The sequence below is a fragment of the Sedimentibacter acidaminivorans genome (assembly GCF_017873955.1).
Lineage (GTDB): Bacteria > Bacillota > Clostridia > Tissierellales > Sedimentibacteraceae > Sedimentibacter > Sedimentibacter acidaminivorans.
Genome location: NZ_JAGGKS010000005.1, coordinates 173,015 through 230,685 on the forward strand (window position 1 = coordinate 173,015; position 57,671 = coordinate 230,685).

At 28.7% G+C, this 57,671-nt stretch carries 51 protein-coding genes, 1 tRNA gene and 1 riboswitch (2 of these 53 running past the window's edge); of the genes, 43 read left to right on the forward strand and 9 right to left on the reverse strand.

What is annotated here, in order from left to right; translation table 11 throughout:
• The 3 genes from J2Z76_RS09650 to glmM all read left to right on the forward strand — a co-directional run.
• A protein-coding gene (locus tag J2Z76_RS09650; protein ID WP_209511836.1) for a hypothetical protein crosses the window boundary here: on the forward strand, positions 1 to 67 show its 3' portion. The gene continues 506 nt to the left of window position 1, outside the view; only the last 67 of its 573 coding nucleotides appear in the window; its start codon lies off the left edge, out of view; the stop codon is at positions 65 to 67.
• Between the two features lie 84 nt (positions 68 to 151).
• A riboswitch (SAM riboswitch) is annotated at positions 152 to 257 on the forward strand.
• Between the two features lie 63 nt (positions 258 to 320).
• Positions 321 to 1,244, forward strand: a complete 924-nt coding sequence (gene metA, locus J2Z76_RS09655) for a homoserine O-acetyltransferase MetA (protein WP_209511837.1) — start codon at positions 321 to 323, stop codon at positions 1,242 to 1,244.
• Positions 1,245 to 1,351: 107 nt separating this feature from the next.
• Positions 1,352 to 2,698, forward strand: a complete 1,347-nt coding sequence (gene glmM, locus J2Z76_RS09660) for a phosphoglucosamine mutase (protein ID WP_209511838.1) — start codon at positions 1,352 to 1,354, stop codon at positions 2,696 to 2,698.
• Positions 2,699 to 2,732: 34 nt separating this feature from the next.
• Here glmM and J2Z76_RS09665 read toward each other — a convergent pair whose 3' ends face one another.
• Positions 2,733 to 3,248 carry a 2'-5' RNA ligase family protein gene (locus tag J2Z76_RS09665; protein ID WP_209511839.1) on the reverse strand — a complete coding sequence of 172 codons (516 nt, stop codon included), beginning with the start codon at positions 3,246 to 3,248 and terminating at the stop codon, positions 2,733 to 2,735.
• A 148-nt stretch (positions 3,249 to 3,396) separates the two neighbouring features.
• On the opposite strand from J2Z76_RS09665, the gene J2Z76_RS09670 reads away from it, so the two are divergent.
• Positions 3,397 to 3,963, forward strand: coding sequence for a TVP38/TMEM64 family protein (locus J2Z76_RS09670; protein ID WP_209511840.1), 567 nt, complete (start codon positions 3,397 to 3,399; stop codon positions 3,961 to 3,963).
• A gap of 4 nt (positions 3,964 to 3,967) precedes the next feature.
• On the opposite strand, the gene J2Z76_RS09675 is transcribed toward J2Z76_RS09670, so the two are convergent.
• Together J2Z76_RS09675 and J2Z76_RS09680 are read right to left on the reverse strand one after the other, a co-directional pair.
• Positions 3,968 to 6,838, reverse strand: coding sequence for an AAA family ATPase (locus J2Z76_RS09675; RefSeq protein WP_209511841.1), 2,871 nt, complete (start codon positions 6,836 to 6,838; stop codon positions 3,968 to 3,970).
• 20 nt (positions 6,839 to 6,858) lie between these two features.
• Positions 6,859 to 7,608 carry a formate/nitrite transporter family protein gene (locus J2Z76_RS09680; protein ID WP_209511842.1) on the reverse strand — a complete coding sequence of 250 codons (750 nt, stop codon included), beginning with the start codon at positions 7,606 to 7,608 and terminating at the stop codon, positions 6,859 to 6,861.
• Positions 7,609 to 7,796: 188 nt separating this feature from the next.
• Here J2Z76_RS09680 and J2Z76_RS09685 point away from each other — a divergent pair, with 188 nt between their 5' ends.
• The 8 genes from J2Z76_RS09685 to J2Z76_RS09720 all read left to right on the forward strand — a co-directional run bounded on the left by J2Z76_RS09685 (position 7,797) and on the right by J2Z76_RS09720 (position 16,985).
• A complete protein-coding gene (locus tag J2Z76_RS09685; protein ID WP_209511843.1) occupies positions 7,797 to 9,476 on the forward strand; it encodes a formate--tetrahydrofolate ligase in 1,680 nt (559 codons plus the stop codon).
• 356 nt (positions 9,477 to 9,832) lie between these two features.
• Positions 9,833 to 11,857, forward strand: a complete 2,025-nt coding sequence (locus tag J2Z76_RS09690) for a urocanate hydratase (protein WP_209511844.1) — start codon at positions 9,833 to 9,835, stop codon at positions 11,855 to 11,857.
• Positions 11,858 to 11,883: 26 nt separating this feature from the next.
• Positions 11,884 to 12,774 (forward strand): glutamate formimidoyltransferase, encoded by an 891-nt coding sequence (gene ftcD / locus J2Z76_RS09695; RefSeq protein ID WP_209511845.1) that lies wholly within the window; start codon positions 11,884 to 11,886, stop codon positions 12,772 to 12,774.
• 74 nt (positions 12,775 to 12,848) lie between these two features.
• Entirely contained in the window at positions 12,849 to 14,096 is a 1,248-nt protein-coding gene (gene hutI / locus J2Z76_RS09700; protein ID WP_209511846.1) for an imidazolonepropionase, read from the forward strand.
• Between the two features lies 1 nt (position 14,097).
• Entirely contained in the window at positions 14,098 to 14,724 is a 627-nt protein-coding gene (locus tag J2Z76_RS09705; RefSeq protein ID WP_425347561.1) for a cyclodeaminase/cyclohydrolase family protein, read from the forward strand.
• 74 nt (positions 14,725 to 14,798) lie between these two features.
• Positions 14,799 to 15,236 (forward strand): histidine utilization transcription antiterminator HutP, encoded by a 438-nt coding sequence (locus tag J2Z76_RS09710; protein ID WP_209511847.1) that lies wholly within the window; start codon positions 14,799 to 14,801, stop codon positions 15,234 to 15,236.
• A 26-nt stretch (positions 15,237 to 15,262) separates the two neighbouring features.
• Positions 15,263 to 16,174, forward strand: a complete 912-nt coding sequence (locus J2Z76_RS09715; RefSeq protein ID WP_209511848.1) for a selenium metabolism-associated LysR family transcriptional regulator — start codon at positions 15,263 to 15,265, stop codon at positions 16,172 to 16,174.
• A 268-nt stretch (positions 16,175 to 16,442) separates the two neighbouring features.
• Complete coding sequence (locus J2Z76_RS09720; protein WP_209511849.1) at positions 16,443 to 16,985, forward strand: HD domain-containing protein; 543 nt, start codon at positions 16,443 to 16,445, stop codon at positions 16,983 to 16,985.
• A gap of 64 nt (positions 16,986 to 17,049) precedes the next feature.
• Here the strand turns inward: J2Z76_RS09720 and J2Z76_RS09725 are convergent, their stop codons facing one another.
• Positions 17,050 to 17,625: a superoxide dismutase gene (locus J2Z76_RS09725; RefSeq protein ID WP_209511850.1), complete on the reverse strand. Its 576-nt coding sequence runs from the start codon at positions 17,623 to 17,625 to the stop codon at positions 17,050 to 17,052.
• A gap of 122 nt (positions 17,626 to 17,747) precedes the next feature.
• On the opposite strand from J2Z76_RS09725, the gene polA reads away from it, so the two are divergent.
• Genes polA through J2Z76_RS09745 form a run of 4 tightly spaced genes read left to right on the forward strand, consistent with a single transcriptional unit; the run spans position 17,748 to position 22,583 of the window.
• On the forward strand, positions 17,748 to 20,480 hold the full coding sequence (gene polA / locus J2Z76_RS09730) for a DNA polymerase I (RefSeq protein ID WP_209511851.1): 2,733 nt from the start codon (positions 17,748 to 17,750) through the stop codon (positions 20,478 to 20,480).
• Positions 20,467 to 21,096 (forward strand): dephospho-CoA kinase, encoded by a 630-nt coding sequence (coaE, locus tag J2Z76_RS09735; protein WP_209511852.1) that lies wholly within the window; start codon positions 20,467 to 20,469, stop codon positions 21,094 to 21,096. Before polA ends, coaE begins: the two co-directional genes overlap by 14 nt.
• A 12-nt stretch (positions 21,097 to 21,108) precedes the next feature.
• Positions 21,109 to 21,729 (forward strand): hypothetical protein, encoded by a 621-nt coding sequence (locus J2Z76_RS09740; RefSeq protein WP_209511853.1) that lies wholly within the window; start codon positions 21,109 to 21,111, stop codon positions 21,727 to 21,729.
• 26 nt (positions 21,730 to 21,755) lie between these two features.
• Positions 21,756 to 22,583, forward strand: coding sequence for a biotin--[acetyl-CoA-carboxylase] ligase (locus J2Z76_RS09745; protein WP_209511854.1), 828 nt, complete (start codon positions 21,756 to 21,758; stop codon positions 22,581 to 22,583).
• A 42-nt stretch (positions 22,584 to 22,625) separates the two neighbouring features.
• Here the strand turns inward: J2Z76_RS09745 and J2Z76_RS09750 are convergent, their stop codons facing one another.
• Positions 22,626 to 23,117 carry a hypothetical protein gene (locus tag J2Z76_RS09750; protein WP_209511855.1) on the reverse strand — a complete coding sequence of 164 codons (492 nt, stop codon included), beginning with the start codon at positions 23,115 to 23,117 and terminating at the stop codon, positions 22,626 to 22,628.
• Between the two features lie 198 nt (positions 23,118 to 23,315).
• Here J2Z76_RS09750 and J2Z76_RS09755 point away from each other — a divergent pair, with 198 nt between their 5' ends.
• Entirely contained in the window at positions 23,316 to 24,167 is an 852-nt protein-coding gene (locus tag J2Z76_RS09755; RefSeq protein WP_209511856.1) for a class I SAM-dependent methyltransferase, read from the forward strand.
• Between the two features lie 98 nt (positions 24,168 to 24,265).
• Here J2Z76_RS09755 and J2Z76_RS09760 read toward each other — a convergent pair whose 3' ends face one another.
• Together J2Z76_RS09760 and J2Z76_RS09765 are read right to left on the reverse strand one after the other, a co-directional pair.
• Positions 24,266 to 25,537 carry a DHHW family protein gene (locus J2Z76_RS09760; protein WP_209511857.1) on the reverse strand — a complete coding sequence of 424 codons (1,272 nt, stop codon included), beginning with the start codon at positions 25,535 to 25,537 and terminating at the stop codon, positions 24,266 to 24,268.
• A 12-nt stretch (positions 25,538 to 25,549) separates the two neighbouring features.
• Positions 25,550 to 26,857: an MBOAT family O-acyltransferase gene (locus J2Z76_RS09765; RefSeq protein WP_342455035.1), complete on the reverse strand. Its 1,308-nt coding sequence runs from the start codon at positions 26,855 to 26,857 to the stop codon at positions 25,550 to 25,552.
• Between the two features lie 365 nt (positions 26,858 to 27,222).
• On the opposite strand from J2Z76_RS09765, the gene J2Z76_RS09770 reads away from it, so the two are divergent.
• The 10 genes from J2Z76_RS09770 (at position 27,223) to J2Z76_RS09815 (ending at position 36,937) form a co-directional block, all read left to right on the forward strand.
• Positions 27,223 to 29,373 (forward strand): DUF5693 family protein, encoded by a 2,151-nt coding sequence (locus J2Z76_RS09770; RefSeq protein WP_209511859.1) that lies wholly within the window; start codon positions 27,223 to 27,225, stop codon positions 29,371 to 29,373.
• Positions 29,370 to 30,422, forward strand: coding sequence for a polysaccharide pyruvyl transferase CsaB (gene csaB, locus J2Z76_RS09775; protein ID WP_209511860.1), 1,053 nt, complete (start codon positions 29,370 to 29,372; stop codon positions 30,420 to 30,422). The genes J2Z76_RS09770 and csaB overlap by 4 nt, the downstream gene beginning before the upstream one ends.
• A gap of 12 nt (positions 30,423 to 30,434) precedes the next feature.
• The gene (locus J2Z76_RS09780) at positions 30,435 to 31,202 is read left to right on the forward strand and encodes a WecB/TagA/CpsF family glycosyltransferase (RefSeq protein WP_209511861.1); all 768 of its coding nucleotides are present in this window, start codon (positions 30,435 to 30,437) and stop codon (positions 31,200 to 31,202) included.
• Positions 31,203 to 31,238: 36 nt separating this feature from the next.
• A complete protein-coding gene (gene fsa / locus J2Z76_RS09785) occupies positions 31,239 to 31,883 on the forward strand; it encodes a fructose-6-phosphate aldolase (RefSeq protein WP_209511862.1) in 645 nt (214 codons plus the stop codon).
• A 41-nt stretch (positions 31,884 to 31,924) separates the two neighbouring features.
• Positions 31,925 to 32,737, forward strand: coding sequence for a transketolase (locus J2Z76_RS09790; RefSeq protein WP_209511863.1), 813 nt, complete (start codon positions 31,925 to 31,927; stop codon positions 32,735 to 32,737).
• A complete protein-coding gene (locus J2Z76_RS09795) occupies positions 32,737 to 33,675 on the forward strand; it encodes a transketolase family protein (RefSeq protein WP_209511864.1) in 939 nt (312 codons plus the stop codon). The genes J2Z76_RS09790 and J2Z76_RS09795 overlap by 1 nt, the downstream gene beginning before the upstream one ends.
• 288 nt (positions 33,676 to 33,963) lie before the next feature.
• The gene (locus J2Z76_RS09800) at positions 33,964 to 34,452 is read left to right on the forward strand and encodes a CarD family transcriptional regulator (RefSeq protein ID WP_209511865.1); all 489 of its coding nucleotides are present in this window, start codon (positions 33,964 to 33,966) and stop codon (positions 34,450 to 34,452) included.
• Positions 34,453 to 34,616: 164 nt separating this feature from the next.
• A complete protein-coding gene (locus J2Z76_RS09805) occupies positions 34,617 to 35,714 on the forward strand; it encodes a PIN/TRAM domain-containing protein (RefSeq protein ID WP_209511866.1) in 1,098 nt (365 codons plus the stop codon).
• Between the two features lie 192 nt (positions 35,715 to 35,906).
• Positions 35,907 to 36,545 carry a DUF421 domain-containing protein gene (locus tag J2Z76_RS09810; RefSeq protein WP_209511867.1) on the forward strand — a complete coding sequence of 213 codons (639 nt, stop codon included), beginning with the start codon at positions 35,907 to 35,909 and terminating at the stop codon, positions 36,543 to 36,545.
• Positions 36,546 to 36,553: 8 nt separating this feature from the next.
• Positions 36,554 to 36,937, forward strand: coding sequence for a DUF4363 family protein (locus J2Z76_RS09815; protein WP_209511868.1), 384 nt, complete (start codon positions 36,554 to 36,556; stop codon positions 36,935 to 36,937).
• Positions 36,938 to 36,945: 8 nt separating this feature from the next.
• Here J2Z76_RS09815 and J2Z76_RS09820 read toward each other — a convergent pair whose 3' ends face one another.
• Positions 36,946 to 37,851 (reverse strand): fumarylacetoacetate hydrolase family protein, encoded by a 906-nt coding sequence (locus tag J2Z76_RS09820; protein WP_209511869.1) that lies wholly within the window; start codon positions 37,849 to 37,851, stop codon positions 36,946 to 36,948.
• Between the two features lie 215 nt (positions 37,852 to 38,066).
• Between J2Z76_RS09820 and J2Z76_RS09825 the strand changes: the two genes are divergently transcribed.
• From J2Z76_RS09825 to J2Z76_RS09850, 6 genes are all read left to right on the forward strand, one after another.
• Positions 38,067 to 42,935, forward strand: a complete 4,869-nt coding sequence (locus tag J2Z76_RS09825) for a cytidyltransferase (RefSeq protein ID WP_209511870.1) — start codon at positions 38,067 to 38,069, stop codon at positions 42,933 to 42,935.
• A 1-nt stretch (position 42,936) separates the two neighbouring features.
• Positions 42,937 to 44,151, forward strand: a complete 1,215-nt coding sequence (locus J2Z76_RS09830) for a Rossmann-fold NAD(P)-binding domain-containing protein (RefSeq protein WP_209511871.1) — start codon at positions 42,937 to 42,939, stop codon at positions 44,149 to 44,151.
• Between the two features lie 89 nt (positions 44,152 to 44,240).
• Positions 44,241 to 45,299, forward strand: coding sequence for a flavodoxin family protein (locus J2Z76_RS09835; protein ID WP_245210403.1), 1,059 nt, complete (start codon positions 44,241 to 44,243; stop codon positions 45,297 to 45,299).
• A gap of 210 nt (positions 45,300 to 45,509) precedes the next feature.
• The gene (locus tag J2Z76_RS09840; RefSeq protein WP_209511872.1) at positions 45,510 to 46,199 is read left to right on the forward strand and encodes a hypothetical protein; all 690 of its coding nucleotides are present in this window, start codon (positions 45,510 to 45,512) and stop codon (positions 46,197 to 46,199) included.
• A gap of 352 nt (positions 46,200 to 46,551) precedes the next feature.
• Positions 46,552 to 46,821 carry a type II toxin-antitoxin system Phd/YefM family antitoxin gene (locus J2Z76_RS09845; RefSeq protein ID WP_209511873.1) on the forward strand — a complete coding sequence of 90 codons (270 nt, stop codon included), beginning with the start codon at positions 46,552 to 46,554 and terminating at the stop codon, positions 46,819 to 46,821.
• Entirely contained in the window at positions 46,808 to 47,149 is a 342-nt protein-coding gene (locus J2Z76_RS09850) for a type II toxin-antitoxin system RelE/ParE family toxin (protein WP_209511874.1), read from the forward strand. Before J2Z76_RS09845 ends, J2Z76_RS09850 begins: the two co-directional genes overlap by 14 nt.
• A gap of 50 nt (positions 47,150 to 47,199) precedes the next feature.
• Here the strand turns inward: J2Z76_RS09850 and J2Z76_RS09855 are convergent.
• A tRNA-Pro gene (locus J2Z76_RS09855) sits at positions 47,200 to 47,277 on the reverse strand.
• Positions 47,278 to 47,447: 170 nt separating this feature from the next.
• On the opposite strand from J2Z76_RS09855, the gene J2Z76_RS09860 reads away from it, so the two are divergent.
• From J2Z76_RS09860 to J2Z76_RS09905, 10 genes are all read left to right on the forward strand, one after another.
• Positions 47,448 to 48,830 carry a DUF2812 domain-containing protein gene (locus tag J2Z76_RS09860; protein WP_209511875.1) on the forward strand — a complete coding sequence of 461 codons (1,383 nt, stop codon included), beginning with the start codon at positions 47,448 to 47,450 and terminating at the stop codon, positions 48,828 to 48,830.
• A 47-nt stretch (positions 48,831 to 48,877) separates the two neighbouring features.
• Complete coding sequence (locus J2Z76_RS09865; RefSeq protein ID WP_209511876.1) at positions 48,878 to 50,230, forward strand: DUF2812 domain-containing protein; 1,353 nt, start codon at positions 48,878 to 48,880, stop codon at positions 50,228 to 50,230.
• 183 nt (positions 50,231 to 50,413) lie between these two features.
• Complete coding sequence (locus J2Z76_RS09870) at positions 50,414 to 50,788, forward strand: DUF1292 domain-containing protein (RefSeq protein ID WP_209511877.1); 375 nt, start codon at positions 50,414 to 50,416, stop codon at positions 50,786 to 50,788.
• A 169-nt stretch (positions 50,789 to 50,957) separates the two neighbouring features.
• A complete protein-coding gene (locus J2Z76_RS09875) occupies positions 50,958 to 52,448 on the forward strand; it encodes an IMP dehydrogenase (protein WP_209511878.1) in 1,491 nt (496 codons plus the stop codon).
• Positions 52,449 to 52,726: 278 nt separating this feature from the next.
• Positions 52,727 to 53,623: a pyridoxamine kinase gene (locus J2Z76_RS09880; protein WP_209511879.1), complete on the forward strand. Its 897-nt coding sequence runs from the start codon at positions 52,727 to 52,729 to the stop codon at positions 53,621 to 53,623.
• Positions 53,624 to 53,989: 366 nt separating this feature from the next.
• The gene (locus J2Z76_RS16860; protein WP_280922386.1) at positions 53,990 to 54,736 is read left to right on the forward strand and encodes a 3D domain-containing protein; all 747 of its coding nucleotides are present in this window, start codon (positions 53,990 to 53,992) and stop codon (positions 54,734 to 54,736) included.
• A 272-nt stretch (positions 54,737 to 55,008) separates the two neighbouring features.
• A complete protein-coding gene (udk, locus tag J2Z76_RS09890) occupies positions 55,009 to 55,635 on the forward strand; it encodes a uridine kinase (protein ID WP_209511880.1) in 627 nt (208 codons plus the stop codon).
• Between the two features lie 33 nt (positions 55,636 to 55,668).
• Complete coding sequence (gene rnmV / locus J2Z76_RS09895) at positions 55,669 to 56,214, forward strand: ribonuclease M5 (RefSeq protein ID WP_209511881.1); 546 nt, start codon at positions 55,669 to 55,671, stop codon at positions 56,212 to 56,214.
• 35 nt (positions 56,215 to 56,249) lie between these two features.
• The gene (gene rsmA, locus J2Z76_RS09900) at positions 56,250 to 57,146 is read left to right on the forward strand and encodes a 16S rRNA (adenine(1518)-N(6)/adenine(1519)-N(6))-dimethyltransferase RsmA (protein WP_280922387.1); all 897 of its coding nucleotides are present in this window, start codon (positions 56,250 to 56,252) and stop codon (positions 57,144 to 57,146) included.
• Positions 57,147 to 57,199: 53 nt separating this feature from the next.
• Positions 57,200 to 57,671 carry the 5' portion of a cob(I)yrinic acid a,c-diamide adenosyltransferase gene (locus J2Z76_RS09905; RefSeq protein ID WP_209511882.1) on the forward strand. The gene runs 77 nt beyond the window's last position, so only the first 472 of its 549 coding nucleotides appear in the window; its start codon is at positions 57,200 to 57,202; its stop codon lies beyond the right edge, outside the window.

Below are 57,671 nucleotides of genomic sequence, written 5' to 3' on the forward strand. Positions count from 1 at the left end.
GTATGAAATATTATATAGTTCATTATTGAAATTATTTTTTAGTCAAAAGATGTATAATTTAAATTGAGGAAAGAAATTCTAAAGGAAAAAATCATTGACAAATAATGTGCATTAATATAAAGTAGTGATAAAGTTAAAAATTAAATAATACTTCTTATCAAGAGAGATGGAGGGACTGGCCCTTTGAAATCTCAGCAACCTACAGCAAGACTGAAAGGTGCTAATTCCCACAAGGTTTTAACTTTGATAGATGAGAGGATAGTTGTTTGTAAGGTCTATCTTCGGAGGGCCTTTTTATTTTATATTAAAGGAGAATATTTATGCCAGTGATAATACCGTCTAATTTACCAGCTAATAGAATAATGAGAGAAGAGAATATTTTTGTTATGGACAAAGAGAGAGCCGAAAAACAAGATATAAGACCCCTCGAGATTGCTCTAGTAAATCTTATGCCTACGAAAATTCAAACAGAGACACAATTTGTTAGGCTTCTTTCAAACACACCAATACAAATAAATGTAGAATTTATTCAGACGATTACTTATGAATCGAAAAATATATCAGAAAGTCATATGAAAAGTTTTTATAAGAGTATAAAAGATGTCAAAAATAAAAAATTTGATGGTATGATAATTACAGGTGCACCTGTTGAACTAATGAATTTTGAAGATGTTGATTATTGGGATGAAATAAAGGAAATATTAGATTTTTCTGTAAATAATGTAACCTCATCTATGTATATTTGCTGGGGAGCACAAGCTGCTATGCATCACTTTTATGGGTTGGAAAAAAAAGAACTTCCAGCAAAAATGTTTGGAGTATTTGAACATGAAAAAAGAGATGATACCTGTATGCTATTAAATGGATTCGATGATATTTTTTATGTGCCACATTCAAGGCATACTGAAATAACTACTAAAGATATAAAAAAAGTGGATGAACTAATTATTTTAGCGGAGTCAAATGATGCTGGTGTGCATATTGCAGTAACTGATGATTACAGCAAAATTTTTATCATGGGGCATTCAGAGTATGATCCTGAAACCTTAAAAAATGAATATGATAGGGATATTAGTCAAGGCAAATCAATAAATGTTCCTAAAAATTATTATCCTAATGATAATCCCAAAAATCCACCATTTGTTAAATGGAGAGGTCATGCTAATTTACTTTTTAAAAATTGGATAAACATTATTTATCAAGAGACACCATATAACATAAGTGAAATTGGCAAAAAAAAATAATTGTAAAAAGATATTGTTGTAATTTATAAATTGTAATGATATCTTTTATTTTATCATCGAATGTGATACAATAAATTACTAATATATAATTATTATTTGGAGGAAATATGGGAAAATTATTCGGAACTGATGGAGTAAGGGGAATTGCAAATAAAGATTTGTCAGCAGAATTATCATATAAATTAGGCCGTATAGGGGGATTTTTTTTAACAAAAGGTAAAAAAAGACCTAAAATGGTAGTCGGTATGGATACTCGCATATCAGGAGATATGCTAGAAGGAGCTTTATCTGCAGGGCTTAATTCTGCTGGAATTGATGTACTTTATCTAGGTGTGTTACCTACTCCTGCTGTAGCATGTATGATTAAGATATTAGATGCAGATGGTGGAGTAATGATTTCTGCTTCACATAATCCAGTTGAATATAACGGTATTAAGTTCTTTAATAATGACGGCTATAAATTAACGGATGAAATTGAAAATACAATAGAAGAATATATATTGAATAATTTAGATATAGAATACATACCTGAGAGTGGTGATGTTGGAAGGAAAATTAGAATCGAAAATCCAGTTAGAAGGTATATGGACTTTTTAAAAGAAACCATAGATGTTGACTTTGCAGGCTTAAAAGTGGCTGTCGATTGTGGAAATGGAGCAGTATATAAGGCTGCACCAGAACTTCTTAGTGAGCTTGGAGCACAAGTATATGTTATGCACAATGATCCTAATGGAATAAATATAAATGTTAATTGTGGATCAACTAATACTTCAGAAATTGAAAAGCTAGTACTTGAGACCGGAGCTGATGTAGGCCTATCTTTTGATGGTGATGCAGATAGGCTTATTGCAGCAGATGAAAATGGACATATAGTTGATGGTGATCATATACTTGCTATATGTGGAATGCATATGAAAGAAAAAGGAAAATTAAAAAGCAATACAATTGTTGGAACTGTTATGACTAATATGGGGCTAGATATATGTCTTAAAGAAAATAACATTGAAATAATTAAAACTAAAGTAGGAGATAGATATGTTTTAGAGGAAATGATAAAAGGGCATCATTCTATAGGGGGAGAACAATCTGGGCACATAATATTTTTAGATCACAATACTACTGGTGATGGGTTATTGACTGCAATTCAAATATTAAGTGTTATAAAGGAAAAAAGTACTAAGCTTTCAAAATTGGCTTCTGTTATGACTGTTATGCCGCAGGTATTAGTTAATGCAAAAGTTGATAAAGACAAAAGAAATGGTTATCTTGAAGATGAAATTATAAAGAATAAAATAGATGAAATAGAAAAATACTTTCATGGAAATGGTAGGGTTCTGATTAGGCCATCAGGAACAGAGCCACTTGTAAGAGTTATGATAGAAGGTAAAAATCAAGAAGAATTAAATCAATATGCAAAAGAATTAGCTGATTTAATAGAAGAAAGACTTAATTAACAATGAAAGAGCAGCTGTTGCTGCTCTTTCATTGTTAATCCATCGTTTTGTTATGTTCTAAAGGTATTTTCATATAGGGAAGATATATTGACTTTTCTTTAGGTTGTTGATAGATTATTATTGAATTTGAAGTGAAATTAGGAGAGGGTATGAGCGTTTGTTCTGCCCTCTTTTTTATAAAATCAATATCTATGTGTTTTTTTGGTCTTTGCTTTACGATTGTCAGATGGGGAACAAACTTCCTTTTTTCTTTTTTAAGATTCAATTTATCAAAAATTGTTTCATATAAATTTAATAGTTCTGGTGAATAAACATCTATGTAAAGAACTCTGTTACCAAAGCTACATAATTGGCCGAGTTTAATATCAAAAGGGTGATTTTTTTTGCATATTTCTGATATTTCCTTTATAAATGAGTCATCATCAGGTAGAGCAGGCGGTGGAACTAATGTTATGTGAGGTTCTGTTGTATAAAATTTAAATTCAGCACGAAGCATTTCTATTTTATTTTTATAATTTTTGGGAATTTTTAAACCAATAAAGTATTTCATATAATTTATCCTTTCTTTGATATACTAAGTATATATTTTTTTATAAAAAAATCAATTGAAAATATATATAAGCTTTTATATTATTATAATAAATTGCTAATTAAATACGTAGATTTATAAAAATTAGAAATGAAATTGAGAGGTAAAAATGGAGTATACTGATTTTCTATTAAAATTTGTTGAACAAGGTGGGCCATTAGTGGGAATATTTTTACCTATACTTGAAGCATTTATACCAATATTGCCTTTAGTTGGGTTTGTAATAATAAACGTTGGAGTTTTTGGGTTCTTTTGGGGATACATATATTCATGGATAGGAAGCTGTATAGGGTCATTTTTGTTGTTTTTAATTATAAAAAAAGTTGAAGGAAAAAGGTTAGAAAGTAAAATAAAAGAAAGCAAATACAAAGGTACACTAGATAAAATTAGAAGGAAAAATTTCTCAGTTTTATTTATTTTGTATTGCTTTCCTTTTACACCATCATTCTTGATTAGTGGTACTTCAGCACTTTCTAACATGAATACAAAGAAATTCTTAACTGCATTAATTCCAGCTAAATTAATAATGATGATATCACTTTCGTTTATAGGAGTTAATGTAAAGTCATTTTTAAAAAATCCAATGAAGTCAATTATTTTTGTTGTAATAATAATACTTTTTAACTTACTATGTAAGAAAATAGTAGATAGATATGAAAAAAAACATAGAAAATAATAAATTAAATTAAAAGTTTTCTAACCTTTTCAGATAGAATAAGTGACTTAGGGTTATTTATTTTTTTAGCAAACTCACTTGCTTTTTTATAGTGTAAATAAGCTTCGTTAACATTTTTTTTATTAAGTTCTATCATTGCTGCATAACATTCGGCAATATCTCTACCCCATATAGTTCCATTTTTTTTAAATAATGATATGGATTTATAAATATATTCTTCAGATTCTTCATATTTCTTCATTTCGTATAGAACCTGACCTAAATTCGAATAAAAAATATCTAGTCCTTTTGTTATTTCGTTTTCAGTGCACAAATCTATTGATTGTTTAAAGTAGTCATATGCTATATTGTAATTTCCAATACCTTTGTTCATTTGTCCTAAATAATTATAACATGCTGATATACTTAGTGTATATTTGTTACTTATTTGATTTAAACTTGAAAAAATTACAAGAGACTCATTTAATAGTTTTGTTGCATCATCATATTTTTTTGTTTTTATATAATAAAGTCCTTTTAATCTTAGTATTGTGCCCCTTTCTTCTATATTATCATTTTTTTCAAGTAACTTTAAACTTTTATTAATATATTTATACATTACGGGAATATCATTAACCTGAATACAATAGAAAATCATTTGTTTGTAATTATTTAGCAAGTATATATTGTTTTCCAGTTTTTCTGCAATTCTCATACTTGAATCGATTTTTTTTAGTCCAATTTCGTATTCGCCTGTTGATATGTAGTATCTTCCAGATAAATAAGATACCTCCATTTTGATTTTTAAAAATTCGGTATCAGTTTCGCTTAGATTATTTAACTCTTTAGAAATTTCAGATAGTTTTTGTTCTACACTAAATATGTCTTCAGACTCAGTAAAATAATTAGCCTTTGAATAAAAAACAGGATATGTTTCATGATAAACTGTATAGTAATTTGTGAGGTTTTCTACTTTATATTTTAACGCCTTATATACATTTCCACATTTTTCAAAATGATATATTAAATTAGCATATAAATACTTATTTCCTGATGATTTAAAGCATTCTTCAAAATAAAGGCCAATTTTTTCATGTAGAATATTTTTCTTTCCTACTGATTGACATTCATAGATATATTCTCGAATTTTTTGGTGTGTAAAGCTGTAAAAAATGTCTTTATCAGTAATTAGCTCTTGAATTAGATGCTTTTCCTGCAATGATTCTATTATATCAAAAATATACAATTCATCAAATGAAACTAAAATTTTTAAGCAATCTATGCTTACCTTGTCAAAAAATAATGAAATATTGTTCAATAGTGTCTTTTCATCTTTTGTTAAATCCATGATTCTACTTTTTATTATATTTGTAGCTTTTGACGATAGTTCTCGTGTATATCCTTTTTCTTTTACTACCTTTAATAATTCAATGAGAAATAAGGCATTTCCCTCGGTATCGTTATAAATATTAGTTATTAAGTTATTATCTATGCTATTTGGAGAAAGAAATTCAGATACTATATTTCTAGTTTCTTCAAATGAAAAACGATGTAGTTTTATTTTTGTTATTAAGTCTTTACTAGCTAATGGAACTATAAAAGAAGATAATGTATTTTCAAAATCATCACGATATGCTCCTATAAATAATACTTTTTTATTTTTGAAATGAAAGACAATATTAGAAAGCAATAATCGGCTCATTTTATCCATCCATTGTAAATCATCAAATACAAATATTATATTTTTTTTATCCGATAATTTTTCTAGAAGATGTATTATGGCATCAACTGCAATTTCATATCTTGTTGTATCTATTTGCTCAATATTATCAAACTTTGTACTCATTATCTCGTTGTTAAATGTTGGAAATACATAACTTATTATTTGCTCTTGGGCAGAAGAAAGGTGTATTTTTTCTGATTTAACGTAATTTCCTAAAATAGAAAAAATACTATGCCAAGGCTTTAAGAAGAAATCTTCTTCTGCATTATAACAAACTGACCTTAAAACAATGTTCTTTTCTACGTTTAATGATAAAATTATTTTATTAATTAATGATGTTTTACCAATACCAGCTTCTCCGGTTATAAGCATGGAAGTTCCAGATGTTGTTAAGAAATTGTTTATGTTGTTATTTATTGCATAAAGTTCATTGTATCTACCATAAAAGTATACCTTAGAATCGTCCGTCATGATTGAAGTATCTTTTAATTTAAGTATTTCTTTAAACATTTTTTTTGAATTCGGTTCTGGTCCAATATCTAACTCGCGTTTTAATATATCGGTTAAATCATAGTAAAGTTTAATTGCCTTATTATAATCTCCTGATAAAGCATAAATTTTCATTAAATATCGATAGGTTTTTTCATTGTAAGGATCGTTATCGATTAGGATGTTGCTATATTTTTGGATGCTCTTGAAGTCTCCAATATTCACTAGTTCATTTACTTTTTTTGAAACAGAATTTGTGTATATTTTTTTATATTCTTCTTTTTTTCCTGAAACCCAGTTTTCAAAATCATAACAATTTTTTATTAAGAAATTACCTAGGAAATCTCCCGTATATTTATTTATAATATTTGAGGGGGTTATACTATCAATATCTATTTCTATATTAATATCACTATTAAATTCAATAACAGATTTAGATACTGATGAAAATATATCGTCACATAATGTTTTTTTTATTTTATATATAGCATCTCTTAAGTTTTTTCTAGCAGATGTTTCATCGTTATCAGCCCAAAAAATATTAATTGCTTCTTCCCTAGTAATTTTTTTATTAATGCAAACATAATAAAATAATCCCTCTGATTTTTTGTAAGGGAAATATACTTCTTTATTATTGAATTTTACTATAGGGTCTCCTAACAATAAAACTAAAATATTTTTCATTTTTGCACCTTCTTTGAAATTTATGAATGGGAATAATAAATTCGATTGTATACTAAAGGTATTAAAATTCCTCCGCCTACAAAATTTCCTATTGTTACTGGCACTAAATTGTTTAAAAATATTTGACTAAATGTAATTGATGAATCAAACATTGCACCCATTGGTAATAAAAACATATTTGCTACGCAGTGTTCATAACCACAAAATACGAATAACATTACGGGGAACCAACAACCTAGAAGTTTTCCGGTTGTATCTTTAGCTGTAGTAGCAAACCATACACCTAATGATACTAGGATATTACATAAAATGCCTTTTGTAAATGCTTCAACAAAAGTTAGAGAAAGTTTAGAATGCGCAACAGAAACAATAACTTCAGAAAGCTTAGGGTTCTTGTAAATACCACTAAAGTAAAGCATCATAACTATGAATAAAGAACCAATAAAGTTTCCTATGTAAACTTGAACCAAAGTTTTGAAATATTCACCACTAGTTATTTTCTTTTGAACTAAAGCAAATGTCATCAAGCAGTTTCCTGTGAACAATTCGCCACCAACTATAACAATAAGCATTAAACCAACTGGGAAAATAGCAGCTCTTAAAAACGGTATAGAATATGAAACCATATATCCTTGAGCTCCTAGTGATATGTATATACCAGCCATTATACTCATTAATAACCTTTTCTCTGTTGACATTCTAGCTTTATTTTGACCTGTTAATATCAGAGAATCTGAAGTTTCTTTGGGTGTTAAATAATTATTGTTCAAGATTATGTCTCCTTTATAAATTATTAATATATTTTTCCTATCGACAATCGATACCATTTAATGATATATTATATTTAGAATAAAATCAATGGATATTCATAAAATGCAGATTAAAAGGTTAATATATCTGTAGACGTTTTTTAGACGAGTGTTGAATATGATTATTAAAAATGCTTTAGGAGGATTTTATGAAATTTTTAAGTGATATCGAAATTGCACAGCAAGCAACTATGAAAGTAATAAATACTATATGTGAAAAAGCTAATATTCCAGATCAATTTGTAGAGAACTATGGTAAGTATAAAGCTAAAATTGATTACAGATACTTGCAAAATGAGTTAAAGGATAATGAAGATGCAAAACTTATCCTCGTTACTGCCATAAATCCTACACCTGCTGGTGAAGGTAAAACAACAACAACTATAGGGTTAGGAGATGCTCTTACTAAACTTGATAAAAAAACTATTATAGCACTTCGTGAACCATCATTAGGACCTGTATTTGGCGTTAAGGGTGGAGCAGCAGGTGGAGGATATGCACAGGTTGTTCCTATGGAAGATATAAACCTTCATTTTACAGGAGATTTTCATGCAATTGGAGCTGCAAACAATCTTTTAGCAGCAATGATTGATAATCATATTCATCAAGGAAATGAACTCAATATTGATACTAGAAGAATAATGTGGAGAAGGGCTGTCGACATGAATGACAGACAACTAAGACATATAGTTGATGGTCTTGGAGGAAAAACAGAAGGAGTGACTAGAGAAGATGGATTTGATATTACAGTAGCTTCAGAGGTAATGGCTATATTCTGTCTTTCAAACGATATTATAGATTTAAAAGAAAAGTTAGGGAAAATAATAGTAGCTTACACTAGAGATGGTCAGCCTGTTACTGCAGGACAATTAAAAGCAAATGGAGCAATGGCAGCATTGTTAAAAGATGCTTTAAAACCAAATGTCGTACAAACTCTTGAAGGTACACCAGCATTTATACATGGAGGACCTTTTGCAAACATAGCTCATGGCTGTAATAGTGTTATAGCAACAAGGATGGCTAGTAAAATAGCAGATTATACTGTAACTGAAGCAGGATTTGGAGCTGACTTAGGAGCAGAAAAATTCATAGATATAAAATGTCGTAAAACTGGTTTAAAGCCAAGTGCAGTAGTTATAGTTGCTACAGTTAAAGCATTAAAATATAATGGTGGAGTTCAAAAATCTGATTTAGGAACAGAGAATCTTGAAGCTTTAGAAAAAGGTATACCTAATTTACTAAAGCATGTTGAAAATATTACACAAGTATTTAAATTACCAGCTGTAGTTGCAATAAATAAATTTCCAACAGATACGGATGCTGAATTGAAGCTTATAGAAGATAAATGTAAAGAACTTGGAGTTAATGTTGCACTTTCAGAAGTTTATGCAAAAGGTGGAGAAGGTGGAATTGAATTAGCAAAAGAAGTATTAAGATTAACTGAAACAGAAAGTAATATGGAATTTGCGTATGATTTAGATGCACCTATAAAGGAAAAAATAAAATCAATAGCAAGAAAGTTATATGGTGCCGATGATGTAGAATTTGCACCAAAAGCAAATAAAGAAATATTAAATTTTGAAAAACTTGGATTTGGAAATCTTCCTATATGTATGGCAAAAAATCAATACTCAATGACGGATAATGCTAAAATTTTAGGAAGACCTACTGGATTTAAAATAACAATAAGAGATATAACAATATCAGCAGGGGCAGGATTTCTAGTTGCTCTTACAGGTGATATAATGAAGATGCCAGGTTTACCAAAGGTACCAGCAGCAGAAAATATTGATGTTGATGTTAATGGAAAAATAAAAGGTTTGTTTTAATAAATAAAAATGTTCTATAGGGTAGATATTTTATAAATTCTGCCCTATAATTTTTTTATCCAAGTATATAAAAAAATTATGCCTAACACAATGGTTTGGCATAATTAAAAATATTTATAAAAAAACAAGGGGGAGAGGTAATTCGTAAGTTAATTTATTGTTATAAATTAACCTATAACTTATTATAAAAAGACATGCTTTAAGAAAACTTAAGAACCTATAACTAAAGTATTTTTTGAAGTATTAATATAGTTATTTTTATTTAAGGTATTTTATGTAGTATATTAGACGAATTATCGACGAAAATATAATATAATTAATTATATTATAAAAAGCAAAAAATAGGAGGAATTATCATGGTAAACAATTTAGACATATCAAAAGCAATGACTATAAAGTTAGATGACATACTGCCAGAATATCCTGAATTTAAGGAAGGTGTTAGAAGAGCTCCTAAAAGAGAACTTACATTAAATGAAAGAGAAATAAAACTTGCTCTTAAAAATGCTTTAAGATATGTGCCAGAAAATTTACATGAAGTATTGGCACCGGAGTTCTTAGAAGAATTAATGACTAGAGGCAGAATATATGGTTACAGGTTCATGCCTAAGGAAAGAATATATGGTAAACCAATAGATGAATATAAAGGTAAATGTGTTGAAGGTAAAGCTTTTCAAGTTATGATAGATAACAATCTTAATCATGAAGTTTCCTTATATCCATATGAGCTAGTTACTTATGGTGAAACAGGTCAGGTATGTCAGAACTGGATGCAGTATCAATTGTTGAAAAAATATTTAGAGGAATTAACAGATGAACAAACATTAGCAGTTATGTCAGGTCATCCTATGGGATTGTTCAAATCACATAAAACAAGCCCAAGAGTTTTAATAACTAATGGTATGATGATTGGTATGTTTGATAATCCTCATGATTGGGCAAAAGCTACAGCTATGGGATGTTCAAGCTATGGACAAATGACTGCAGGTGGTTGGATGTATATAGGGCCACAAGGTATAGTTCATGGAACATTTAATACTTTGATTAATGCAGGAAGAAAAGAACTTGGTATTCCTGATGATAAAGATCTAGCTGGACATTTATTTATTACCTCAGGGCTTGGTGGAATGAGTGGTGCTCAACCTAAGGCTGTTGAAATAGCAAATGGAGTAGGTATAGTTGCTGAGGTTGACTATTCTAGAATTGTAACTAGACATGACCAAGGTTGGGTTAGTTTAATTACTTCGGATCTAGAAGAAGCATTTAGAGTTGCTCATGAATATATGGAGAAAAAACAAACTATATCAATTGCATATCATGGAAATATAGTAGACCTTTTAGAATATGCTGTAGAAAAAAACATTCATATAGATTTATTATCAGACCAAACATCATGTCATGTTCCATATGATGGAGGATATTGTCCAAAAGGATTTACTTTTGAACAAAGGACTGAGTTGTTAAATTCAGATAAAGAAAAATTCTCAGAAGAAGTAAATAAAACATTAGGGGATCATTACAGAGCAGTAAAAACTTTAGTAGATAGAGGAACTTATTTCTTTGACTATGGTAATGCATTTATGAAAGCTGTTTTTGATTCAGGAGTTAAAGAAATAGCTAAAAATGGCGAAGATACAAGCGAAGGTTTCATATGGCCTTCATATGTTGAAGATATAATGGGACCAATGCTGTTTGATTATGGATACGGTCCATTTAGATGGGTTTGTTTAAGTGGTAAACCAGAAGATTTAAGAAAAACAGACCATGCTGCTATGTCTGTTATTGATCCAAATAGAAGAGGTCAAGACAGAGATAATTATATATGGATTAGAGATGCAGAAAAAAATAAATTGGTAGTTGGAACACAAGCTAGAATTCTTTATCAAGATGCTTTAGGTAGAAGAGATATAGCTCTTAAATTCAATCAAATGGTTAGAGACGGTGAAATAGGACCTGTAATGTTAGGTAGAGACCATCATGATACAGGTGGAACAGATTCTCCATTTAGAGAAACATCAAATATATATGATGGAAGCAATGTAACTGCAGATATGGCAATTCACTGCTATGCAGGAAATGCAGCAAGAGGAATGAGTTTAGTAGCTCTACACAATGGTGGTGGAGTTGGAATAAGTAAGTCAATAAATGGTGGATTCGGAATGGTATTAGATGGTAGTGAGAGAGTAGATGAAATACTTAAAAAATCAATACCTTGGGATACTATGGTTGGAGTATCTAGAAGAAGCTGGGCAAGAAATGAACATTCTATAGAAACTACAATGGAATATAATAAGCAATTTGCAGGACAGGATCACATAACAATACCATATGTAGCATGTGATGACTTAATAGAAGAAACAGTAAAAAAATACAACAAATAAAACATGATATAATTTGGAGGAAAAAAATGAATAAAATTATCGAATGTGTTCCTAATTTTAGTGAGGGCAGAGATTTAAACAAAGTTGAAAAGATTCTTGATATCTTTAGAGGAAAACAAGATTTAAAATTATTAGATTATAGCAGTGACGAAGATCATAACAGAAGTGTTGTAACAATAGTTGGAGAACCAGAGGCTTTAAAAAAAGCTATGGTTGAAGCTATAGGTAAAGCAATTGAATTAATTGATTTAACAAAGCATGAAGGACAGCATCCTCGTATGGGAGCAGTTGATGTAATACCTTTTATTCCAATAAAAAATGTAACTGTTGATGAGGCTGATAATCTTGCTAAAGAAGTTGCAAAAGAAGCATCTGAAAAGTATGGATTACCTTTCTTCCTATATGAAAAATCTGCAACTCAATCTCATAGAGAAAATCTTGCTACTGTAAGAAAAGGTCAATTTGAAGGTATGGCTGAAAAAATGAAAGACGATAAGTGGAAACCTGACTTTGGTCCTGAAACAATTCATCCTACAGCAGGAGTTACTGCAATAGGTGCAAGAATGCCATTAGTTGCATACAACATCAATCTTTCAACTAATAATTTAGAAATAGCAAGTAAAATTGGTAAACAAGTTAGACACTTAAGCGGTGGTTTTAGATACGTTAAAGCTATGGGTATAGAGCTTGAAGATCGAGGTATTGTTCAAGTATCAATGAATTTAACTGACTATACAAAAACTTCAATTTATAGAGTTTTTGAAACTGTAAAAATGGAAGCAGCTAGATATGGAGTAAATATTGTAGGAAGTGAAATAGTTGGACTTTTACCAATGCAGGCGCTTGTTGATACAGCAGATTATTATTTAAGACTTGAAAATTTCAGCATGGATCAGGTATTAGAAACAAGACTTTAATATATTGTAGAGTAAATTATATGTGAGCAATTAAGTACTAAGTACTTAATTGCTCATTAAAAAGGAGTTTTGATATGAGTAAATTAATTATTAAAAATGCATCTGAACTTGTTACTTGTAAAGGAAAAAGCCCAAAACACGGCAAAGATATGTCAGATATAGGAATGATAAAAGATGGCTGTGTTGTTATTGAAGATGAAATAATAGTTGATGTGGGTTCTACTGAAGAAATATTGAAGAAATATAACGAACAAGATTATGAAATTATAGATGCTAAGGATAAAGCTGTGTTACCTGGATTTATAGATTCACATACACACTTCATTTTTGGTGGATATAGAGCAGATGAGTTCTCGTGGAGACTTAGAGGCGACAGCTATATGTCTATAATGGAAAGAGGCGGTGGGATAACTAGTTCAGTTAGATCAACTAGAAACACATCTCTAGAAGAGTTTATTAATATTGGCAAGAAACGGTTAGATAAAATGATGGCAATGGGAGTAACTACGGTAGAAGGAAAAAGTGGATATGGTCTTGATTGCGAAACAGAATTAAGACAACTAGAAGCTATGAAAGAATTAAATAAAACTCATGCAATGGATATTGTACCTACTTTTTTAGGACCTCATAGTGTACTGCCTGAATATAAGGGAAAAGAAAATGAATTTCTTGATATGATGATTAATGAAGTTTTGCCAGTTGTTGCAGATAAAGGTCTTGCTGAGTTTGCAGATATATTTTGTGAGAAAAATGTATTTTCAATTGAACAATCAAGAAAATTTTTAAGTAGTGCAAGAAAATTAGGATTAAAATTAAAAATACATGCAGATGAAATTGTACAATTAGGTGGAACAGAACTTGCTGTTGAACTTTCTATGTCTTCTGCTGATCACTTATTACAGGCATCAGACGAAGGTATTAAACAATTATCGCAGTCAAATGTTATAGCGACTCTACTACCTGCAACAGCATTTTGCTTAAAAGAAGAATATGCAAGAGGAAGATTTATGATAGATTCTGGATGCGCTGTGGCTTTAGCTACAGATTTTAATCCAGGAAGCTGCTTTACAAACTCTATTCCTTTAGTTATTGCACTTGCTGCATTGCATATGAAAATGTCTATTGAAGAGATAATATCAGCATTGACTATAAATGCTGCAGCTGCAGTAGGAAGAGAAGATAAGGTAGGAAGTATTGAAATTGGTAAAAAGGCGGATATAGTAATACTTGAATATCCATCGATTCATTTTCTTCCATATCACGTCGCAGTAAATATAGTTGAAACAGTTATAAAAAATGGAAAAGTTATTAAGGGAGAGTAAAATGAATTCTATGATGAAAAATATGACTTTAGTTGATTTTGCAGCTAAAGTAGCTTCAAATTCACCAGTTCCTGGTGGTGGAAGTATGGCAGCTGTTTGTGGTGCATTAAGCGCTTCATTAGCAGAAATGGTTGCAAATCTAACGGTTGGAAAGAAAAAATACGTTGAAGTTGAATCAGAAATGAAAGCAATAGCTGAAAAAGCTTTAGAAATAAGAGAAAAATTGCTAGATGATATACAAAGAGACAGTGATTCATATGATAAAGTTATGGCTTCGTATAAAATGCCAAAAGAAACAGATGATGAAAAAATAATACGACAAAATGCAATTCAAGAAGGATTAAAATTAGCTGCTTCTGTTCCATTAGATATAGCAGAAACATCACTTGAAATTTTACCTTTGACAGAATCAGTGGTTACAAAGGGAAATGCAAATGCTGTTACAGATGGACTTGTTGCTTGTATGATGGCAAGGACAGCAGTATTATCAGCACTATTTAATGTAAAAATCAATTTAGATTCAATAACTGACCAAGATTTTGTAAAAGCAATGAAAGATAAAGTTAATAGTATTGAAACTAAAACTATTGAGAGTGAGAAAAAAATATTAGATAAGTCACCATTTTAATGGTATAATAAGAGGGAATAATATCCCTCTTTTTTTACGAATTAAAATATTATAGTAGTGCAAAGGAGTATTTCATGGAGAAAAAAGGAATTGGAAAAATTGCATTAATGTTAGCACTTACTTCAGGAGACATAGATAATATTAAAAATTATTATGAGAGTAAAAATTATGTAATATATAAAGGACAGGCAGGTTCAATGGACCCTAAAAAAATTGTTGCAGCTATTGAAACTGCCGCTTCAAGGGAAGACATTATAAGAGAAAACTATCATGAAGAACATGCACTTTACCATTCAATAATCGAAGCCCTAAGTGGTTATTGTAGAGGTCAAGTAATGTTAGGTGAAGTTTTAAGAAGTGCAGGACTAACTTTTACAATTGTTAGAGGTCCTTTGATAGAGGGTGACAGATCAAGTGGAAATTGGATAGCCATTGTCCTTTATGGGCAGATAGGTTCACCAAGAAGAGGGTTTGAACATGAAGCAATAGGCATGGGCATACAGCCAATATAATAGTTTTTGATAGAACAGGAGAAGAAATGAACACATCTTACTTAAGAACATTTATTGAAGTAGTGAACTTAAGAAATATCTCACGAGCTGCTGAAAAATTATTTATTACTCAACCTGCAGTTTCAAAACAACTTCAGTTATTAGAAAAGGATTTTGGAGCAGTGTTATTGAAAAAAAACGGGAGAGAAATAATACCTACTGATGATGGACACTTGCTATATAAATATGCAATAAATATACTAAATGAAGAAAATAAAATATATTCTAAATTGAGAAATGAAGAAAATGAGTTGTCAGGAGAATTATGTATATATACCAGCTCTTTGCCAGCAGATTATTATATTCATGATTTAATAATTGATTTTAGCAAGGCATATCCAAATGTTACATATAATATAAAAAAAGTTGATTCAAAAGAAGTTTACAACTTTATAGAAGATGGATTGACTAGTTTTGGTTTTACAGGTACTACATATAAAAACAGAAAAATAAAAAATATTTGTATAGCAGAAGATGAAGTAATACTTATTGCATCAAAAAATAAATATGATGAATACAAAGATAAAAAAGTTGATATTAGTACGTTAATGTCAGAAAATTTTATTTTAAGGGAAAAAGGCTCTGCAACTTTAAAAACATTCGAAGAAATGTTAAATAAAAAAAATATAAGACTTGAAGATTTAAAAGTTAAAGTTCAAGTTGAAGATAATGAATTAATCAAAATTTTTGTACATAACAATATGGGATTAGCAGTAATGTCAAAAATTTCAGTAGAAAGAGAAATAAACAAAGGATTAATATACCCTATTGCTGTTGAAAAATTAGATTTGAACAGAAAATTATTCTATGTATATCACGAAGATAGATATTTTTCTAAGTTAGAGGAGACATTTAAGGAATATATAATAGAAAAGTTTATATCATCTTCGGATATGTAAGTAGAGTCCGAGGAAACCTCGGACTCTTTTCTTAATATATGACTAACAGTCTTCTTCACCGCAGAAGTTAAACAATACCACTAACAATAAGAAGAAAAATAGTAAGTTAGTGCCACCTGCACCTCCAACGTTGTTACAACCACCGAAAAATCCCATATATAAACCTCCTTAAATGTTTTGTTTTCTTATTATATGTCTAAGGGGTTATACTGTTACAGTGTAAATTAAAATTAAAAGCAATATATTGTTTCAAATTGAGGATAAAATAATGATTATGAAAAAATTAGATAAAGAATATATAGAAATAGTTAAGGATATATTAAGTCTAAAAGAATTTAAGGCAACTAAAAATATAAAACATCACGGCAATGGAGTTTACGAGCACAGTGTTAATGTTTCGTATTTATCTTATAAAATTGCAAAAAAAATTAATGCTGATTATTTTTGTGCTGCTAGAGCAGGATTGCTACATGATTTTTTCTATTTTGATTGGAGAAGTGAAGAAGCAAAAATTAGAAGAAAAAGCTATAAGGGATTAGAAAAGATTACTAAAATGCATGGATTTGCACATCCATTTGAAGCATATGAAAATGCTTCAAAGTATTTCACTCTGAATAAAAGAGAAAAGGATGTAATTATGAAACATATGTTTCCACTTGTTCCGATTTTTCCAAGATACATTGAAAGCTGGATTGTATCAATATCCGATAAGATAATAGCAACACAAGAAATTTATTATGAAATTATAAATGTTGTTAAAGCTTTGATAAATAAAAAAAACATAATAATTAGGACAAGTAGAAGCTTTTAAAGGGACGCATTTGTGAGTCCCCTTAAAATTGCAAGCAAATAAACATTACTTAAAATTATTTCAACTAATCTCTTTCATTAACAATTCTAAAATCTAGATTTTCAAAGAATGAGTCAATATATAGCCCTCTGTTTATTCCATAATCAATCATATATGCATGCTCATATACATCTAGCACAATTAATGGTTTTGCACATATGATTACACCATCATCATGTGAGTCTTGACCGTATATATAATAATCATCTGTGTATATATCATGGCAAAAAGTTACCCATCCACGCATAGACATGCCTATGCATTTAAATTTATCCTTAAAGTTTTTATATGAACCAAAGTTATCTATTATTATTTTTTCGATTTTTCCAGAAGGTGTAGTATTATTTCCAGTTAAGTTTCCAAAATATAGTTCATGAAGCTTAATAGAATCGATACAGAAAGTGGTTGCCTTTTCAGCAGATCTAATAGGACTATAATTTGAATTGCAGGTTGTAAACATTCCTTCTGATTCCATATTTTCATTTACCTTGTTTAGTGAATCTATATATTTTGTATATAAAGTATAGTGTTGACCAAGTTGTGCTGGAGTCATATATTTAACGTTTGAAAAATTAAATTGTTTAGGAATAAATTTTCTCATAAAAACCTCCAAATTTATTTTATATATAATTATATGTACCATAAAGGTAATAAATGAAAAAATACCTTTACCGTGAGTATATAAATTGATATAATTAAAATAATAACTCTAGGAGGAATTTAATGAACAATAAAATAATGATTTTAGATGGTAATAGTTTGCTCTTTAGAGCATTTTATGCAATGCCTCCTTTAAAGACAAAAAAGGGACAGTATACTAATGCGGTATACGGTTTTTTAAGTATGCTCTATAAACTTATAGATACATATTCTCCTGATTATATTTGTACTGCATTTGATCCTGAAAAACCAACATTTAGACATGAACAGTACAAAGACTATAAGGCAGGTAGGGCAAAGGCACCTAATGAACTTGTAGAGCAATTTAAGTTAATTAGAGATGTTCTTGAAGTACATAATATTAAGTGCATCGAAATCAATGGATTTGAAGCTGATGACGTAGCTGGAACGATTGCGTGTGAAGCTGAAAAAAAAGGTGCAGAGGTTTATCTTGTTACTAGTGATAAAGACTATTTGCAGTTAATAAGTGAAAATATTAAAGTGCTTCTAACTAAAAAGGGCGTAACAAATATTAAAGAAATGGATGAACAAGCAATTTCTGATGATTATGGGATATCACCAACGCAATTTGTTGATTTAAAAGCTTTGATGGGTGACCAATCAGATAATATCCCAGGAGTTATGGGAGTTGGAGAAAAGACTGCCCTTAAGTTGATACAGCAATATGGAAGCTTAGATTGCATATACGATAATATAGAAGAAATAAAGGGCAAGCTTAAAGAAAAACTTGAAGGGGACAAAATACAGGCATATATGAGTCAGACTCTTGCCAGAATAATTAAAGATATACCAATTGAATTTGATTTGGAAGAGTTTAGATTAATTGAGCCTGATGCTAATAAACTTATTGTGCTATATGATGAACTTGAATTTAGGAACTTTAAGAAGAGAGTAAAAGAAATACCTGAAATTCAAAATGATTCACAGATGTCTATGTTTGATTCAGTTTCAGATGGTGAAGAAAAAAAATTAGGTATAAATAATATTTCCACTAGCGAAGACTTGACTTATGTAGATAATAAAGAAGACATAGCTCAAATTATTCTTAAAGTAAAAAATAGTAAAAAGGTAGCAGTTAAGTTTCTTTTAGACGGAGAAAGGGCTTTATACAGCAACGCTGTTTGTTTAGGTATATCTGATTGTAAAGGAAGTATATTTTATATTGATTTTAATGAAGTAGAAGAGAAATTTGTTTTAGAAAGCTTGAAAGAAATTTTTGAATCTAAAGATATAATTAAAATCGGACATGGAATTAAAAGTGAAGTAATTTATCTTATGAAAAAAAGTATTTTTATAGAGAATATTGGATTTGATAGCGAGATAGGAAAATATTTACTTGATCCATCAGAAAGTTCCTATTCTATTGATAAATTAGCATATGAATATTTAAAAGTTGAAAACAGTACAGAAAACGAGTATTTAGGAACTGGAAAGAAAAGATTGTCATTTAAAGAGGTCGAGCAGGGTAAAAGCAAAGAGTATTTATTTAATTATCTAAATACCGTAGTTAAATTAGAAGAAAAAATGTGTTTAGAAATTCAAGAATTTAATATGACTAATCTTTTTCAGAAAATAGAACTACCATTAATTGAAGTTTTAGCATACATGGAATATGAAGGATTTAAAGTAGATTTAGAAATATTAAATAAATTAGGAGTACATTTTGCAGAAAAAATATCATCATTAGAAGAAAAAATATATATCTTGGCAGGTGAAAAATTTAATATTAATTCACCAAAGCAACTTTCGGTAATATTGTTTGAAAAGCTAGGATTAACTGTTATTAAAAAAACAAAAACAGGAATATCAACAAATGCTGAAGTTCTTGAAAAACTAAAATCAGAACATGAGATTGTAAGTTATATATTAGAATATAGACAGATGGTTAAACTTAATTCTACATATGTTGAAGGATTAAAATCCGTAACGGATATCAATACTAACAGGGTACATTCTATATTCAATCAAACCATTGCATCTACTGGACGAATTAGTAGCACAGAACCTAATTTGCAAAATATACCTACGAGAACAGACGAGGGTAGAGAGCTTAGAAAGGCATTTGTTACAGAAGATGGTTATGTTCTTTGTGATGCTGACTATTCGCAAATTGAACTTAGAGTTCTTGCACACCTTGCAGATGAAACTAACCTTATAGAATCATTTAAAAATGGCGTAGATATTCATACAAAAACTGCTTCAGAGGTTTTTAAGGTTAAAATAGAAGATGTAACATATGAGATGAGGAGTAGGGCAAAAGCGGTAAATTTTGGGATAGTTTATGGTATAAGTGATTATGGATTGAGTAGAGATTTAGATATACCTAGAAAGGAATCTAAAGTATATATTGAAAACTATCTTTCTTATTATAAAAATATTGAAAAATATATGAAGGACATTGTTGAACAAGGTAAGAAAGAAGGATATGTTGAAACATATTTTGGCAGGAGAAGATATATACCAGAACTTTCATCAAGAAATTTCAATATACGTTCTTTTGGTGAAAGAATAGCCCTCAACACTCCAGTACAGGGAACTGCAGCTGATATTATCAAAGCTGCAATGGTTAATGTTTATAATAGATTAAAAAATAATAAAATGAAGTCAAAGCTTATACTTCAAGTTCACGATGAACTTATTATCGAAACGCATTTATCTGAGTTAGAAGAAGTTAAAAAAATACTAAAAGAAGAAATGGAAAATGTTGTTAATGACTTTAAAGTTCATTTAGATGCAGATGTGAATGTAGGTGGTAGCTGGTATGAAGCAAAATAATAGACCACGTGTTATAATTATTACAGGAAGTATAGGAACTGGTAAGTCAACTGCAGTAAATATAATTATGGAAATGGGATATAAAGTTCTTGATTCTGATAAAATAGTTCATGATGGGTATAAACTTGGGAGAAAAATGCATTATGAAGTAGTAGACTACTTCGGAGATGAAATAATAAACTGTAACGGAGAAATAAACAGGAAAAAATTAGGTAAAATAGTGTTTAGTAATAAATCAAGTTTAGAAAAATTAAATGAAATTGTACATCGCTTTGTTGTTAAGGAACTTATCCTTGGGATAAAAAAATGCAATGAAAAAATTATTTTTTTAGATATACCTTTATTATTAGAAGAAAAAGATAATTTAGAGAAATATGGGTTAATATATGATGAGATATGGCTAGTTTATGTTAATTCAGATATACAAAAAGAGCGGCTTAGAAAAAGGGCAATAAGTGAAAACAAAAACCCTGAAGATGTATTAAATATTATTGATAAACAAATTTCTATAGAAATAAAGAAAACTATGGTGGATGAAGTAATATTTAATGAAGGTACAATAGAAGAGTTGCGTAAACAAATAGAAGAGTTGCTAAGTAAAGGACAAATAAGTTAGGAAGGTTAAATTATGAGTAGAAAAGGAACATTCGGAAGAAAAAAAAGAATAAATATTGTACCGATTCTTACTTTAATATTGGTATTAGTAATCATTGTAGTGTTGGGAGTAAAGATTTTAAGTCCAAATTACACTATTCCACAGATTGAAGAATTGAAATCAGTTGATATATTTAAAACAGAAGGTACTATAAGCACCATATCTTCGGTTGATACTAAAGTGTATTCAAATGATGGAATCAAGTATACAAATAAGCATGAAAATATATTAAGATTAAATAGTTTTAATAGCTCAATTCCAGAAGATACGGAAAAAATACAAACAGTTAAGTCTTTAATAGAAAAACTAGGAAATTTGGAAGAAATAGGAAAAGTTAAAGAACTCGTTTCTAAGCCAGATGGCTATTATTGGATAAATGTTAGTTTAACTACTGAAGAAAAAATGTTAGTATTTAATTCTGAAAAAGAATATAATTTTGATTTGTACTATGATATAGAAGAAAAAAATATATATATTAAAAATAAGTATTACGATGAATTTAGCACAAAAAACAATAAAGTTAAATTACTAGGATATAAAGTTAATGATGAGTATAAAAATTTAATCGAAAAATTAGCAGTAAAAACTAAATAGGTATAGTTTATTATTTGGAGGTAATTTTGAATTTAGAAGAAATTAATTTTACAAATATTAATGGTTGTTCAGATTTGCTCACAGCTGATAAAATAAATAAAAATTTAGATACACAATTTATAGGAAGAAATATAATTCACGTTGATACCATAGATTCAACAAATTCGTATGCAAAAACAATAGGTCCATCATGTGATGATGGGACTGTTATAACATGTGAAAACCAGGTAGAAGGGCGTGGCAGACTTGGGCGACAGTGGAAGTCACATTCCGGAAGTATATGTATGTCTATTGTATTAAAACCTGATATAGATATATCTCAAGTTTCTAAAATAACACAGGTTTGTGCAGCTTCTGTTTCATTATCACTAGATGAATTAAAAGTTGATGCTAAAATTAAATGGCCTAATGATTTAATGATAAATAATAAAAAAATATGTGGTATATTAACTGAAATGAATTCATATAAAAGTCATGTTAATTATGTTGTTATAGGAATGGGCTTAAATGTAAATAATGAAGATTTTCCAGATGAAATAAAAGATATTGCTACATCTATTTTAAGTGAGACAGGAAGGTATATAGAAAGAAGCATTATAGTTTCAAAAATATTGAACAATTTTGAAATTTTGTACAATGAATTTATAAATAATAAAAATTTTATATTAAGTTTAAATATATGTAAACTTAAATCAAACATAATAGGAAAAAATATAAACTTAATAAAAAATAAAGAAGTTACTAAAGCGAAAGCATTAGATTTAGGAGAAGAAGGGGATTTGATTGTTCAATATGAAAATGGTGAAATAGATTCAATAATATCTGGTGAAATTTCTGTAAGAGAAATTTTATGATTTTGAAGGGGATGCAATATACGTCCCCTTTTTTGTAAATAATTATTTTATTACTTCATAGGTACCTCTGACCATGAATATTGCGTAATCATTTGTGTAGACACCTCTACCATCACTTCTTGGTACAATTAACAGGTTGTTTGCTGGAACAGACATATCTGCAACAAAATCCTTACCCTTCGTCACATTTGTAAGACCACCTAGTTCGCTAGCTATAATAAAAGCTTCACCACCACGTAAAATTAATTCAGTACCTTCTTGTGCAATGAGCTTTTCATTAGTATGTATTTCTACAATTTCTAATTTAGGAGCATTTGATTGTTCACCATCGGACTTTAATTCGTCTTGTAAATTTTTAACTTGAGCACTTAAATTAGATATAGTATCAAGTTTATATTCAGAAATTAAGTTAGTTAGTCTCTGGTCTAAATAGCTTAAAACAACTATAGGATCACTGCTGTCACCAGGTGCGGCTGAAATTACCGTTGAAAGTAAAAGAGCAATGACAATTACAAAACCAATTATTTTTTTCAATATAACAACTCCTCATCAATATTAATTTATACGACATTATAACAGTAAATTCGACATAAATCAACCCCAAAGCACTAAGCAAAAGATAGGAAATACCATTGTGGTTATGCATACATACATCGTTTCTTTTTCTTGTATTTAATTTATTTCAATGATATAATTTCATATATAAAAACTAATGATTAAGTAGGTGTATTTATGAGTATTAAGGCAAAATTGTGTATAGCAATAAATAAATTATTTAAATTGCCAGTTCATCCTTTTAATTTAAGTAATGAAGGTAAAAAAACATATGCAGAGTGGCAATATGAAAAGGGAATAGATACTATTAAATTTTATTTGAAGTGCTCAACGACAGATGAAATGTTTAAAGATAAAGTTGTATTGGATATAGGATGTGGAGCTGGTGGCAAGACCATATTTTACGCTTCTCAAGGTGTAAAGAATATTACTGGAGTAGAAATACTTGAAAAGTATAAAGATGAGGCTGTACAATTAGCAAAAAAATATAATATGTTAGATAAATTTTCATTTGTATGTGCAGATGCTTCTAAAACTCCATTCGATGATGAAACTTTTGACACAATAATTATGAATGATGCTATGGAACATGTAGATGAACCCGAAAAAGTTTTAGATGAATGTTATAGAATACTTAAAAATGATGGAAAATTGTATTTAAATTTTCCGCCATACAATCATCCGTATGGCGCACATTTAAGCGATGCAATAGGAATGCCATGGGTGCATGTGTTTTTTAGTGAAAAAACACTTATAAAATCATATAAACAATTAGTTAAAGATTTACCGGATGGCAAGGATAGAATAAAATTTAGAATAGACAAAAGACAAGATGGAACAGAATACTTTTCATATATTAATAAAATGACAATAAATAGATTCCAGAAGATTATGCAAAAAAGTAAGTTTAATTTAGAGTATTATAAAGAGGAACCATTGAGAAATATTTTTAAATATCCTGCAAAATTACCATTTTTTAAAGAATTTCTTGTAAAAATGGTAGTATGTGTGTTAGTTAAAAAAAAATAATACTTTAACAGCAAAAAAAGAATATAGTAGGACAAAAAAAGGATCTGTTAAAATAATACTTTAACAGATTTTTTTAAAAATTAGAGTTGTTTGTTACATTATTTTATAAGATTTAAAACACTGTTTACGTAACTATCAAAGTTAGTAGTTAAAATATAGTTTAAAAACAATACTTCATCGATGCTGTTTTCATTGATTAAATCAATTATGTTTTCTCTGTAGTGCCTTGGATCTACAACATAAATTTCACTATAATTAGTAAGCAAAAATGGAATAAATGCATTTGCGTATGAATCCTTGATTACCATTATTTTTTTATCGCGATTTGCGTTAGTCTTGATTACTCCCAAAGGAAAATCTCCACCAATAAATACACCATATTTTTGGTCACCATCTATATATGATTTACTAATTACAGAGCCTTTATATGTCTTTTTCTCTCCAGTATCTTTATCATAATAATATACATTCATATCGCTTTTAGCTGGTGAGTTATAAAATATAACATTATCAGGGTTGTTGGTTACAGTCTCAGTGGGATTTACAGTTGATAGATGTCCTAAAAAACCAGTAGCTTCACCTAATGTGAACTTATCAAGTGGCAATGGATCAAAATTTGCAGCTTGAGCTAAACCAGTGTAGGCATAATATGCACCAAGTGCAGTCCAATGATGATCTGTTCTATAATATACATACTCATTGATGTGATTTTTAATAGGAGTATAAGCATCTACAGGTATTATTTTATCGGATAAATTGAGGTTAACAAAGTTTATTCCATCTATTTGCGAGTCTGACAAATCCTTATATTTTTTGTTGGTTAAAAACTCAACTTGAACAGGGGCAAGCAATGAATACACTCTTGCATCATTATTTAATTTACTTTGAAAAGTATTTATCATGTTAGCGTATGATTTGCTTTTTTCTTCATTAAATTTATACAATTCCATAACAGTATCATTTAGTATCAATAAATTACCCTTAGTACTTGCTTCAATAGTGCTATCTTTATCTTCATTGGTAGTATCATTTTCATTACTATTTCCACCAACATTTTGACCATCAAAATCAACTAAAGCAACTTCTTCAGCCCTTTTTATACCCTTTAAAGAGGCGATGTCTTTGCTTACCTTAACTAAATTTTCTCTAATTACAAAATTGTCAGCAAAGTAGTTTTCAAAATCTCTAGAATATTTGCCAGATAAAACTGATTCTACTGTTAAGGTAGGCTTTTTTGCTAGAGTTCTATTTTCAACTTGGGATACTGTTTTGTCCTTTGGTGAAAGCATATTAAAAATAGAAATAGCAAAAATTAAGAACATGAAAATACCTATATTAATGTAGAACATATATTGTTTTTTGCTGTTCATAAATATTCCTCCTTAAAATCTAAAATACAAAAATGGATTATAAGTTTGCCCTATAAGCATTATTGTAGCTATGATTAAAATAGTTGCGTTAAAAATTGCGTAAAGTACATAAGTGTGTTTACCCTCTAGATTAAATATCTCAATAAACTTACTGCCTAAAACTTTAAAAATAGGAGTACAGCACAAAAATGCAATTACTAAAAATACTATGTTGTTAAAAAATTCAACTTCAAATTTTATATCGTATAAAGCATTTTTACTGAATCCAAATAAAATTGAAATAAATTTAAGTGCTTGAGATAAATCTAAGAAGTAGAAAAATACCCAACCAACTGTAACAACAATCAATAAATAAATATGTGAAATAACAGATGGAAGCTTTTCGATTATTTTAGAAAGTATAGTTCTTTCTAGTAATAAAAATATACCATAATACAATCCCCAAAAAATAAAGTTCCAGCTTGCACCATGCCAAAATCCTGTTAACATCCATACAAATAATAAATTTCTAATAGAATGATGTCTGTTTCCTCCTAGAGGAATATAAACATAATCTCTGAAAAAACTGCTAAGAGAAATATGCCATCTTCTCCAAAAATCCTTGACATTCCTAGCTATATAAGGATAATTAAAGTTTTCCTTATAAGTGAAACCAAATAATCTTCCTAAACCAATTGCCATGTCAGAATAACCTGAAAAATCAAAATAAATTTGCAATGTGTAAAGTATTATTCCTAGCCAAGCACCTAAAACAGATAATTCACTAAAATTACTTCCAAGAAAAATAGTTGCAGTTTGTCCTGCTGTATTTGCAATAAGGACTTTTTTACCTAAGCCAATTATAAATCTATTTATACCATAGCTCATATTTGATGCAGTAATAACCCTATTGTCAATTTCATGTTCTATATCTTTATATCGAACAATTGGTCCAGCTATAAGCTGATGATATAAAGACATGTATAATAATAATTTATAGAATTTTTTTTGTGCAGGAACATCTTGTCTATAAACATCAACAACATATGAAATTATTTGAAATGTGTAAAAAGATATCCCGATAGGCAATCCAAATTTACTAAATCCAATATTTGTGTTCATTACTAAATTTAAGTTGTCCACAAAAAAGTTATAATACTTAAAATATCCCAGCAAACCTAAATCAATAAAAATGGCTAAAAAAAGTGAAAGCTTAGATTTAAAGTTTCCTCTATATTTATCAACTAACAATGCAAAAAAATAATTTACAAAACCACTAAATAATAGCACTGAAATAAAAAACGGTTCACCCCATGCATAGAAAAAAAGTGAAAAACTCAATAATATTAAATTTCTATAGGTGTTATTTTTACTCACAAAATAGAAAAAAACATTTATGGGTAAAAAAACATATAAAAAGACTAAACTAGAAAATATCATTATAACCTCCGTCTAAAATAGTTATTAGTCCAAGAAATAATATAACATTTAAAAATGGACAATGCAATATGAAAATAAATACAAGCTATTATTTAACGGTAAAAATACTTTTGAAGTGATATATATTCCTTTTAGAATGGATAAAAAGGAAAAATCCAGATTATAAATTATTGATTTTATATAATTAATGTGATATTGTTAAATATAGTTGTAAAAACAACATTAATATTAATTAATATAGTTGCAGAAGAAAAAAAGGAGACAAAATGAAAGTTAATAAAATTGATAAGATAGTGCTGTTGTTAATATGCATATCACTTTCTGTAGGACTAATTACAATTTATCAACGTGTCAACATTGAAAAACAATATAATACGGCGGAAATAGTTCTTGATTATGAGGAAATGTTAAAATTTTCAGAAAGTTCAGGTCAAAGTTTAGGTTGGTGGTTTGAAAATTTTAAGGATTATGGTGCAAATTCAGTAGCAATTCAAGAAGAAACTATTAATTTACTTATTAAAAAGGGGAAGTCATTAAGAGCGGATATAGTTTCAGAGATGATAAAAAACTATAATTGGGAAAATAATTATAGTGAAGAAGTTGTTTCAGAAATTAAAAATAATAATATAGATTTATATGATGCAATAATTACAACAAAAGACAAAAACTTGTATGAATACATAGTTAACGGTTTGGATGAAAGGTATTCTGAACAATTTTATAAAACATATAGCAGCAAAGATGAATATTACATAGTTTTAAATGGCAATATAGAGGATATATACTATGGAAATTCTGAAAAGGTAATAACCTTAGAGGGTAAAGGTGTATATGAAAATAGAAATATCGTAGATTCTAGACTTTTTAATATAGGAATAGGTTATGATGAAGAAAAAATAAACCAAGCTAAAAATTCGGGGTTAGATGTAGTTCTAAGACCTATTAATTATCCATCTGATAATAAAAAGTTAGCCGATGTGTTTATATCATCAAATGAAAAATTTGGTTTAGTGCCAAGATTGTACATAGTTCATGGAAAGGAGATTTTGGGATATCCTGAAAATGAAGATAAATTATTAAACTATATAAATGAATACAACATTGTACCAGTATTAATTGAGAGTGCTACTCAGAGAGAACATTTAGAACAAGATGGTTTAAATAAACTGGTAGAGAAATCAAATTACAATTCCTTAAGGGCCTTTACTATGTGGGATTACATAAGAGGTAGATATAAATACTATAATTATGAAGGTGCCGAAGAAATAGAAAATACAATGTTTAGAGCGATAACAGAAAGAAATATTAGAGTAATATATTTCAAGCCTTTCTTTATAGAAGAGGGAAGTTCTAAATATTTAACAAATGCAGATGAGTATAAAGATACATTTGACAGCCTAACAAGAAGGTTAGAAAAGCACGACATTAAACTTGGTCAAACAAAGTCAATTAATGAATTTCATATTGGTGCTAAAAGAATTTCAATATTGTCATTTGGGATAGTGTTAGCAGCTGTTTTCTTGTTCATTAAAATGTTTAATATTAAGAACAAACATTTTAACTTATTGTATTTATTTGCAGTACCAGGTGCAATAGTACCTATGGTAATGAGAAACATTGCAGAAAAAGGCTATGCATTGGTTGCAGCAGTAGTTTTTTCAGGAATTGCAATATATTATTTCATGACTAACATTAAAGATGTTTTTGATTCTTCAAAGAGTTATTCTAATATACAGCTAATGATTAAGTCTTCTATAATATTAACTATAAGTGTAATAATATCGTTGGTAGGAGCTGTTTTTGTTGATTCTATGTTAAGTGATGTACGTTATATGCTGGAAATGGATATATTTAGAGGAGTAAAATTGTCTCAAATTGTTCCATTTGGTGTATTTCTTGTTATATATTTAGTATATTTCTTGAATAAAAACAATGAAAATGCCTTTAAAAGTAGCATCAACATAGCAAAAACATTATTAAATAAAGATATAAAAATTTATTATGCTATAATTGCTGGTTTGATAGGTATAGTGGGTTACGTCTATATATCGAGAACAGGACATGAAACTAACCTTCAGCCTTCTAATATTGAAATGATTTTTAGAAACTTCATGGAAAATGTATTGCTTGCAAGACCAAGAACGAAAGAATTTTTAATTGCTTTTCCAGCTATTTTTGCAGCGGTATTTTCAGCAAATAAAAAATCTGATTTCTTTACAGGAATATTTATGTTAACTGCAGCAATAGGCACATCATCAGTTATAAATACGTTTTCTCATATTAGAACACCTATATATTTATCTGTTGCAAGAACATTTATTGGTTTAGGGTTTGGAATTATTATAGGATGTATCGCAATATTGTTAATGAATTATATTTATTTGTTACATAAGAAAATACAGGAGCGATTAAATTGAAAAATATTTTATTAGCAGGGTATTATGGCTTTGGTAATTTAGGAGATGAAGCAATACTTGAAATGGTATTAAAACAGCTCTTAGAAATAACTGATAAGGATAATATAACAGTGCTTTCAGGCAATAAAGAAGAAACCTCAAAAAAGTATAATATAAATACAATAGATAGAAACAATGTGGTATCTATAATAAATAAATTAAAAACCTCTGATGCATTAGTATTTGGAGGCGGTAGCCTTTTGCAGGATGTTACTAGTAATAGGAGCATTTATTATTATCTCTTTCTTATAAGACTTGCTAAGATTATGAAAAATAAAGTTATAATGCTAAGCCAAGGAATCGGTCCTATATTAAATGAAAATAGTAAAAAAATTACATCTAATACTTTAAATAAAGTAGATTATATAACTGTTAGAGATAAACAGTCCAAAGAATTTTTAGAAAATATAGGAGTAAATGAAAATCTTATTTCTTTATCAGCAGATCCTGTAATAAATTTTAGAGAAGAAGATAAATATGAAAAAAATTCCCAAGAGAAAAAAAGGGTTTGTTTTTCTTTGAGAAATTGGAAGAATTCAGATGTAAGTTGCAAAATAAGCCATGTTGCTGAGAGACTTATTAAAAATAATATAGAATGTCATTTTATACCTTTTTATTATAATGAAGATTTGGAACTCATTAATGAAATCAATGGTAATATTGGTGATGACGCTTATTACTATAAAGAAAGACTATCAACTAATGAAGCATATGATATTATAAAGGACATGAATTTATTAGTAGGAGTGAGGCTTCATTCTTTAATATTTGCTGCTTCTGCTGGAATACCATTTGTTGCGGTATCATATGACCATAAGGTCGACCATTTTGCAGAGAGTGTAAATATGAATGTCACATGTAGTATTGAGGACATAGATACAGAGCTTTTGTATAATGAAATATTAAAAAAGCTTCAAAATGAAGATGAAGAAAGAAAAAGTTTATCTGATAGTGTTGAAATATTAAGAGATACAATTAGTGTAAATTATAGAATTTTAAAAGAAATTTAATTGGAGTTGGATATGGATAGTATAAGTATAATGGGTGTAAGAATTAATAATGTTACAATGGACGAAGTTTTAAATATTATTAAAGATAAAATAAAAAATAATAAACAATATATAATTTATACTCCAAATACAGAGTTTGTTATGATGTGCCAAGAAGATGAGGAATTTTTAAATTATATGAATAAATCAGATATTAATATTCCCGATGGTATTGGTCTCATTTATGCAGCAAAGCTTAAGGGACTTCCATTGAAAGAAAAAGTAGCTGGATATGATTTATCTGTTAATATGCTTGAGATGGCAAATAAAAACAATCTAAAGCTTTATGCAATTGGTAGTAAACCAGGAGTAGCAGAAACAGCTATGAAAAAAGTACATGAAAAATATCCAAATATAAGTATAGTTGGAAGTCATCACGGTTACTTTAAAGGGTCTCACTTAGGGATAAAAGGACATGAAGAAGAGCTTCAAGTAATTAAAGAGATAAATGAAGCTAAACCTGATATTTTGTTTGTGGGATTTGGAGCTAAGAAACAAGAACAATGGATACAATATAATAAAGATATACTGAATGCTAAAATAATCATAGGTAATGGAGGTACTCTAGATGGGCTTGCTGGAAATGTAAAGAGAGCACCTGATATATTTATAAAGCTTGGATTAGAATGGTTTTATAGATTGATAAAGGAGCCTAAAAGGATAACTAGACAAATAGTATTGCCTATTTTTATGATCAAAGTATTATTTGGTGGTAAAAAAATTGTAAATTTAATTAAATAAATTTTAAGTAGTATTTTAAAATAAGGAGGAAGTAAAGTGAAATTATTTATTGATACAGCTAATGTAGATGAAATAAGAAAGGCAAATGATATGGGAGTTATTTGTGGTGTAACAACAAACCCGTCATTAATAGCAAGAGAGGGAAAAATATTTAAGGATGTTGTAAGTGAAATTACTACAATTGTTGATGGACCAATTAGTGCTGAGGTAATAAGTTTAGATTCAGAAGGAATGGTCAAAGAAGGTGTGGAGCTATCTAAATTACATAAGAATATAATTATTAAAATCCCTATGACTGTTGAAGGGTTAAAAGCTGTAAAAATTTTGCACAACGAGAATATAAAAACTAATGTAACTCTTATATTTTCTGCGGGTCAGGCTTTGCTTGCATCTAAAGCAGGTGCATCTTATGTTAGCCCTTTTGTAGGAAGGTTAGATGATATTAGTACAGATGGTATGGAACTTATTTCTGAAATAGTAGATATATTTAACAATTACAATATAGATACAGAAATAATTGCGGCTAGTATAAGGCATCCAATGCATGTTACACAAGCAGCTAGACTTGGTTGTCATATTGCTACGGTTCCGTATAAGGTTATTATGCAGATGACAAAGCATCCACTAACAGATAAAGGTATAGAACAATTCCTAAAAGATTGGGAATCAGTACCTAAATAATAAAATAACAAATGGAAAAATAAATATTAAAAGGAGGATTTATGAATTACGAAGATTTAACTCTCATAACACATAAAATGAGAGAAAATATTTTAAATATGATTCATACTGCTAATTCAGGTCACCCAGGAGGTTCTTTGTCAGCAGTTGAAATAGTTACATATCTTTATTTTAAAGAAATGAATATAGAAAATCCAACAGATGAAAATAGAGATAGGTTTATATTGTCTAAAGGACATGCAGCACCGGTTCTTTATTCAGCATTGATGGAAAAAGGGTTTTTGGATAAGGGATTGATAGGAACATTACGTCAAATTGATAGTAAGCTACAAGGACATCCTGACATGAAAAAGGTTCCAGGAGTTGAAGCTTCAACAGGGTCTTTAGGTCAAGGATTAGCTATATCAAATGGTATTGCTCTTGCTAATAAATATGATAACAAATCTAATAGAGTATTTGTTCTTTTAGGTGATGGTGAGATACAAGAAGGAATGGTATGGGAAGCAGCTATGTTATCAAGTCATTATAAACTAGATAATTTAACAGCAATTTTAGATCATAATGGACTTCAAATAGATGGAAAAAATGAAGATGTTATGAAAGTAGAACCATTAGATAAAAAGTGGGAAGCTTTCGGATGGCATGTTATTAAGGCAGACGGACATGATTTTAACTCACTGGAAAAAGCTTTTGAAGAAAGAAAAACTATAAAAGATAAACCAGTTATTATTATAGCAGAAACTGTAAAAGGTAAAGGTGTTTCATTTATGGAAGATAAAGCAGGTTGGCATGGTAAAGCCCCAAATGCTGACGAACTTGATATTGCATTAAAAGAAGTTGGAGGTGACAAATAATGGCTAAAAAAGCAACTAGAGAAGCATACGGTGAAGCACTGAAAAAATTAGCAGCGAGTAATCCAAATGTAGTGGTTTTAGATGCAGATTTGTCAGGTTCCACAAAAACAGTTGAATTTAAAAAAGTTTGCCCGGAAAGATTTTATAATGTAGGAATTGCAGAACAAAATTTAATAGGCACAGCTGCTGGTATGGCTATTGCAGGCAAAGTTGCATTTGCTAGTACATTTGCTATGTTTGCAGCAGGAAGAGCATTTGAAATAATAAGAAATACAGTTGCTTATCCATCATTAAACGTTAAAATAGCTGCAACTCATGCAGGTTTAACGGTTGGAGAAGATGGAGCATCTCATCAGGCTATTGAAGATATTAGTTTAATGAGAAGCATACCTAACATGACTGTAATAAATCCTGCTGACTGTATAGAAGCAGAGAAGGCCATATTAAAGGCAGCAGAATATGTTGGACCGGTTTATATTAGATTGGGTAGGGCGGCTGTAGAAAATATATATGATGATAGTTATGAATTTGAAATTGGTAAAGGTGTTGAATTAAGAAAAGGTACTGATGTAACGATTATAGCAACAGGTTTAATGGTACAGAAATCTTTAAAAGCGGCTGAAGAATTAGAAAAAGATGGGATATCTGCTAGAGTGATAAATATTCATACTATTAAGCCAATAGATAAAGATATTATAATTCAAGCTGCAAAAGAAACAGGTGCTATAGTAACAGCAGAAGAACATAGCATAATAGGTGGGCTTGGAAGTGCTGTTTTAGAGGTGTTGTCAGATAGCTGTCCAGTACCATTGAAAAGAGTAGGAGTTTTAGATGTATTTGGAGAATCTGGAAAACCAGATGAGTTGCTTGAAAAATATCACTTAACAGAAAATAATATATTACAAGAATGTAAAAATATAATAAAGCAGAAAAAATAAAAAGTAAAAATATGAAAAAGAGAGAGATGTTGGAAAAATTTTCGACATCTTTTTTTGTTTTGAATACCATTATAGTAAAATAAGTGGACATGTAGTTGAATTATTATAGAAAATACTGGATTATATTAGAAAATGAAGGAATATTGTTATAAATAATGATAGAAATAGTATAAAAAATTAATAAAAAACAATTCAAAATATATTGACAAAAATATATTGAGAGGGTATAATTACGGGTTTGACATCCTGTTGTCCTTGGTGTATACTATAGATATAGGAGGTAGTCATATGTATAATTTAGGAGATAAGGTAGTATACCCAATGCATGGAGCGGGTGTAATTGAATCCATGGAATCAAAGGAAGTTTTAGGAGAAACTAAAAATTATTATGTTTTAAAGATGCCAATAGGAGAAATGAAATTAATGATACCTGTTGATAATGTTAATAATATTGGTTTAAGAAATATAATTGATCAGGATTCTGTGGAAGAAATAATTGATATATTAAAAGAAGGCGCAGTGCTGAATGATTCAAATTGGAACAAGAGGTATAGAGATAATTTGCTTAAAATGAAAACAGGTGATATCTATGCGGTAGCTCAAGTTGTTAGAGATTTGACATTTAGGGATAGAGAAAAAGGTTTGTCAACTGGTGAAAAGAAGATGCTAATAAGTGCGAAACAAATGATTGTAAGTGAAATTGCACTTTCTATTGATGAGGAAGGCGTTAGTGTTGAGGAATTTTTAGATAAAATTATCAATGAAAATGTGATGTAGTTTGTCTATTAATACCAAGTAATATTAGTCCTTTAAAGGTTTAATTAAGATTTGATTAATAATTTTATTTTATAATTTAAATAATTCTTATAGCCAAAATCAAAAAAATGTGTTAAATTAAATAAAATAACAGTTTATGGTTATACTATAAAGGAGGTGAGTGTATGATTGATAAATTAGCGAGAGCTATATTAACGGTTATAGGAGTATCTTTAGGTGCTTTTATAGGTGTAATTGTAAGTCGGATGAATATATTTAATTTTACCGACATGCAAGATGTTTTTGTTATAATTATTTTTGGCTTGATTTTTGGAATTATATTTTTTCTTTTAACTCCTAAAGTAAAAAAAGCAAGTCTCAATATTGTGAGTACATTTGAGAAAGAACTTTTGAAGTTTTCTACAGGGGATATTATATTAGGGGCTGGAGGGCTCATAGTTGGTTTTATTATAGCTTTTCTTATTAGCCAACCATTTACTAATATAAAATATTTAGGACCTGCGATAGCTGTATTATCTTATTTGCTTTTTGGTTATTTAGGAATTAAGATAGCTACAAGGAAGAAAGACGACGTAATTTGGCCATCAATAAACTTGAAAAAATCTCCATTAAGTAAAAGTAAATCAGATAAAAGTCAAGCCAGTAGTATTGTATCACCAAAAATTCTTGATACGAGCGTAATAATAGACGGTAGAATAGCTGATATATGCAGAACAGGGTTTATTGAAGGGTCATTGGTAATTCCAGAATTTGTGCTTAAGGAATTAAGACACATTGCTGATTCGTCAGATAGTTTAAAAAGAAACAGAGGACGAAGAGGTTTGGATATATTAAATATCCTTCAAAAAGAAAAAATAGTAGATGTTGTAATAGAATCTAAGGATTATGGCGATAACATTGAGGTTGATATTAAGCTCTTAAAGCTAGCTCAAGAACTTTCAGGAAAGGTTTTAACAAATGATTTTAATTTGAATAAGGTAGCAGAATTTCAAGGTGTTGAGGTTTTGAATATCAATGAATTAGCAAATGCAGTTAAACCAGTTGTTCTTCCTGGAGAAGAAATGAACGTAATGATAGTTAAAGATGGTAAAGAATCAGGTCAAGGTTTAGCATATTTAGATGATGGTACTATGATTGTCATAGAAGGTGGCAAGAAATGCATAGGTGACTCAGTTGTTGTCACAGTTACGAGTGTACTTCAAACAGCCGCTGGTAGAATGATTTTTGCGAAATTAAAAAATGTAATAAACAAAGCTGTTTAGTTATGTTATTACTTAATGTGTAACTATAGTAAATTGCAATATTAATATTAAAAAACAAGTGCACTTGTGTACTTGTTTTTTTGTGTAAAGAAAAAAATATATATGAGTAGTTAATATATTAAAGAGGATATTTTTTGATATAAGGGATAAAATAAATTTAGTTATGTGAAAAAATAAAATTTGAGGTAGTGTATGATAATCGTATTATTTAGAACAATTATTTTATACGGAGTAGTACTTATATCCATGAGAATAATGGGTAAGGGCGAACTTGGGGATTTGCAGCCATTTGATTTAGTTGTTTCATTGATGCTAGCAGATTTAGCAATCATGCCCATGGAGGATTTAGATGCACCTTTATCATATGGTATTACATCAATAACAACTATAATGTTTCTTCAATGCTTAATATCTTATATTACACTTAAAAGTAGCAATGCAAGGAAAATAATCTGTGGTCGACCATCGATAATAATTGATCATGGCAAATTTAACACTAAGGAGATGAATAAACTTAGAGTTAATGTAAACGACGTGTTAGGTCAGATGAGATTAAAAGGATATTATAATGTAGAAGACATTGATTATCTTATAATGGAAACAAATGGTGAAATGAGTATTATTGGTCCTACAGAAGCACCAGGAGTTAAATGCAATAGAATACCTATATCAGTTATTCTTGATAGTAAAGTGATGTATAAAAATTTAGAAAAGTTTAAAATTGAAGAAAATAAACTAGATGAAGAATTAAGAAAAAATAATTTGAAATTAAATGAGATAATATATGGATTCGTAGATGAAAATGACAAATTTGTTTTTTATAAAAGGTAGGTGTAATAATGAGGATGATGGTTATATCATTTATAGTTATTTTGTTAATTATATTCACATGGGTTTGGTTTCATTTCTCATCTATTGAAGTAGTTACATCGTATTTTTTTGAGAATTTAGTTGATTTGTCAAATATAATAGATTTAAATGACTGGGATACTGCTAGTAATGATATAGTTAAATATATTGAAAAATGGAATGATTTAAAAACTCCTTGGATATATTTCTTAAACCAAAAAGATATTGATGATATTGATACCTCATTTGCAAAATTAGAGGTTTACATAAAGCATGCAAATGAAACAATGGCTCAAGCTGAGCTTGAGCAATTGAAGGCATACTTTAACATTATTAAAGAAAATGAATGCTTATCATTAGATAATATATTTTAATATAGTGATTACTTGATGATATTTACTAATGTTCCAATATTCTCTATATAACATTCAATCTTATCGCCAGAATTTAAATATCTAGGAGGTTTAAATCCTGCTCCAACTCCAGCAGGTGTTCCAGTTAAAATTATGTCACCTGGGAATAATGTTATTCCAGATGATAAGTCGCTGATTATAGTTGGTATATCAAAAATTAATTGATTTACATTAGAATTTTGTCTCAATTCACCATTTACATAGCTTTTTATTTCTAAATTAGGAGGAAATGAAATGCTGTTTTTATAAACTATGTAAGGACCCATTGGGCAAAAAGTATCATAGGATTTTCCTTTATGCCATTGAACATGTTTTGTTTGTATATCTCTTGCAGATATATCATTGGCGATTGTATATCCGAAGATATAATCTTCAACATTTTCAATAGGTACATTTTTGCATTTCTTACCTATAACTATTGCTAATTCAGCTTCATAATCAAGTTCTTTTACAATTTCAGAATGGGGGTCAATAAAATCATTTTGACCTATGGCTGGGAATGCTATCTTGCTGAAATATATTGGATTATCAGGAATGTCAGATGATACATTCTTTAAATTATTTACTTCTTTAATATGATCTAAATAATTTTTTCCTAAACATATTATATTTCTTTTAGGGTATGGAATTGGAGCTAGAATTTTAATATCACATATGTTAATAGATTCATTTACACATGAATTGATTGATGATTTTAATTCATTGACTTCATCTACATCTAAACTAGATATTATTTCTATTAAGCCTATCATATCTCTAGGAACAAGTGAATGTATTTTAGAAAAAACAATATTTGCTGGAATTACACTATTGTTTTCATTAATAAAAAAACCAATATTTTCTGAATTTTGATAAATATAAGTTAATAAATACATATATAAAACCTCCATTTGTTTTGTCTATATAAATATAATACATTTTATTATTAAATTCAAGTTAATATTGAACAAGTGATAAATAAAGTATTATATTTACATGGGTTTATGAGTTATAAGGGAACGAATCTGTTGCAGTTGGTTTTTTAATGTGATATAATTAATAAAAAAATGGTAACGTTGCATTATTATAAATATAAATTTAGAGGTATACTATGAACAGATTAATGTTAAATGAACTACATAAGGAAATACTTGAAAGTTTGACAGAAAAAGAATTTTTGAAGCGCGTTAATGTAACAGAAGAAAAAATACAATCCTTTATAATTAATAAGGATTTTGTTAATAATTTACTAAATTTAATAAGTAAAAGTGAAATTAAGTGTAAAGATGTTTTAGACTTGTCATTACATATTTTAACCACTCTTTGCAAAGAACCTCCAAAAGATTGGTTAAATTATATATTTCAATATACACTTTATAAGTCATTTCCTGGTTCAGTTTCAATTAGGTTATATCCAAAATATGAAGATGCCACGTTAATTTATTTAGAGATTTTAAGAACTATATTAAGACATGAACAAAATCATAAAGGGTTTGATAAATTTAGTAATTTTAGTTTTTTGACAGAAAAGGAAAAAGATAATTTAAAAAATCCAAGTGAATATATAAAGTTTATAGAAGTATTTAATAAAAGTTATGTTTATGAAATGATGAAATTAGATGAAGAAGTAAATGGATATAATACACTAGAACATACAGCTGCAGTTCATTATGTTGCGATGCATGTTGGTAGACAACTGTATAAAGTTGGAATACCTGTGGATTTAGGCTTGGTTTCAGGTTCTTCAGCAGGACATGATATTGGTAAATATGGCTGTAAAAATGATGAGAAGAAAAGAGTAGCTTACTTACATTATTATTATACAGATTTATGGTTCATGAAGCATGATATGCCTGGAATTGCACATATTGCAGCTAATCATTCCACATGGGATTTAGAACTAGAAACTTTGCCATTAGAGTCATTGATTTTGATTTATGCAGATTTTAGAGTTAAAAATAAAACAAATAAAAGTGGAAATAAAATGAGTATTTTTTCACTTGCTGATTCTTTCCAGATTATTTTAGATAAGTTGGATAATGTTGATGATGCTAAGGAAAAAAGATATATAAGAGTCTATGAAAAATTAAAAGATTTTGAAAATTATATGATTCATAGGGGTATTAGTATTGACCTTGCAAATGATGAACCAGGTATACATAAAGATAAGGATTTTGCTTTAATTAATGGAAATGAAGTAATAGAAAATTATAAATACATGGCAATTGGTCATAATACTTCATTGATGAGTAAGCTTAATAATGAAGTGTCATTTGCAAGTATGATAGAAGCTGCAAGAAGCGAAAAAAATTGGAAAAATATAAGGGCATATCTTAATATTTTTGAGGAATATTCTACCTATCTTACAAGAAAACAGAAGATATTTACATTGAGTTTTTTATATGAGTTATTGATTAATAGAGAAGGAGATATAAGACGACAAGCTGCGAATCTTATTGGAAAAATTATTGTATCATTTGATATGGAATATAAAAAAGAAATGCCAAGTGATGTGAAAATAATTTTAGATGATGAAGTTTCAGGGTTGAAGTTATGGGAAAAATATCTTGATTTATTCATTAGACCTGATCATAAGATTACTGATCAGCATAAGGAGTGGATAGGTTATTCTCTTAGAATTTTTGTTGATTCAGTAATTTCTGGATGTAACAATAAAGATAAAAAAAATTATCTTCGTGTTTTTTTGATTTATTTCGAAGGTGAGCAAACTGACCCAGTTGCTATACTCAATCAACTTAATTCTTTATTGAGTATACCTATGAAGATTTGTGAAAAAGAGCAAATAAATACACTTGTAGATTTTGCTATTAAATCCTTAGAAAATCAAATACAGGAAATTAGACTTATGGCTGTTCAATTTCTTTATTATTTAACAAAACAAAAAACAGAAGTTATTATTCCACTAGAAAAGATAATAAAGTTTATTGAAAGTTTTTCAAAAGAAGAAGAAATATGCATTAATTATTTAAAATATAAGATGTCAATGAGTTTGAACTTACCTATTAAGGTTACAAATCTATATCAAAAACTTATTAATGAAGAAAAAAACAAAACATCAGATTTGTTTTTAAATAATCTTAAAGCAGCAACTCCTTGGAATGTTAAAACAATAAGTATAGATTTTATAATGGATAATGTTGAAAATTCCAACGAAGTAACTCTTTTGCACACAGCTACTCACTTGTGTAATTTAGTAAAGGTAAGTGCTAAGGAATCTGTAAGAAATAAAGCAGGAAATTCTTTGTTGGAAATTGGTCCCTTATTATCCATAGACCAAAGAAATGAAATAGCTATAGAATTGATAAAAGGACTAGAAATAGATGAACTTCAATTTGCAAAATATATTCCAGAGTATTTAGGAAAATTTGTTTTACTTTTGCATCCAAAGGAATTAGATGAAGTTATATTTGATATAAAGAATATATATAAATCTTCCAATGAAAGAGTTAGTTCACTGGCTTTGACTACATTTGGGGTTATTGTTCAGCACTATCCTGAATACAAAGGAAAATTCATTGAATCTGAAGAAGAGTATAACAGTAGATTAATTAAAATATTGGGCATTATTTTAAGCGGCTTAGCAAACTATAATGTACAAGTAAAACAAGAATCATTTTTAATTATAGGACAGCATATATTTGGGTCTAAAAAGTTAAACTTAAAACAAAAGCATGTGGTATTCATGCATGTTTATAAAAAACTTTTAACTTTAATAAATGAAAAAGAAATAAGTGATTTGTTTTTCTTTAATAATTCTGCTTCCTTTAACCACATATATAGATTTATAAGTGATTACATGTTTTATTATAAAGATTTTGAAATAAAAGAAAACAGGAATATTGCGTTTTTCCCTGGTACTTTTGATCCGTTTTCCCTTAGTCATAAAGGAATTGTTACAGAAATTAGAAATATGGGATTTGAAGTATTTTTAGCTGTTGATGAATTTTCATGGTCAAAAAGAGTTCAACCTAGAATGATAAGAAGACAAATTATTAATATGTCTATAGCAGATGAACTTAATGTATATTTGTTTTCGGATGATGTTCCAGTAAATTTATCAAATGTTGATGATTTGAAACGTTTAAAGTCTTCATTTCCAGATAAAGATGTTTATATTGTTGTAGGAAGTGATGTTGTAATTAATGCTAGTGCTTATAAGCAAAGAGCTGTTAAGCACTCTATACATAGCTTTAATCACATTGTTTTTAATCGTGTTTCATCTCATGAATCAGCAGATGAATTCAAAAAGCTAGGTGAGACAAAAAATAGAATAAAAGGTAGTTTAGTAGAGCTTAAACTTCCTTTGTATTTAGAAGATATTAGTTCAACTCAAATAAGAGAAAACATAGATAATAACAGAGATATTTCAAATCTTATAGATCCGTTAGCACAAAGTTTTATTTATGATAAAAATATTTATTTGAGAGAACCTCAATATAAAAGCATAATAAGATCAAAACCTTTAAGGATAGAAATAATTGAAGATTTAAGCAAAAAAATAGTTGATGAGATAGGACATTATATTTTCATGCATACAGATTTATATGAAAATATAGGAGAGCAACTTATATCTAAAAACATGACTTTAATGGTGGTTAGAGATGGTAGAAATTCAAATAAACTTTTGGGCTTTTCTGCTTTCCATAAAATTAGCACTTCTGAAGTTTATACTGAATTTAAAAGTCAACCAATAGCTAACTTTGTTAGGGAAAAAACTGCTGGGAGAATCATAGTAGTAGATGGTATATATATAAATCCAAGTATTACATATGATAACCTAGAACAAATAATTATTACTGAAACTTTAGCACATTGTTTAAAACATGATTATACATATGCACTTTATTATAACATAATTTCAAATATAAACAGTGAAAAAGTATATGAAACATTAGAACTTCAAGGATTTCAAAAACTTAATGATGAAAGTATAGATAAAACAATCTATGCAGTTGATATGAAGTTTCCTATTTGCCTTACTTTAAATCTTGAGAGTTTTATAAAAGAACCACTTAATTTAAATCCTAATGTACAAGAAGTAATAAAAAAATCCAGGAAAGACCTTCAAGAATCATTTACAAAACTATATCCAGGAAGCTTAGTTTTGTCATTTGATAATGATATGATAAACCAAACTTTGATACAAAAAGTTTGCGGTATTAATCGTGTTCCAGATGAAGTTCAAAATCCAAGAGTATTAGGTGAATATATGTGTGTTCCTTTTGGAAATATTTTAAAAGGCATGGTGGTACCAAATACGGTTACAAAGTCATTGCATACAGAAAAAGTCTTTACAACAGATGTTAAACATTTTAGAATTTTAGAATATCCATTTTATTCTCCATTAAAAAATCAAATAAGAACTATAAAATCATTTGATAAACCTGTTATATTAGTAGATGATTTGTTGCATAAGGGGTATAGAATAAAAGAAATAGATCCTATATTAAAAAGTCAAGATGTCAAAGTTGAAAAGATAATTGTTGGAATTATGTCTGGAAGAGGCAAAGATTTGATGGAAATACAGGGTAGAAATGTGGATTCAGCATATTTTATTCCTAATTTAAGGATTTGGTTCAATGAGAATTTAATGTATCCTTTCTTGGGAGGAGATGAAATATGGTCTGAAGATGAAAGTAACCTTAATTTAATACCATCAATTAATCTCATACTTCCATATGTTGCTCCACCATTTATTAAGAGTGCAACAAATGAAGATATATATAATTTATCAATGACATGTCTTGTTAATGCAAAAAAATTATTAAAGGTACTAGAGTCTGAATATCAAAATATGTATGAAAAAAATCTGACTGTTAAAAGACTTGGAGAAGTATTGGTTTCACCTAGGTATCCTTTTATAGGGAAAAACATATCTTACGATTCAAATTTTGAAGCATCTAGCTATATGGATGTTAGCATTGAAAATTTAATTAAATTAGAGAGGTATATAAAATAATATGTACTACTACTACCATGATAATAATTATTTATTTTCATTAAGTGATGAATATAATTTCAATAAAATAAGTGAAGAGGAAGCTTTAAGCAATTGTTGTTGTTTGTATTATTTAATAAAAATTGATAAAAATAAATCTAAAAAAACATTTGCTGTTTCAGCCTGTTCAGACTTATATATTAAAGAAGAAAATATCGATATACTTGTATTGAAAGAAACAAAAGAAACTATTCCTGAAAAAATCAGAGAATTGATTGAACATAGAAAAATAAAGGCAGTAAATACATCATACGCGGGATTTGAAAAGTGTTTTTTCATGGAAGAACCTAGGAAAAAAAGAGTAAATATTTTAGCTCTTGGAGATGTTGGAAGCACCATGCTTATGGGACTTAAGTTACTTGGAGGAGAAAGTATTGATTCTATAGGAATCTTTGATAGAAGTGAAGACAAAATCAAGAGATGGGAATATGAAATGAATCAAACGTCACTTCCATTTGATTATGATTGTTTCCCTGAGGTTCATGGTATAAAGAAGGAAGAACTGTTTGATTGTGATTTGTTTGCATTTTGTGCATCTAAAGGTGTTCCTCCAGTTGGATCAAGTGTAAAAGATGTTAGGATGGTACAGTTTGAAGAAAATTCTAAACTTATTAAAGAATATGCACAAATGGCTGCACAAAAAAAATTCAAGGGCATTTTTGCTGTTGTGTCAGATCCTGTTGATCCTTTGTGTAAGGTAGTGTATGAAGAAAGTAATTACATGCTTAACCCTGAACAAATAAAAGGTTATGGACTTGGAGTTATGAATGCAAGAGCTAGTTATTATGCTAAAAAAGAATTGAAATTTTCACAGTTTCTAACAGAAGGAAGAGCATTTGGACCACATGGTAATGATTTAATAATCGCAGATAGCATTAGTAATTATAACGATGAGTTATCTAGCGAGCTTACTAAATTAGCAGTGGAAGCAAATCTTGAAGTTAGAAAAACAGGATTTAAACCTTTTATTGCTCCAGCATTATCTTCTGGTGCAATATCAATTATTCATACATTAGCAGAGAAATGGCATTACAGTTCCAACTTTATAGGTGGGGTGTATATGGGTGCTAAAAATAGAAACACTCCTGCTGGGGTTGAAATTGAAAAGATTAATATGCCACAAGTATTATTTGATAGGATTGATAGAACTTATAAAGCTTTAGAACAAATACGGTAGTGGAGACCCTTTGGGTCTCATTATTGGCGGAACGATTAGAGGACATAAAGTGTGAGAATAGTTTATTTTATTATGGTGGGGGTGTAAGTTTGGATAAATTGTTAGTTTTAACGCCAGGGCAAATTTCAGAGAGATTAAACAATATGCTTGCATATTCCTTAGAAGGCTATGAATATGCAAGTATAAGTACAATTAATGAATTTAATGAATTCAAAGATATGAAAAACAGGCGTATTTTATTTGCTGTTGAACTTGGCTATTCTGGTATAAATATTGAGTTGTATAAAATGCTTGAAAAAATTAATATGTCGAATAGTGATTTTTTTGAGAATTCAATAGCGAGTATAATAATAAATAGCGATAATGAGTTTTTTACAAGAGATGTAGCACGAAAAATTATATTATATGCTAATATGGTTGGTTGCACATTTCCAGGAAGGCCTGTTTCGGAAGCTACTGGTTCTTTGCAAAATTTCAACACATACAAGAAAATTCATAACATGGATTTGATTGATATATGTTATAACGATTGCAAGGGAACTGTAAAAAGGCTTATGGATTTTAATATAAATAAAATTAAGAACCCCCATATTTTAACTCTTCATTCAAGTAATTATAAAACATCTAACACCTTGACTTTGTGGAAAATGGTAAAAGATAATTTAAAAGGAAATGAAATAAATGAAATACATATAGAAAATGGTTCTGTCAGAGATTGTAAAGGATGTTTATACAAAGCGTGCAAGCACTATTCTGAAAGCACAAATTGTTTTTATGGGGGAGTAATGGTAGACGAAGTTTATCCAGCAATCTTAGATTGCGATGTATTGATAATGCTTTGTCCAAATTACAATGATGCTATAAGCGCAAACATGTCAGCAGTTATAAACCGGTTAACTGCATTATTTAGAAAAACTAAATTTTACGATAAATATTTTTATGCAATTGTCGTATCAGGACATAGCGGCAGCGATATAGTAGCACAGCAATTAATAAGTGCATTAAATATAAATAAGACATTTATGTTGCCACCAAAGTTTGCCCTAATGGAAACAGCAAATGATATTGGAGATATAGAGAAAATAGATAATATAAGAGAAAAAGCAGCTGGATTTGCTAAAAATATAAAAAATAATGTAATATATTAACATAAACCGAATGTCCATAGATTTGGATTTATTATTAGATACCCAAAAGGAACAGAGAAAATCACCGGATATATTCTTTCTGATTCTTACCTATACCGCTGCACATACATATATAGGATATTATGAAAAGTATGGATTAAGTGTATTGGTACAGTTATAATTATAAAAGCGTGCATAGGTTTTTACATAAAGAAAAGGAGGAAATTGTTATTGAAAAAACTACGTTTACTTTTGGTTATTATTGCATTAATGACTTTTTTTACGTCTTGTACTGGTAAAGAGCCTGAAAATTCAGATATGTTCAATGAAGATTGGTATGAAAATTTAGGAGAGGGATTAAAACAAATATTAGAAAGTAAGGCAAGTGATAATCCAAGTGATGATATAGTGGCTTACATAAATGGGATTCCAATATATAAGGATGAAATTATAGACAGGAAAACTAAATTGATGTTACTTAATAATATTGAAAATCCAAATTGGCCAACTAATCCTGTTGAATACGTTTGCAGAGAAACCTACATGTATTATTATGCTGCTAAAAATAATATTGATGTTACAGATAAAGAAGTAAATGAAACTTTAAATTTTCAAAAGCAGCAGGCAGAAAATTCAGAAGAATTTCAGAAATTGATTGCAGAATACTTGAGTAGGGCAGATATGACAATAGAACAGTATTGGAATGTCCTAGCACCAAAATCATATAGAAATTCAATCCTAAAAAGTAGGGGTTATAAACATATACTTGAAAATTTGACTGGTATCAATATTTACGAAATCAGCCCTGAAGAACAATCAAATTATGTTAATCAATTTATTAAAGAAAATATGAAAATAGATGTAATTAATAAGGAGTTTATAGATTTATATAATTATGATATCTATGAATTGAACAATTAGTAAGATGTTTGAATTATAGAATAATTATAATTGAAAATATAAAACTTGTCTACTTCTATTTTGTCAAAAAAAATATTGAAGTATATTCTTATATATTTCAACATTTTATATATTATCTCTTCTGCTTTAGAGTCCACTGTTAGAATCTCTATATCCTACTTATTTTGTTTTTGTTTGAATAACGCGAAGCGCCGCCACAAAGTGGCTTCGTGCTTCTTTATGATTGTTAAATTCTATCAATCAAAAAGAACCGTCCCTCAAATCTTCTAAACTTGTATTATGAGTATCATATTGTTTTTCGTGAATAATAATGATATAATAAGTGAAGAATATTGATAGGAGGTGTTTAATAATGATGATTAAACCATCTACCACATTAAGAAATGATTATAACGAAATATCTGCTTATTGTAAGGAGAAAGAGCAACCAGTTTTTGTTACAAAAAATGGAGAAGGTGACTTAGTTGTAATGAGCATTGATTTATATGAAAAAAGAGAAGAAATGTTGGATTTGAGAGAAAAATTATTAGAAGCAGAAATGCATCGTATAAGCGGTGCAAAAACTTATTCAATTGATGAAGTAAGTACTAGGCTTAGAGGTCTTATCAATGGAGAACTATAATGTTAAATTTTTGCAGACAGCAATAGATGATTTGGAAAAAATTATAATTTATATTGCTGCTGACAGTAAAGATGCAGCAATAAGGTGGCATGATAATTTGATTGAGAAATTGAATAGACTAACATTATTTCCTAAAATGGGTATAAAGATAGCAGATAAAAAAATGGCATCACTAGAATTTAGAATGCTTCCAATAAAAAATTATATATTATTTTATAGAGTGTTTGAAAAGGAAAAAGAAGTTATTATTTTAAGAGTACTAGATGCAAAAAGAGATTATCCAAGAATTTTCAAAGATTATACTATACAAAGTGATAGTAAAGGATAATGTAAAAATAAAGCAATGAGTGTGACAATTGGTAATAATACCTTATTGTTTGGTCGGGATGACTGGATTCGAACCAGCGACCCCAAGTCCCCCAGACTTGTACGCTAACCAAGCTGCGCTACATCCCGATTTTAGTTCATATGAAAATTATAGTTGATATATGCAAATCTGTAAAGAAAATTTTGCAATATAGACTATATATTTTTTTTGCAATTTTTACAAATTTATGGTAAAATAATGCAGATATCATTGGAATTAATTATATTTAGTATAAGTGAATTGAGGTATTATATTTTATATGGAAAGAAATAAAAAAAAGAAAATAAATTGGAGATTTAAAAAACTTGAATATAAACTAATGGAAGAATATCTTGAAGAAATGGCGATAAAAGGGTGGATGCCATCTGAAATAGACAATAATAAAGCAATATTTGTTAAAATAGATCCAAGACAACTTAAATTTTGTGTTAGCATTTCACCATATAAATCAACATTAATTCATGATGTTGATGATGATTTAATTGATGAATATAGAAGTTCGTGTGAAGCATTAGGTTGGCATTATATAACATCTTACGACCAAATGTATTTTTTTTATGCAGAAAAATATGAAAATACATATCGTATACATACTGATCCTGAGTTAGAACAAAAAATAGTTTTGGATAATGTATGGAAAAAAGAATTGTTTAGAAGTATAGGAATTTTTATATATTTTATAGCTATAACCTGGATGAATTTTTTTACTGAAGGATATTTGGATTATAGGATACTAGTTAATTGGTTTAAGTTATTGACAATGTTTTTTCTTTTACCTTTAGCTTGCATTGTTTCCATTACTCCAGTTATAACCAATTTAATTTGGTATTTCAAAGTTAAATCTAATATGAATTATAATGTGAGTAGTAAGTCTCTAAGATTTGTGAAATTAAGAAATGCGGTTCTTGACATAGAATCTTATACATTAATAGTACTATTAGTTCCAGTGCTGGGGTATTATTTTTTCCCGAAAGGAATATTAGATAATTGGACTACAAACTTGTTTTTAATAACAATTTTATCAATTACTGTTTGTTGTTTCTATTTGTATTTTAAAGAGAAAACAAGCAAAACTGTTAAAATGTTATCTATATTTAGTATTTTTATTGGAATCACTATTTTAATATATATTATGGCTCAATCATCACTGAGTAATGAAATTAGCAATGCAAATGATGATATACAAATTATTTCTTACAAATATCCCGTAATTAAGATTTCTGATTTTGCTGATATAGGTGAAATAGATAGTAATTCTTTTAATAAGAGTTATAGCCCTCTGGTGCCAAATGGGTATATCTATTCAGAGGATTATAATGATGCTGTTAAAGGAAAAAATTATGATGTAACAACGGAATATTATAAATGTATTAGCGAAAAGGTAGCAAGTATTGTATATGATGGTATAATAGCTGATTATGAAAATGGAAAGTATTTTAGAGGAAATATAGAAAATATTTATGAAAAAAATTGGAATTGCGATAAAGTGACATTAATTACTGATAGTATTTTTGACAATGAAATTTTAGTATTGCTTAAAGATAGTGAGGTCATTAAAATTGAAATTTCAGATAATTTAATTAATATATATGATGAGAAGTATAGACAAAAGATACTTGAGAAATTCATGAATTATATTTAATCTATAATATGTGTAAATTTTTATTAATATTGAATAGAGGTGACAAATTGAGCGATAAAAAGAAAGTAAATTGGGGATTTTCTAAGCTTGAATACAAACTTATGGAGCGGTATCTTGAAGAAATGGCAATGAAGGGATGGATGCTTGAGGAAATTAGCAGTCAAAAGGCAATCTTCACCCCAATAAATCCAAGAAAGATAAAATATTGTGTTGATATAGCATCAAAAACAAAAAAATCTTTATTTAAAAGAGATAGTGATTTTGATGAAAATTATAATAAATCTTGTGAACGGTTAGGTTGGCATTTTATTACATCTTATGACCAAATACAATTTTTTTATGCTGAAAATCATGAAAATACCTATCGTATACATACTGACATGGAATCAGAAAAGGAATTTATAATAAATACTGTGTGGAAAAAGGAAACGTATAAAAGTTTATTTTATTTAATTTGTCTTATAATATTATCAGTATATATATTTAAATTTAATAGAAAAATACTTTATTATTTAATACGTAGTAATGATGGAATGATATTTCTACTTATTCCGATGACTTATATTATGGTAAGTTATTCTTTTATAAGCAAACTTATATGGTATTTTAAAATAGAATCAACCATGAGCCTAAAAGCAAGTCAGAAACATTATAAGTTTGCGAGATTCAGAAATATAATTTCTGATACTTTTACTTATATTTTACAAATACTTTCAATACTAGTATTGTTTAGCAGCTATTTCTCGAAAGGTCTATTATACAATTTAAATATAAAATTATCAGTTTTAGCAATATTAGGATTCATTATTATCAGTTGTTATATTTTTGTAAGAATCAAGGAAGATCTTAACAAAAAATGGCAAGTAGTTTTTATAAGCAGTATCTTTATTGGTATTACAATATTAGTTTATTACATGTCTAGTATATCATTAGATGAATATGCTAAAAATCCAAATGGCATACAGGTTATTCCTGATAAATATTCTGTAATTAAGATATCGGATTTTATTAACACAAACAAAATAGATAGAAATGACTTTACTATAAGCTATAACCCTTTAGTTCCTACCCATTATAAGTATAATGAGTATTATAGTGATAGCTATAATACCTATATGGCAGGAACAGAGTATTTTAAATGTATGAATAAAGAAATAGCAACTATTTTATATAATGGCATAATAAGTGAATATAAAAAGAGAACATACATTAGTGCTAAAATAGAAAATATTTCTGAAAAGTATTGGAATTGTGATAAGGCAACTTTAATATACGATGATACTTTATTGTTGCTTAAGGGTAGTGAAGTTATTGAAGTTAAGATTTCACAAAAATTAACTAATATATATTACGAGAAGTTTAGAAAAAAAATACTTGAAAAATTTATGAAAGTCTATTGATTTCTTGTAAGTACAAGCATTAGAATTTTCGCTATACGCCCAATTTAATATTGCTTTTAAAATCATATAAAAAAATAAAATAATTTTAAAATTCGGCTTGCAATTTATATTGCATTCTGTTAAAGTTTATATATCCATGTACTGTATAGTCAATGGAAAATATAATATAAGGAAGTACATAAAATGATTGAAGATAAAGATTTACACGAATGTGGATGCGAAGACGGTTGCGATTGTGATGATGATTGTGGATGTGGAGAAGGTTGTGGATGTCACGATGAAGAAATGATGACACTTACTCTTGAAGACGGAACAGAAATTGAATGTGCAGTAATTGCAATTTTCCCTGTTGAAGAAAAAGAATACATAGCATTATTGCCGCTTGAAAACCAAGAAGATGGAGAAGTTTTCCTCTATGGATATGTAGAAGATAAAGAGGGTGGATTTGAATTAGTAAGCATTGAATCTGATGAAGAATATGAAAATGTAACAAAAGCATTTGATGAAATTCTTGATGAAGCAGAACTTGACGAATTATTTGACGACGAAGAAAAATAATACTTAATGATTGACAGTCTAAGGGCTGTCTTTTTTTATGTTTTTTGTATGTTTTAAAAATAGATACAAAAGTTAATTATAGATGTTGACAATGCACATATCTTATGATAATCTAACAGGAATAATTATATTTGTTCGTATAATAATAAATGAAAAAAGGAGAATATAGATGGCAAGAATTATTAATGAGCCTTCCAGAACATTTGGAGAATATTTACTTTTACCTAATTTAACTACAAAAGATTGCATCGTAGATAATGTGGATTTAAGCACTCCTCTAACAAGATTTAAAAAAGGAGAGGAACCTGGATTAAAGCTTAATATTCCATTTTCATCAGCAATAATGCAGTCAGTTTCAGATAATAACATGGCAATTGCACTAGCTAAAAATGGAGGGATAGCATTTATATATGGTTCCCAAACAATTGAAGAAGAAGCAGAAATGGTGAGAAAAGTTAAAAAATACAAAGCTGGTTTTGTAATAAGTGATTCAAATTTAACACCTAACCACACGTTGGAAGATGTTTTAGCATTGAAGGAAAAAACAGGGCACTCAACCATGGCAATAACTGATGATGGAACACCAACTGGAAAACTTCTTGGGATTGTAACTAGTAGGGATTATAGAATTACAAGAGATCCACTAGATAAAAAAGTTAGTGAATTTATGACTCAAGGTGACTCACTTATAGTTGGTAAAGAAGGAATTACACTTTCTGAAGCAAATAATATATTGTGGGATAATAAATTAAATGCTGTACCAATAGTTGATGAAGATTTCAATTTAGTATATATGGTTTTTAGAAAAGACTATTCGGATGACAAAGAAAACCCAAGAGCAAACTTAGATAATCAAAAAAGATATATAGTAGGAGCTGGTATTAACTCAAGAGACTACAAAGAAAGAGTTCCTGCTTTAGTTGACGCTGGCGTTGATATAGTATGTATAGACTCATCAGAAGGTTTTAGCGAATGGCAAGCTGATACAATAAAATGGATAAAAGAAGAATATGGTGAAAGAGTTAAAATTGGTGCAGGTAATGTTGTAGAACCAGAGGGATTTAGATACTTGGCAGATGCTGGTGCGGATTTTGTAAAAATAGGCATAGGCGGTGGTTCAATATGTATTACTCGTGAACAAAAGGGTATAGGTAGAGGACAGGCGTCAGCAGTATTAGATGTAGCTGCTGCTAGAGATGAGTATTTTGAACAAACAGGTATATATGTTCCATTATGTTCTGATGGTGGATTAGTTCAGGATTATCATATTACATTAGCATTAGCTATGGGAGCAGATTTTGTTATGTTAGGGAGATATTTTGCAAGATTTGATGAAAGTCCTACAGCAAAAATAAAATATGGCAATGGATTTGTAAAAGAGTACTGGGGCGAAGGCTCAAATAGAGCTAGAAACTGGGCTAGATATGATTTAGGTGGCAAAACTGACCTTCAATTTGAAGAAGGCGTTGATTCATATGTACCATACGCTGGTAAATTAGATGATGGATTAGGAACTACACTTCATAAAATAAAATCAACAATGTGTAATTTAGGCAGTAAATCTATATATCAATTGCAAAAAACTGCAAGATTATGTTTAGTATCATCAACAAGTATATCGGAAGGCTCTGCCCATGATGTAATTCTAAAAAATCAGTAATTATAATAAGGCAATCTAAACAAAATTGATATGATACCTCCAAAGTAGACAATGTAATTAATTAAAATTACAGAATCTATTTTAGGAGGTATTTTTATGAGTGGAAAACAGAAATTTAGTAAGGAGATAAAAATAATTGCTTGCAAAAAATATAATTTGAAAGTATAGGCTTATATATGAGAAGCTGTCATGATTATATTACATAAATCTGTACCTTTTGTAAATTGTTAAATTAGATTATATTAACATTACAAAGATAGATATGTCAGGAGGACAAGATGAAAAATTATATTCCAAAAATTGCTGCTATTCACGATATTTCAGGGGTTGGTAGATGCTCCATGACTGTAATATTACCTGTATTATCAGCTCTTAGTTGTCAAGTTTGTCCATTACCAACAGCACTTTTAAGCAATCATTCCGAATATAAAGAATTCTTTTTTTATGATTTTACAAAACATATGGAAGAATATTATAATATTTGGGAAAAAAATAATGCTGAATTTGATTGTGTATATAGTGGATTTCTAGGTTCTGAAAAACAAATTAATATTATATTAGATATAATAAAAAAAGTTAAATCAAAGTCAAATGCCCTTGTAGTGGTTGACCCTGTTATGGGGGATCATGGGATAATTTATAAGACTTATACAGAAGATATGGTGAGAAAAATGAGCCAGCTAGTAGCAAATGCAGATATAATAACACCAAATCTTACTGAAGTAAGTATACTTTTAAATGAACAATATGTAAATAAAGATGTAAATCTAGAAACTATAAAGAAATATCTTAAAAGTTTAAGTGATATGGGACCGAATATTGTAGTAATTACAGGAATAACAACAGATTTAGGAGAACATATCAATGCTTGTTATGACAGAAAACAAAATAATTATTGGAAGATACCTTTTGAATATATTGGTACTAGATATCCAGGAACAGGGGATTTGTTTACTTCATTGTTTATCGGATATTTATTAAACAATTACAAACTGCCAGAATCTATAGAACTAGCTTCTAAATTTGTGTCCGAAGCGGTTAAAGTTACATGTGAAGCCAATACACCTCATCAAGAAGGAGTACAGTTTGAGAAAATAATGAGAAAGTTATATGATGGAGTTAATGAATATAAATACGATATCATACAACTTGGTGAATATAAATTAAATCATTAATAATTTGAAAAAAACAATTGTTAGGCAATTGTTTTTTTTATGTAATTATAGTATATAATATTAAACTTTGTTAATAATATCTATAAATACTAGGAATATTTACTTTATAATTGAAATGATTTGTATTAAAATTGATGCGAAGTATAATATATGTCAATAAAGAAATAAAATATAGCTTGATTAATATTAAGTTATGATATATAATACGCTTTGTGCGAAAAATATGGGATTTTTGCAAGGGATTGCCTATAATGTATTAGTTTTATACAAGTACAAAAAGTAAGTTTTTCTAAGAGAAAAATTTATACCTTTAGTTGACGACGAAGTTTGTCAATATCGGATATAATATTGAAGGTAGGTGTTATAATGAAAGGAAAAAAAATATACCCATTTATAATTGTAACAATTTTAGTAATGAGCTTTATTGTAACTTATGATATTAATGAAAAGAATGACAAGAATTTTGCATTTGCAGATACCTTAACAGAATTAAGCCCTGTAATTGCAGCATCAGACCAGCCTATATCAGAAATTAAGTATGATATAATTAGAGACGGTGTAGAAAATGAAACAAAGGTAGTAAAAAATGATAATCAATTTGAAGGATATGAAAAAGTCATTCAAAGTGGTTCGGATGGAATGAAAAAATCTGTTTATCAAGAAACATATTTAGACGGAGAACTTATTTCCAAAAATTTAGAAGAAGAGATAGTTTATAAAGAACCTGTAGATAAAATAATAGAGATAGGAACTAGAAAGCATCTGGTAACTTCACGTGGTGGATTTAGATATTCTAATGAACTGGTGTTGACGGCCACAGCTTATGATTTATCTTATGAAAGTACAGGGAAAAATCCTGGTGATCCAGAATATGGAATCACAGCGTCCGGCACAAAAGCTCAGCCGGGCACAGTAGCAGTTGATCCAAGAGTTATACCTCTTGGAACGAAGTTATACGTAGCTTCGATTGATGGCAGTCCTGATTATGGTTTTGCAACTGCAGAGGATACAGGGGGAGCAATAAAAGGTAACAAAATAGATTTATTTATGGAAAGTGGTACAGATTGTTATAATTTTGGAAGGAGACAAGTAAAGGTTTATATCTTAGATTAAATTATTACAATATCCCCTAACAAATTAATATCAATAATATCAATAAGTAACAAAAATAAAAATTGCCTGTGATTAATACAATGCAGGCAATTTTTATTTGTAAAATATTAATTAAAAGTAAAAAAATTGTTAAGTTATATAAAATCTATATGCAAAAAGGTAAAAATAGTGTATATTGTTAGAGTACTATTGATTAAGTTGAAAATAAAAATTACTTAAATTTATATAAATTAATACTACAATGTATAATTTAGGGAGGTAATAAGTTACAAATGAAGAAACCAATATTTATAGGAATTTCTGGAGGAAGCGGTTCGGGCAAAACAACAATAGTTAATAGAATATATTCAGAAGTTCCGGAAAAAAGCATATGTATAATTGAACATGATGCATACTATAAGGATCAAAGTGAATTGACATATGAACAAAGATGCAAAACTAATTATGATCACCCATTTGCCTTTGATACAGATTTATTTGTAGAACATATTAAAAAATTAAAAGATGGGGAAACTATAGATAAACCTATTTATGATTATGAAATACACAATAGAAAAAAAGAAAATGTAATGGTAGAACCTAAAGAAATTATTATAGTAGAAGGGTTATTAGTCTTTTATGAAGAAAGAATAAGAGATTTATTAGATATAAAAATATTTGTAGATACAGATGCAGATATAAGAATCATGAGAAGAATTATGAGAGATATGAAAGAACGTGGAAGAACACTTGATTCTATAATATCGCAGTATGTGGATACTGTTAGACCAGCCCATGAGCAATTTATTGAACCTAGTAAAAAATACGCAGATATAATAGTTACTGAAGGTGGAAATAATTTAGTTGCAGTTGACTTAATGGTAACAAAAATTAAATCTTTATTGTATAAAAATCAATAATTAGTAATTACTCATGTTAGGAGAATATATAAATTGATTAAAGAAATAATAGTGGTTGAAGGAAAATCTGACATATCAGCAGTAAAAAAAGCTGTTGATGCAGAAGTAATATCAACTAGTGGATTAGGAATAAATGATAAAATTATTAAAGTAATAAAAAAAGCATCAAAAAATAGAGGAATAATAATATTAACAGATCCTGATTACCCAGGTAAAAAAATTAGAAACATATTATCAAGTGAAATAGAAAATTGTAAGCATGCTTTTATTCCAAGAGATAAAGCTAATAAAAATGGTAACATTGGTGTTGAAAATGCATCACCAGAAGAAATTAGAGTAGCACTTTCCAATGCAAAAGCCGAACTTTCTGTAGATAGAAAAGAGTTTACTAATCATGACATGGTTTATTATGAGCTCATTGGTAATGAAAATGCCTCAAAAAGAAGAGGTAAGTTAGGTGATGAAATTGGTATAGGATATTGCAGTGCAAAGCAATTTTTAAAGAGATTAAATAGTTTTGGTATAACAAGAGAAGAGCTAGAAACAGCAATTACAATTGTAAATGAGAATGAAAATTAAATTGTTTAAAGAAGAAATTAAGGGGTAATTATTATATGGATGAAATGAAGTTGTATTCACCTAGAGTTATGAAAGAAATATTAGAAAAGTATGGATTTAAGTTTAGTAAAGGACTTGGACAAAATTTTCTAATTGATGGTAATATAATAAATAAAATAGTGGAAGCTGCAGATATAGATGAAAATTCTGGTGTAATAGAAATTGGACCTGGTTTTGGAACATTAACTCAAGGTTTATGTAAAAAGGCAAAAAAAGTTGTAGCAATAGAAATTGATAAAAGTTTAAAAGGTGTTCATAAAGAAACACTTAAGTATGATAATATAAAAATAGTATATGAAGATTTTATGAAAATTGATGTTGATAAGCTTATAGAAGAAGAATTTGCTGGAATGGATGTAAAATTAGTTGCTAATCTTCCATATTATATAACAACACCAATTATTATGAAAATTCTTGAAGATAAATATAAAATATCAAGGATAGTAGTAATGGTTCAAAAGGAAGTTGCAAATAGATTAAATGCTAAACCTGGAACAAAAGAGTATAGTGCAATATCACTTGCAGTTCAATATAGAGCAAATACAAATGTTACTATGATTGTTCCTAGTTCTGTTTTCATGCCTAGACCTAAGGTAGATTCAGCTGTAATAGCATTAGATATATTAAAAGAACCAAGAATAAATATAATAGATGAAAAAATGCTTTTTGAAGTTATAAGAGGCTCCTTTAATCAAAGAAGAAAAACTATACTTAATGGACTTAGCAATAAATTTGATTGTTCTAAGGAAACTATTAAAGAAGTTCTTCAAAATGTAAATATTGACCCTGGAATTAGAGGAGAAAACTTAACAATTGAAGAATTTGGGAAAATTTCAGATGAAATGAGCAGGTTCTTTGAAGCCTCTAGTAAAAATATTATAAATGAAATGTAAAAGGGACATATAAAAGTCTCTATGCATATAAAAAATGAAATGGAGGATTTTCTATGAAAATTTATACAAAAACAGGTGATAAGGGTCAAACTTCACTTTATGACGGAACTAGAATAGACAAAGATTCTCTAAGGGTAGAAGCTTATGGTACAATTGACGAACTTAATTCTTCAATTGGATTTGCTTCTAAATTTGTAGAAGATAAATACATAAGTGATATACTATTTAAAATTCAAAAAAGGTTATTTTTTGTAGCAGGAGAACTTGCAACATTAGAAGAAGGAAAATTTAATTATAAAATAAAAGAAGAAGATATTGAAGGGCTTGAAAAAATAATTGATGGGTGCTTACCTAAAATTAATCAGGCAGATGCTTTCATAGTACCAGGAACATCTAAAGCCTCAGCTGCATTACATATGTCTAGAACGATATGTAGGAGAGCAGAAAGAAGAATAATAACATTAAAGAAACATGAAGAGGTAAGTGATGTATTATTAAAATTTGTTAATAGACTTTCAGATGTCT

What these genes read in the sequence shown, in the direction of transcription:
- metA (WP_209511837.1), top strand. Translation starts at nt 321, where the DNA reads ATGCCAGTGATAATACCGTCTAATTTACCAGCTAATAGAATAATGAGA.
- glmM (WP_209511838.1), top strand. Translation starts at nt 1,352, where the DNA reads ATGGGAAAATTATTCGGAACTGATGGAGTAAGGGGAATTGCAAATAAA.
- J2Z76_RS09665 (WP_209511839.1), bottom strand. Translation starts at nt 3,248, where the DNA reads ATGAAATACTTTATTGGTTTAAAAATTCCCAAAAATTATAAAAATAAA.
- J2Z76_RS09670 (WP_209511840.1), top strand. Translation starts at nt 3,397, where the DNA reads ATGGAGTATACTGATTTTCTATTAAAATTTGTTGAACAAGGTGGGCCA.
- J2Z76_RS09675 (WP_209511841.1), bottom strand. Translation starts at nt 6,838, where the DNA reads ATGAAAAATATTTTAGTTTTATTGTTAGGAGACCCTATAGTAAAATTC.
- J2Z76_RS09685 (WP_209511843.1), top strand. Translation starts at nt 7,797, where the DNA reads ATGAAATTTTTAAGTGATATCGAAATTGCACAGCAAGCAACTATGAAA.
- J2Z76_RS09690 (WP_209511844.1), top strand. Translation starts at nt 9,833, where the DNA reads ATGGTAAACAATTTAGACATATCAAAAGCAATGACTATAAAGTTAGAT.
- ftcD (WP_209511845.1), top strand. Translation starts at nt 11,884, where the DNA reads ATGAATAAAATTATCGAATGTGTTCCTAATTTTAGTGAGGGCAGAGAT.
- hutI (WP_209511846.1), top strand. Translation starts at nt 12,849, where the DNA reads ATGAGTAAATTAATTATTAAAAATGCATCTGAACTTGTTACTTGTAAA.
- J2Z76_RS09705 (WP_425347561.1), top strand. Translation starts at nt 14,098, where the DNA reads ATGAATTCTATGATGAAAAATATGACTTTAGTTGATTTTGCAGCTAAA.
- J2Z76_RS09710 (WP_209511847.1), top strand. Translation starts at nt 14,799, where the DNA reads ATGGAGAAAAAAGGAATTGGAAAAATTGCATTAATGTTAGCACTTACT.
- J2Z76_RS09715 (WP_209511848.1), top strand. Translation starts at nt 15,263, where the DNA reads ATGAACACATCTTACTTAAGAACATTTATTGAAGTAGTGAACTTAAGA.
- J2Z76_RS09720 (WP_209511849.1), top strand. Translation starts at nt 16,443, where the DNA reads ATGATTATGAAAAAATTAGATAAAGAATATATAGAAATAGTTAAGGAT.
- J2Z76_RS09725 (WP_209511850.1), bottom strand. Translation starts at nt 17,625, where the DNA reads ATGAGAAAATTTATTCCTAAACAATTTAATTTTTCAAACGTTAAATAT.
- polA (WP_209511851.1), top strand. Translation starts at nt 17,748, where the DNA reads ATGAACAATAAAATAATGATTTTAGATGGTAATAGTTTGCTCTTTAGA.
- coaE (WP_209511852.1), top strand. Translation starts at nt 20,467, where the DNA reads ATGAAGCAAAATAATAGACCACGTGTTATAATTATTACAGGAAGTATA.
- J2Z76_RS09740 (WP_209511853.1), top strand. Translation starts at nt 21,109, where the DNA reads ATGAGTAGAAAAGGAACATTCGGAAGAAAAAAAAGAATAAATATTGTA.
- J2Z76_RS09755 (WP_209511856.1), top strand. Translation starts at nt 23,316, where the DNA reads ATGAGTATTAAGGCAAAATTGTGTATAGCAATAAATAAATTATTTAAA.
- J2Z76_RS09760 (WP_209511857.1), bottom strand. Translation starts at nt 25,537, where the DNA reads ATGAACAGCAAAAAACAATATATGTTCTACATTAATATAGGTATTTTC.
- J2Z76_RS09770 (WP_209511859.1), top strand. Translation starts at nt 27,223, where the DNA reads ATGAAAGTTAATAAAATTGATAAGATAGTGCTGTTGTTAATATGCATA.
- J2Z76_RS09780 (WP_209511861.1), top strand. Translation starts at nt 30,435, where the DNA reads ATGGATAGTATAAGTATAATGGGTGTAAGAATTAATAATGTTACAATG.
- J2Z76_RS09790 (WP_209511863.1), top strand. Translation starts at nt 31,925, where the DNA reads ATGAATTACGAAGATTTAACTCTCATAACACATAAAATGAGAGAAAAT.
- J2Z76_RS09795 (WP_209511864.1), top strand. Translation starts at nt 32,737, where the DNA reads ATGGCTAAAAAAGCAACTAGAGAAGCATACGGTGAAGCACTGAAAAAA.
- J2Z76_RS09800 (WP_209511865.1), top strand. Translation starts at nt 33,964, where the DNA reads ATGTATAATTTAGGAGATAAGGTAGTATACCCAATGCATGGAGCGGGT.
- J2Z76_RS09805 (WP_209511866.1), top strand. Translation starts at nt 34,617, where the DNA reads ATGATTGATAAATTAGCGAGAGCTATATTAACGGTTATAGGAGTATCT.
- J2Z76_RS09810 (WP_209511867.1), top strand. Translation starts at nt 35,907, where the DNA reads ATGATAATCGTATTATTTAGAACAATTATTTTATACGGAGTAGTACTT.
- J2Z76_RS09815 (WP_209511868.1), top strand. Translation starts at nt 36,554, where the DNA reads ATGAGGATGATGGTTATATCATTTATAGTTATTTTGTTAATTATATTC.
- J2Z76_RS09820 (WP_209511869.1), bottom strand. Translation starts at nt 37,851, where the DNA reads ATGTATTTATTAACTTATATTTATCAAAATTCAGAAAATATTGGTTTT.
- J2Z76_RS09825 (WP_209511870.1), top strand. Translation starts at nt 38,067, where the DNA reads ATGAACAGATTAATGTTAAATGAACTACATAAGGAAATACTTGAAAGT.
- J2Z76_RS09830 (WP_209511871.1), top strand. Translation starts at nt 42,937, where the DNA reads ATGTACTACTACTACCATGATAATAATTATTTATTTTCATTAAGTGAT.
- J2Z76_RS09845 (WP_209511873.1), top strand. Translation starts at nt 46,552, where the DNA reads ATGATGATTAAACCATCTACCACATTAAGAAATGATTATAACGAAATA.
- J2Z76_RS09850 (WP_209511874.1), top strand. Translation starts at nt 46,808, where the DNA reads ATGGAGAACTATAATGTTAAATTTTTGCAGACAGCAATAGATGATTTG.
- J2Z76_RS09860 (WP_209511875.1), top strand. Translation starts at nt 47,448, where the DNA reads ATGGAAAGAAATAAAAAAAAGAAAATAAATTGGAGATTTAAAAAACTT.
- J2Z76_RS09870 (WP_209511877.1), top strand. Translation starts at nt 50,414, where the DNA reads ATGATTGAAGATAAAGATTTACACGAATGTGGATGCGAAGACGGTTGC.
- J2Z76_RS09875 (WP_209511878.1), top strand. Translation starts at nt 50,958, where the DNA reads ATGGCAAGAATTATTAATGAGCCTTCCAGAACATTTGGAGAATATTTA.
- J2Z76_RS09880 (WP_209511879.1), top strand. Translation starts at nt 52,727, where the DNA reads ATGAAAAATTATATTCCAAAAATTGCTGCTATTCACGATATTTCAGGG.
- J2Z76_RS16860 (WP_280922386.1), top strand. Translation starts at nt 53,990, where the DNA reads ATGAAAGGAAAAAAAATATACCCATTTATAATTGTAACAATTTTAGTA.
- udk (WP_209511880.1), top strand. Translation starts at nt 55,009, where the DNA reads ATGAAGAAACCAATATTTATAGGAATTTCTGGAGGAAGCGGTTCGGGC.
- rsmA (WP_280922387.1), top strand. Translation starts at nt 56,250, where the DNA reads ATGGATGAAATGAAGTTGTATTCACCTAGAGTTATGAAAGAAATATTA.